We start from the raw sequence: 56,546 nt of genomic DNA, 5'->3' as shown, positions 1-56,546 counted from the left end.
CGCTGAATCTCCTGGTGCTGATCGCATCAGCTATGCGTGGACAACCTCGCCAACTTGGGGAGGGCTCCTGATGGACAAGCAGAAGATCCTCGACAAAGTCACCAAGCTGATGGCCTTGGCCAACAGCCCAGGGGCAAACACGAACGAGGCAGCAATCGCATTGCGCCAGGCCCGCTCGCTCATGGCCCAGTACAACATCGACGCAGACGAACTGCGGGCCAGCCAAGTTCTTGAAGCAAGTATCCCCACGGGCACACGTCGATCCCCAGCGGATTGGTTGCATGCCCTCGCCGGAACATGTGCAGCCGCATTCGACTGCAGCCACCTCTCTTACTACCACCCATTGAAGGGTTACTGCTTCAAGTTCCTGGGCAAGGGTATCGGTCCGGATCTGGCTGCCTATGCCTACAGCAGCCTCGTCCTGCAGTTACAGAAAGCACGTCGCGAGCATGTCTCGCAGCAGAAACGGTGCCAGCTGAAGACCAAACGACGCCGCGGCCAACTGTTTGCGGAGGGTTGGATTGGAGCAGTGGCCTACAAAGTTCGAGAGTTCGCGGGTGACCTGGCTCCGGAGATCAAGGCTGAGATCACGGCCTACTTGACCGTGCATCACCCTGACTTGAAGCAAAGCGACATCACGCCAAGCGAAGCCAAAGGCCACGATCGTAGCTCTCTGTACGCAGGTATTCGGCAAGGCCGGCATGCTCAGCTCCACCACGGAGTTGGCCGCACCGAACAGCCTGGCATTTCCCACGGGGGTGCCAGATGACCGACCTGAGCTATTCACCTCCTCACTCCATGGAGGCGGAACAGGGCGTCCTGGGCGGGCTGATGCTGGACAACGAAGCCTGGGATCTCGTCGGTGACCTACTGCAGGCAGATGACTTCTTTCGGGGCGAACACAGGCTGATTTTCACCGCTATCCAAGAACTGTCAGAGAAAAACAGCCCTTTCGACGTGGTCACGATTTTCGAGCAGATGGCCGTCCCCGAGGAGGTTGGAGGACTTTCCTACCTGGCAGAGCTGGCCAAGAACACCCCGTCTGTAGCGAATATCCAATCGTATGCGGAGATCGTGCGTAATCGCGCACACCTTCGTCGCATCATGTCCCTGTGTTTCCAGGGGACACGGGATGCAGCTGAACTTGCTGCTGACGCGGCGGAGGTTCAGGACACGCTCGAGCAGAAGCTGTTCGCGCTGGGCGAAGGTCGCGTTGTACGTGAATTCGCCAACATGAACGAGGCACTGCTCTCTGTCGTCGACAAGATCGACGCGAATTTCAACGGTCATGTGACCGTAACGGGGGTGCCAACAGGCATCACCGATCTCGATGAAATGACGCGCGGCCTGCAGCCAGCAGACCTGATGATCGTCGGCGCGCGCCCATCCATGGGCAAGACCTCGTTCTGCTTGAGCATCGTAGATGCCGCGCTGAACAGTAAGCCTGACGAGATCGTGCTGGTTTTCAGCATGGAGATGCCTACCGAGGCCCTCATCTACCGAATGCTGGCAATTTTGGGCCACATCGACCTGAGCAGGCTCCTGTCCGGTCAGTTGCAGGACGAGGACTGGCCCAAACTCTCCGCCGCCGTGCATCGCATGAGCGCATACGGCAACCGTCTGGTCATCGATGACAGTGCAAACCTCACTCCTGCTGCGATGCGCGCCAAGGTTCGACGCGCTAGCCGGCGCTTTGGGAGGCCCTGCTTGATCATGGCGGATTACCTGCAACTCATGCGCTGCCCTGGGCAAGAGAACCGGGCCAATGAGATCAGCGAGATATCTCGTTCCCTCAAGGGAATCGCGAAGGAATTCAACTGCCCCTTCGTAGCTCTTTCTCAGCTCAACCGGGCTCTGGAGCAACGTCAGAACAAACGACCAGTCAACGCCGATCTGCGCGACAGCGGAGCGATCGAGCAAGACGCCGACATCATCCTCTTCGTGTACCGAGACGAGGTGTACAACGAAAACACCGAGTTCAAGGGGATTGCCGAGCTGATTATCGGCAAACAACGCCAAGGGCCTACGGGCTATGTACGCGCAGCCTTTATCGCCAACCAAACTCGCTTCGCAAACCTCACTGCTGACCATTGGCAAGGAGCTGCCGCATGACGCTCACAGAATCCCATCTGATTACGCATGGCTGCCTTAACTGTGGCCGGCACTTCGCGCTTCATCAGGTACGGCAGGTGCATCCTGCTGAGCATACCCCTGAAGGTGAGGCAGAGGTTCTGGTATGCCCGGTCTGCGGCAGCTATGACCCCGTTCCTCTCTCGGAGGTGCCCAATGCAGGCTGAGCAGATCTACCCTTCGATCCCTGCAATCGCAAACACCGACCAATCGGCCTTGGCATTCGCGCACCAGTCTGGCGTAAACGCGGTTTGGCTGGATGCTCTCAGCCAGGTTGTCTCACGGCTCACCCAGTTCGGTGAAACCACGGTGCCTGTTGAGCTGAATGAGGCTCTGCAAGAGCTTGCACAGCTGCAGTACGTCGAGCTGGAAAGCCATGATGCTGGAACGCTGGCAGCGACCCTCCTTGGCCAACCAGCCCTGCTGACCAATTACTTCTGGTCAGTATGGGTACCAAGGCACCTCCTGAGCTGCGGTCTGAAGGTTGCAGTAACCCCCCATCTGACCAGCTCCGTGGACGAGGCTCATCACTGCACCGTGGTCTTCCGGATTCCTGGATCGCGCGAGACTGCACGTGAGTTCCTCACCGACCTGGCCACCCAATATCCGGGCTGCACCCCGGAAATCGTGGCCATCCAAGCGGGTGATGCACTTTGCCCGAAGGAGGCCGGATCCAATGCGTAACCTTCTTCGCGGCGCCCACGACAGTGTCCGCCGGCTTGCTGAGTTTGCCCTCTCCGAGGGCTGGACTCTCTCCAGGTCCAATAGCGGCCACCTGAAGTTCAGCAAGTCCGGCTTCGCACCGATTTTCACTTCCTGCACACCTAGCGACCACCGTTCCGAGCGCAACACCCGGGCGTTGCTTCGACGTGCGGAAGTCCAAAACAGCTCCTCGCGGGGGATTCAATAATGCCGATCCGACACGTAATTATTCACCAGCTCGACAAGCAGCCCGACGGCAGCCCCGCCGTCCTTCATGCCCGTGACACTGAGCTCCCACCGTCCGATGCTATCGTGAGTCTCCAGGGCGACCTGAACGACAGCTACAACGCCAAGCAAGGCAAAGCGTGGGGCTTCTTCCATGGGGAGTCGGGTGCGTACCCATTCAGCGGTTGGCTGAAACAGTACCTGGAGGAGCAGCAAGACTTCACCAGCTTCAGCCGTGTGTCTGTCGAACACCTGCAGAAACTGCTTGAAGAGGTCAACCTGTCCACCGGTGGCCACGTGTTCTTCAGCCATTACCAACAAGGCTTGACTGAGTACTTGATGATCGCTGTCCTCCAGCAGGTCGAAACCGTCAGCCTGGACGGTGATCTTAATGTTGTAGCCTCTCGCTACCTGGACACCAGCAACTTCTCCTGCGCGGCCCGGATCAACCTGAGCGAGTGGCGCAACAACCCTAACTCGAAGCAGTACATTTCCTTCGTTAAAGGCAAAAACGGCAGGAAGAGTTCGGACTACTTCCGCGACTTCATCGGGTGCCAAGAAGGCGTCGACGGGCCAGGTGAAACCCGCACGCTTCTCAAGGCATTCACCGACTACGTCGAGAAAGAGGATCTCCCAGAAGAAAGCGCCCGGGAGAAAACCCACGCGCTGCTCGACTATGCCACCACCCAAACGAAGCTGGGGCAGCCCCTCTCTCTTCAAGAGCTGTCCCAGACTCTCGATGAAGACCGCCCTCAGGCGTTTTACGACCACATCCGCAATAGCGACTACGGCCTATCCCCTGAGATCCCGGCCGATAAGCGCACACTCAACCAGTTCCGCCGTTTCACCGGCCGCGCCGAAGGTCTGTCGATCAGCTTTGAGGCGCACCTGCTCGGTTCCAACGTCACCTACGACGCCGACACCGGCTCGCTGACGATCAAGAACCTGCCCACTCAGCTCACCGACCAACTCAAACGCCGCCAGTAAGGAGAACCACCATGAACGCAACCAATTCCCGTACCGCTGACAAGTTCGTGGTTCGCCTGCCGAATGGCATGCGTGAACAAGTGGCAGAAGTCGCCCGCAAGAACCATCGTTCCATGAACAGCGAAATCATCGATCGCCTCGAGCAATCGCTACTCAACGGTCAATTTGAGCCGGCGCAGAAAGCCCAGGGCGACGGCGCCAACGCAGAGGAGTTGAGATCCGAGCTGACCCGCGCATACCGGATCATCGATCGCCTGTTGCAAAATGCTGTTCCAACTCAAGACGACATTCAGGAAGTGCTGCACCTGGTTCGCCACTCTCCTCTGGCTCACCCGCACGTTGCTGCGGTAGGAGCTTGAGATGGCCGCTACAGACCTCAAAGCCAAGCTTCTCGCTCCAGGCTTCACCCCTACAGGCACCACCGCGGCCATGAGTGACCCTATCGCGGACACCCCATTGGTGCTGACTGTCGAGCAGGTCCTCCCTTGGGAGGATAACCCTCGTACCACTCGCAACCCACGATACGATGAACTCAAGGAGTCGATCCGCCACCGTGGCCTCGACACCCCTCCGCCTGTAACACGCAGACCTGGAGAGGAAAAATACCGGATCCGCAACGGTGGGAACACGCGAATCACAATTCTGAAGGAGCTGTTCCAGGAAACTGGCGACGAAAGGTTTCAGAGGATTAATGTTCTGTTCCGCCCATGGGATCAGATCCGAGGCGAGATCGTGATGCTCACCGGTCACCTGGCCGAGGATCTCAAAGGTGAGCTCAAATTCATCGAGAGAGCTGTCGCGGTGGGTCGAGCGAAGGCGCTTTATGAGGAGGAAAGCGGCGAGACCATTTCCCAGCGCGAGCTCGCTCGACGCCTATCTAAAGATGGGTACCCTATTTCTCAGTCCCATATCAGCAGGATGCTGGATACCCTGCAATTTTTGCTGCCTGCAGTGCCTGGTTTGCTCTACTCCGGTCTCGGTATCGACCGGATCACGAAAATAATCGCGCTGAGAAAATCTGCATTGGCTTGCTGGGACAAGCATTACAGCAATGAAGGCGTTGACTTCGAAATGCTGTTCCAGGACGTCCTTGCCCAGTTCGAGGGAGAAGCGGAAGAATTCCTGTTCCAGCGCTTCCAGGACGAGCTCATCGGCACGATGAAAAAATCGCTGCAGCTCGGCTACGAGGACATTCTGCTGGAGATTACCCAGCAGCAGGATAAGCTCCGTCGCTCAACGCCAGTGGTAGAAGTGCCGAGTACCGGCAAGTCCAGTAATCATCCCGCCAGTCTTTTGGGTACTGGTACAGCTTCACCGGTACCGGTACCGGCATCGCAACAGCTACCTGAAGCTACTGGGAGTTCGCCGAAGCCTTCTCAGCCTCCCCACCAGCCAGCTGCTCCAATGCCGGGAGCTTCGCTCACACCAGAGCAAGAGCAGGAACGGATTGCAGGGCATATCGCGTCCCCAACGAACCTCAGCCAGCGGGTGATCGAGACAAAAGCGAAGGTTGCCGCCCTCAGCGGGGAAACGCTGCCCGATTTCAACTCGAACTGCCTGGTCGCCATCCCCGTGCAAGCCGGCGGACTGCACCCCATTACCGACCTCTGGTACATCGAGCGTCAGATTGACCAACCTGGCGAGTTGCGCAACCAGGTAGCCCAACTGGCCGTGGAGATCCTCGAATCTGTCAACGGCCCTGGCGATATCCAGGTAATCGATGGAGGGATCGGGTTCAAGTACAAACAGCCGGAGACCGAAGTTGAAGTCACTGCAACAGCTCAACATACGCTGACACTGCTTCAGTCATTGAGCGGTGCGATGGCTATCGCACTCAAGATGCTGAACGAGCAACCAAACCCTGCCAGTGCATTGGGCGAATTTGAGTTTGCTGCCGGCCTGGGCCAACTGCTGCTGGGCCAACCTCTGGGTGCTGAGCAGGCACCAGGTGACGAAGGTCGTTTGAGTGACGGTGCGCTGGTCAAGTTATTCCGCATCATTCGGCTGGCTCGACGCCTGATCGACTTGGAAATCGAAGAGTTCAAACGGTCCTCGCCAGTCCAGGACAACTGAACACTCGATGAGATGAATGGGAGGGAGTCTCAATGTCCAAGTCAACACTTAACGAAGCGGTTCTCTCACAGCTGCTTGACCTCATGCGTAACGGTCAACTTCAGCGCTGTGTAGAGATGGGAGTTGAACCAGAGGTGCTGGGCCAGATCCAGCACCCAACAGTCCTCAGTTTGCTCCGCAATACCCCTGTTTCATGGGTCAACGTGTCAATCAACAGCTCAATGATCCTCAAGCTGCTGACCGGCGCCGCGCGTACAGAAGAGGAAACTCGGCTTATCGAGCGCGCGATCCGGCTGGGGGCCACGACCAGCTTGCTCGGCAAGTTCTTCGGGCTCACACCTCAAGAGATAGCCTTGCAGCGTACCGTCATTGGGGTGCGTGCCCCACGCGGTCGATGGCCAGAGCTCTCTGAAGATCAGGATCACCATATTTGGCATCGCTGGACCAAGTTGATGGATGAGCACCGCGTCGAGCTCGAGGACAGCTTGGCCATGCTCGACGTGGCCATGCTGGTTGCCGAGGAGCTGAGCACGGACGGTCTCACGCTTGCGCAGATCTGGTCACGGATCACTCAGTGGGTCGAACAAGGCTTGTATCCAGGCAGCACTGAACGCTCCCGAGTCACTGAGCGACGACAGCTCACCCTTTTGGATGAGGGCGGCCTACGTCATGTCGATGAAAGCGGCACCGCCTCTATCCATCCTGGAGAAGGCGATCAGAGAAGATGAAGCTCACACGGTTCCCGATTTCCACGCTCCTAGATTCGGCCTCGGGGCAACTCGAGGCCCATGTGCAGAAGAAGAGAGCTGAGGACACCGCCCCTACTGCAGCGCCTGCTACACCCTACTCCGGGATAATTTTCAGCGGAAATCCGCATGAAACGGTCCCGCGTAAACTCCTACTCGACAATCGGTTGACCCCCTTGGAACGCAATTGCTGGCAAGTCTTTCGACTGCTGGTCAATGAAGATGGAATCACGGCTTTCCCCACCTATGACCAACTGCGGCCCTACCTCGGCATGAATCCAGGTAAACACGCCTCTAGAGAAACCGTGGCAAAAGCCTTGACGGTGCTCCGTCTGACCCGCTGGTTAAGCCTGGGCCGGACGGTGCGGAATGAGATCAACGGCCAGGTTCAGGGGAACGTCTACCTCCTACACGACGAGCCTGTCACGCCGGCGGAGGCCCTGGAGTTCGACAAGGACTATATGACCTTGCTGATGCAATCCATGGAGCATCAGAACAAAGCGATCAAGGACATCGCGGCAATTACCTGGAGAGAATTCACCAGCGATCCAGACGTTGGGCGACGACTTCCCTCGCGCATTGACACGATTAGCGATCGACTGAACGCCCAGACCTGGGCAGTTGAAACCAAACAAAATGCACTGCCTGCGCCTGAGTTCGGAATCCGAACTCAGCAAGACTTAGCCGTGGATGGACTGAGTTCGGAATCCGAACTCAGTACGAACTCAGCGAAACAGGGGGCCCTCCCCCTCAGTTCGGATTCCGAACTCAGCCTGAAACCACTGAGTTCACCCTCAGTTCGGATTCCGAACTCAGCTAGTACGTATACAAATACAGACAAGTCTGTATCTAAAAGCTCTGTACAACCGCGCGAGAGTGCAGGTGTGAACTGGTTACTTGCCCTAGATCTCCTCAAGCCAGAGGACCGTGTGAAGGCACGTGAGATCATGGGGCCGGTACCGGAGAATCTCCGAGAGGCGGTGATCAACCAGTGGAAGCATCGCTGTACTAGCGGGAGTGTCGCCAAGCCCCTCGCGTACCTGACGAGCCTTGCAGGCAAGGCCATACGGGGTGACTTCAACGCAGAGTGGAGCCCTACAGCGCCTGCTGCAACTCCGACGTCATCGCCAGCGGCCAGCGTGGTAGCACGGCCCACTCAGCCCGCCGTTCCCAAGCCGGCACCGACAGCGACTGCGATGCAGACAGCAAATTCCGCGCTGACCTCGCTGCAGGCCCTGCTTGACCCTCGACGCCGCGTGGAGCCCACCGATGAGTGATTGGATGGGTTCTACGATCACCCTGGGATTTGCCTCTGTTGTGATTGGTATGCTGGCGGGCCGCGTTTGTACCTGGGGCGCTTGCTGCCTACCTGCACTCCTCAAGCGCCAATGGCAGCGGGATGCACGGGAACTGCTGGGGCTGGATTCAGAGAAACATTCCGACCTTCAACCGGCCAGAACCCCTTCGCGAGTAATCTGGACCGCGCAGATTAGCTGCGCTGCGTTGTCACTCGTGGTGACAATGCATTTTGGGCCAACTATGCAGGCCTTCTGTGCCCTGCTGTTTACCTGGATGCTTCTGGCTTTGAGCTTGATCGACAGTGAGCACCACCTACTGCCGGATTCGCTGGTAATACCAGGACTCTGGGCCGGCTTAGTCCTCAACTCCTTCGGACTGTTCACGGTACTGCAGGACGCTCTTTGGGGGTGTGTCGTTGGCTTTGGCTTCTTCTGGTCTGTGAGTCAACTAACCGGACTAATCACTGGCCGAGAAAGCATCGGTAGAGGCGACATTAAGCTGTTGGCATTGATGGGTGCGTGGGGTGGCCTACAGGTACTTGGCTGGACTGTAGTTTGCTCTCTGCTAGGTGCAGGTCTAGCCGCAATGCTTCTCATACTCCTGGGAAAGCGATCTACCGACGCAAGAATTCCATTTGGTCCGTTCATCTCCGCCGCAGGCTGGAGCGCATTTGTGATTCTAACTCATTGATTAATAACCCATGGACCATTAGTCGAGTGATGCGGCCCGCATCATTCACCGGCATCGACACCGGCGCGAGCCAGGTCGAGTGGTTCCACCGGAATCCCCTGATAGTGAGGCCCGCATCATTCACTGGCACCGACACCGGCGCGAGCCAGGTCGAGTGGTTCCACTGGAACCACCTGACAGTGATGCGGCCCGCATCATTCACCGGCACCGGCACCGCCGTGAGCCAGGTCGAGTGATTCCACTGGAATCGCCTGATAGTGATGCGGCCCGCATCACTCACCTGATTCGACACCGGCGCCGAGGCCGGGTCGAGTGGTTCCACCAGAATCCCCTGATAGTGATGCGGCCCGCATCATTCACTGGCACCGGCACCGGCGCGAGCCAGGTCGAGTGGTTCCACTGGAACCACCTGACAGTGATGCGGCCCGCATCATTCACCGGCACCGGCACCGCCGTGAGCCCGATCGAGTGTTGTCACCGGCACCACCTGGGAGTGTTGCGGCCCGCAACACCAGGATGGTGTGCGCCGACTATGACAAATCCAGCACCCCGGGTTCTTCATTTATTACTGCGCGCCCAACAGCCTAAAAGCAGCATGGACATCGTTCACCCACCTTATATAAGGAAACCATGTCCATGGCTGACAACTATCAGCTCAACATCGGCTCCCTCAGGAGCCAGGTCCAGCTGACTCTCCACACCCACCATGCTGCCCGAATCTGGCTGGGCCGCCAGAAGACCGATGACAAACACAGCATCCTCGGGCTGGCGGGCTTCTGCCTCAAGATCAACCAGATCGACCGTGGAGCGGCCCAGGACGACCCATACTCGGACTGGTGGATGATCAGGATCGAAGAGAAGATTCAGGAAGTGGACGATGCCCTGAAGGCCATCGACAGCCGCCTGGATGAAGTGATGGCCCAGTTGCCCAAGGCGCTCGAAATCGGTGAGAACCTCTCCATTCAACCGCTGAAGCTGCCACTCTTCATTTCCAACCCGCTGGGCTTCAAGGGCGTCCATCTACTGACTCAATACGACGAAGTCGTCCGCCGCATCCTGCTGGCTCAGCACGTCGCCATGATCGGCCGCCGCGATGGCGAGATCTGGATAGACGAGGGTGCTCACCTGCTGCGCAGTCTTTTTGGACTGGCCCAGCTCCATCGATTCTCCGGTGCATCGCGTGACGACTTCGCCGCCAACAATGCACGGGCTGAAAACGCGCGCGAGATGTACAAGCGCTACGGCGACATCCCCCAGGACATCCTGGAAGGCACCCGCAGGTCGAACTTTGCCCCGCCCATCCGCCGTGGTTCCGCAGACCCGGTCGAGGATCTGGATGACGATCTCGAAGGCGAGGCCTGATCCTGATGCGTTTGGACCCCCAACCCATGGAGGCCCTGCAACAGGGTGCCTTCAAACCGCTGCAACAGGGTGCCTATCAGGCGCTGCAACAGAGTGCCTCACTAAAAGGCCTTTTAAAGCCCTTTAAAGGTAAGGGGGAGCTGATCCAGTTGGCGGAGCATTGCGCATCGCTGGAGGCAGGGTTGCGCGCCATTACCCAGGAAGTGCTGGCCCAGGTCCGTCAACATCCATTCGCCCTGCTGCCCGTCAGGCTCATCGAGCAAAACACAGCGGCTGGCACAACCTTTCTTCGCTGGCAAAGCGTGCAAGGTCGGCGCATGGGTGTCGGCGTATGGGCCCAGATGATCCACGCCCCCAAAACACCAACCCACTTGCTGCAGGACCTGTTTGCCCTGGAGCAACACCGAATCACCCTGAACATGCAGATCAGCCTCATCCACTCAATCGGCAAACAGGCCGCCGAGTGCGCAGAAAAAATGGGGCAGGCCGAGGCCGAATATCAGGCTCGACTGCAGCAGGTCATGAACCCACCTCAACACTGAACGGAGATACACCATGGGTACACCAGTAGTTTGGGAAGGCAACGTCGGCAACGCTGCCGAGCACCGGTCGTTCGCCAACGGCAACAAAGATCCGCGGCACATGCTGCGACTCAATGTGATGTTCGACAACTCGATCCCTGATGGCCAGGGTGGCTACAAGGATCGTGGTGGCTTCTGGGCCAACGTCGAATGGTGGCACCAGGATGCCGAGCGGTTCGCAGCGCTGTTCCAGAAGGGCATGCGCGTTGTGGTGATTGGCCGCGCGATCATGGACAGCTGGACGGATAAACAAAGTGGCCAGGAGGTGTCTGCGCTCAAGGTCGAAGCCAGCCGGATCGCGATTCTTCCACATCGCATCGAGCACGTATCTCTGTCTGGCGGCGGCGGCGGTCAGCGTCCGACCAACCAACCGCAGGGTCAGGCGCGCAGTCAGACCAGCGGTGGCCAGGCTCAAAACGTGCCTCAGCCGAGCCCCGAGGACATGCGCCACTACGGCGAAGGCTTTGACGACGACATCCCTCTGTAGCCCCCCCTTAATTTGGCGCGCCACATCGCGAAGCTCCTGGTGACAAGGATGTCACTACGAGCTACCCCTCCCTTCGATGAAGCTTCGCCGTAGAAACCCAACTACATCTTGGCAGGCATTTTTCAGGCGCCGTTCGTGAAGTTGCCGATGACAAGGACAGCGCCTCGCCACCTATTTCCGCTTCGAGGTAACGTCCCGTGCACCACGACTACCCGGAATATCCATCCGTCAAAGCGACGGTAGACTCCTCGCGCTACATGGAAGCCGTACATGCTCTCGAAGGCGTTCCCCAGGTCTTTTGCGACGGCGAAACCATCCTCCTGCCCGAGGCTGAGGTGAAGGCCATCGAAATGCTTCGCTCCCAGTTCAAGGCCACCTTTGAGTATGGGCAGGCCGAGGAGTATCAGTTTGCGACCAAGGCCCGGGATGCAGGAGTGACGGCTGAGCTCCTGCGACTTGGGCAGGCAGTTTGCGACATCACAGGCCAACACGCTGAGGTGATGGTTCGTGCCGCATTGGAGGACCCCAGCGCGACGCTGCTGGCTTGGTCGGCACTCTACCGCTCAAGCATGATTCCCCACTAGGTCTGGCACACGGGCATTGGTGTGGGGCCTAATTTTTCCGCCGCCATTCGTGAAGTTTCTGGGAGCCAGAACAGATCGACGCGACCGCCCACTCGACACTTGGCGTCAGATGCCACACAACTCCTGGCGGCCAGAACCTACTGCCCAGGGTCGCGCGCCTCGGGAAGCTCCCGCAACCAGGACGGCAAGTCGTGGCCGAAGGGGCGCTGCAAGCAGCGCTTGCCCAGGTCAGGAGGCGGTTGAAATCGTCGCATTGGCAAATTACCATTTCCTGAAGGCATCTCCACCCTACAGCTGCTAACGTGTTTAAAAATTAGCTACTGGAGTCGAAAAAAGCGCCTTGTCGCGAGGCTTCCGGTATCAAGAATGTTTGAGGCGTGATCTGCCCGGCAGGTGCAGGGGCACTGATGAGGAGCATTCGATGCAGCATGTAGTGGCCCAGGAGCGAAAAGCGGATAGGCGCCAGTTCAACAACCCCCATCCTGCGGTGGAGGCTGCCGGAGTGGAAGCCGCCGAGAAAGGGCTGCCCGTGTATGCTTGTCCCTACAAGCACCCCGCCATGTTGGCCTCTTGGCTTAAAGGGTACAATCGAGCCCAGCAGCTCATCCTCAGCCTCTGACCTCTTGCTCTTACAGCCTCCAGCTTGCGGTGGCCTTCACAGCCAACCTGCTGATTTTGTCTTGACACCCCTCCGCCTTCTCCCTAGAATCACCGCCCAATCGCGCCTGAACCTCTGGTGCTGGCTTTGTCCAGTATTATGTTTGGGCCTTCTTTTATCTGGAACATGGATGTTGCAGCAGCTAGCCCCTCCTAAGCCATTCAAAAATTATTCCGAACTGGTTGAGCTACTGATTACCAGAGGCATGCTCGTACCTGACCCCAACCGAGCAGAACGGAAGATTTCACAGATCGGCTATTATCGGCTCAGTGGTTACTGGCAGCCCGCGCGCGACTTTGATAGGGACGAGCAACAGAATGTCCTTATCTGCCAAGTAACACGCAAACCGCGTAGAAAAAGCAATTTTCTACCTGACACAACCTTCAATGACGCCGTCGATCTTTATCTTTTTGATAAGAAACTTAGACAACTCATGCTTGACGCGATTGAACGGATTGAGATCCAGGTCAGGACTGTAATTGCTCACGAGGTTGGCTACCACTCACCAATGGCGTATACGGACTCGCAGTTCATTCGCCCTAAACAGACCGAAGACTGGAATGACCGCAAAACTAACCAAAAACGAAATACTTGGTTAGAGTGGCAAAAACGCCAAAAAAATCTGTTGGATCGTAGCCAAGAAGACTCCATTGAATGGCATAGACGCGCGCACAAAGCTATTCCGTTCTGGGTAGCTGTGGAGGCATGGGATTTTGGTACACTATCGAAATACTTCGAAATCCTCAAAGGCAACCATCAAAATCGCATTGCGGCTCGACTAGGTATTAGTGATACCCACGTGCTAACTCAGTGGCTACGAGAGATAAATACCTTGCGCAACAGGTGCGCACATCATACTCGTATTTGGAACCAAGTAGCGGCCAACCCGCTCTCCGTTCTTGACAACCCTTATTTTCAAAACCTGGCGCTTGACCAAAATGCCCGATCTCGAATATTCGGGCTAATCAGCGTCATCTGGCTGCTTGTTCAACGCTTGGGGCCAAGTTCAAGCTGGATAAAACAGGTCGCAGATCTACTCGACTCTAAGCCCTCCTTGCCTGGTTGCCAATTCTCCTCACTTGGGCTTCCAGAAGCTGGATTCCCCAGGAAGCTCTTTGGAATCTGATCAAGGAGACTAAATTGCACCACTCCTCATCACGCAATTCATAAAAGCAATCCCAACGAATTCCCGCCCTTTCAGTTGACCATTTCGCGTTGTGCCGCCTCCGGCCGGCGGCAAGAGTGCGCTCTGTTCGAACTGTTCAGGGTCACCTTATGAAACTCATGATCATCGAGGCACCGGGCAAGCTGAAGAAGCTAGGGCCCATGATGAAGAAGATCCGGCCTGGCGAGCAATGGACGGTTGTAGCCACTGGTGGCCACATCCGAGACCTCCCTGAAAAGGGGATGGACGAGACGATGATCACCACTGGGGTGCTCAAGAACCTCCGGCCGGTGTACGAGATGCTGCCCAAGAGTGCCCGCAACGTCAGCACGATCCGCAAGGCGCTAAAGGACGCCACCGAGGTTTATATTGCCACTGACCCGGATCGCGAAGGTGAAAGCATCGCCTGGCACATTCAGCAGGCGCTGCGCATCAGCGAGTACAAGCGCGTCACCTTCAATGAAATCACACAGAATCGTGTGCGGGAGGGTTTGGCTAACCCCCGCAAGATCGACGGCCAGCTCGTTGCTTCACAACAGTGCCGTAGGGTGCTCGACCGCTTGGTGGGCTACCCCGTCACTCAGGAGCTGCGCCGAGTCATGGGGCAACCCACGTCTGCGGGCCGTGTACAGTCACCTGCGCTCTACCTGGTTGTACTGCGCGAACGGGAGATCCGCAACTTCAAGGTCATCCACCACTTCGGCGCAGAACTGACCTTCAGGGACGAAGCTTCCAGCTTGGCCTGGACTGCCGCATGGCAGCCGGTGCCGGATTTTGCCAGCAAAGAACACCCTTACGTCCAGGACGGCACGCTCGCCGCCCGGGTCGCCGCCACCCGTGCAGTTATCGTGGAATCGTGCGAAGACGGCAAGAAGCGGCGTCCGCCGCCCGCACCGTTCATTTCGTCCACTTTGCAGCAAGCCGCCAGCGTGGCGTTGAAGTGGGACCCCGACAAGACGATGCAGATTGCGCAACGCCTGTACGAGCAGGGTGTCATCACATACCACCGGACGGACAACCCCAACCTGGCCGATGAGGCCATGCCTGACATCCAGGCTGTCGCACGACGCCAGGGGCTCGACGTTGTAGACGAACGCCGGACGTTCAAGGCAGCAGACAGCGCACAGGAAGGTCACCCTGCGATCGCGCCAACCGCTTGGGATGATGAGGTTGCGGGAGAGTCTTCCGATGAACAGGCGCTGTACAAGCTCATTCGGATCCGCGCACTGGCCAGCCAGCTCGCCGATGCCATCTACGACGTGCGTACCGCAAAGTTGCTGGCCAAGGGGCCGGATCAAAGGCCGCTGCGCTTCGCTGCGACGGGTAGCTCGGTAGCCTATCTCGGCTGGATGAAGCTCCTGCAGCAAGACGACACGGATGAGGAGTCGACCGACCTGCCCAAAAATCCAGTGCCGGCGCTGCAACCTAAGCAGATCCTCAACGTACTCCAGGGCGAGGTGTTGAACCAGAAGACCAAACCGCCAGGGCGCTTTACTAAGGCCAGCTTGATCAAGGAACTGGAGCGTCGTGGGATTGGCAGGCCCAGCACCTTCTCCGCGATCGTTAAAAACATCACCAGCAAGGGCCTGGTCGTCGAGGAAAAGCGCAAGCTGGTACCAGGACCGCTGGGAGAGGCTACCGTCGCCCAGCTGGAAGGCCGATTCAGCTTCCTCGAGCTGGCTTTCACGAGCACGCTGGAGAAGGACTTGGATCGAATCGCCCGCGGTGAGGATAGGTACGGCCCTGTGGTCGCCAAGTTCTACGAGCACCTCCAGAGTGAGCTGGAAAGCCTCCGACAGGCGCCCACAGTGGCGATGAAGGCGCGGTCGCCTGAATCCTCATCGGGCGCCCAGGACGGCTACTCCTGCGGCAAGTGCGGGATGCCTCTCGCGCGCCGACAGAAGCGCGGCGATGGCGGTTACGACTTCTGGGGATGCACCGGGTTCAAAGCGAACAACTGCCGCGTGAGCTACCCCACAGTGGGCGACAAACCTGATATGACCAAGCCCAGGGGCATGTAGGCGAAATGTTTCGAAGGCGGTAATCCATTTCTCCTGTAGCAGGTTTCCCCCAACTGCCAATCTGCTCGCTCTTACGGGTGCGGGTAGGCGCACCTTGAATGATGACGAGTTGACTACTCATCCTCCCGGAGGTGCTTGTGGCCCGTTCCAAGAAAGTCATTGACCGGTTGAAGGCCGAGCAGGCGGACAATCCGAAGGTCCCTCATTATGAATCCCGGCCAGGCGAGTCGTGCTGGCCGTTACAACCTGACGACATCAAAACCGCTGGGTACTGGAAGCAGGAACGCAGACGTGTGCCGAAGGGCTCAGAGCCTGCGGCGTACGTAATCAGTGGCCAGGGAGGGTCGCTTCATGGCTCAGTACTCTTAACCCGATGGGTGCCTGCCTACCACCTGGACCAGACTGTGCCGATGAAGTCCAAGAGCGCGGACGCCAATTGAAACGGCCACGCCTCCTCAATAGCCAACCAGTGTTGCTCGAAGCCGCCGTATTCGACGGCTACGACATGGGCATCCTCATGCCTTACATTGAAGGCGCAAACAAGGTCATGTTCGCACGGAGCGGGTTCTTCATTCGCCGCAGTGATCACCCGCTCTGCCGCTACTGGCGCGTGCCCAAGGCCAAGCTCATCGACGAGCTGGACCTGGTGTACCACCAGCTGATCGAGCTGGCCGGTGGCAAGGTCACTGAGTCATGGCAGGCCTTCCGCCAGAAGATCGAGAGCGCGCTGGCCAACCCACGCCGGGACGCGTTCATCTCGGGAATGCTACTGCGAATTGCCCCGCTCGCCGACGGCGGTGTGCTGCTGTCCGGAGATTATCATCCTGGAGTAGTTGCAGTGGCCCGCCGGATGCGGGGAGTGTTCCTGGGCAAATCCAGCTCGTGGCGAGTCAACGCCACCGCCGAAATCCTGCGCAGCAACCTGGTCCTGGAGCTCGGTCTTGTGGAGGAGCAGTTCGAGATCCTGGACGTGGTACAGGAGCTCCTGGGCGATGGCTCTGTGGTTCCAGCAGCAGACATTCCACGCATCAGCCTGGGCGGTGCTCCTCAGGAACCCTCGACAGCCGCCAGCGGTGAGGAGAGCTCCAACGACATCTACCTCGCTGCCGTCTCGCCGATTGAACGCACCGAGTTCTCAGATGCCACGATCGCCCAGGCCCTGGTCGGCTATTCCCTGCTCGATCACCAGCCTGCTGGCATCGCTCACCTGCTCCAGCGCACCAGCGCACTGCTGGCTGATGATATGGGCCTCGGCAAGACGCGCCAGGCCATTATCGCGGCGCATATCAGTGCAGCCGGTCGCCCGATCCTGGTGGTGACCCTTTCCTCGTTGCTGATCAACTGGCAGCGCGAAATCCTGGCGGTCTACCCCGACGCGACAGTCGCTGTGCAGAAGCACGACCCGCTGGTCCAATGGATGCTGATCAATTACGAGCGTCTCGGCGACTACGTGCTGCTGGCTGAGCATTACCACGTTCTAGTGGTCGACGAGGCGCACCAGTTGAAGGAGCCGACTGCCGAGCGTACACGCCATGGCTTCGATATCGCAGCCAAGGTGCCGAATCGCTATCTGCTGACAGGCACGCCTGTCCTCAATCGCGAGACAGAGCTGCACACCCTGCTACGTCTATCGGGGCACCCGGTCGGCCAGTTGCCCCTCAGCGATTTCTGCGAACGCTTCGCCGGCAGCCCAGAGTTCCGGCAAAACCTCCGGGCAGAACTGGGCGACTGGATGCTTCGCCGGCGCAAAGACGTTCTGCCCGGGCTCAAGGGTAAGCACCGGCAGTTGCTGCCCGTGGCGATGGGGGTGGAGGAGCGGAAGAAGTACGACAGCATTCGCCTCGAGGACAGGCCCATCTTTGCCAGGCTCGGCGCGCTTCGCCATTACCTGGAACAGGTGAAGGTCAGAGTCGCTATGGACCTGCTGGGCGAGCTGGACCCCGAAGACAAGGTCATCCTGTTCTGCGAGTTCAAACCCACCGTCGCGCGCCTCAAGGAGCTGTGCGATGCAGCCGGTATCGGGAACGTCACCCTGGTCGGCAGTGACACACTCACCAAACGCCAGAAGGCGATCGACAAGTTCCAGGGCGACCCCGACTGCAGGGCTTTCATCTGCACCACCCACGCCGCCGGTACCGGCAACAACCTCACGGCCGCCAACTACGTCTTCTTCCTGGGCCTGCCCTGGACACCCGGACAACAGGATCAGGCCGAGGACCGGGCGTACCGGAATGGTCAGCTCAGGACGGTGATCGTGAAGATCCCCCTCGTGGAGAACAGCATCGATCAGCAGCTCTGGCAGATGCTCTTAGCGAAGCGCCAAGTCAGCTTGGAGCTCATTGAGCCGGAAGAGCAGCAGGACGCGCTGGCCAAGGCAATGCTTGCAGCGACTATCCAATAAGTAGGATCGCTTGGGAATCACAGTTTGAGCTCATGAATGATATAGCTCCGAAACTTAACCCTTTCAACGTGAACCCAATGACTACTACCAACCTAAATCCTTGGAAAACAGGCCGATGCATTGCTGCCAAACATGGGCCATCAGATTATACCGGCGTCTCTCTGTAACTTGGCGATATAGGAGTTCAACGCCTTAGCAAATACTGGCAGGGTCTCATTCACAAAAACCCAATCAAAAGTCAGTAAGGCGCTGGTCCATCCTACGCTGTAGATAACCCCATCCTCACCGATTTCTTTGTCCCCATGAGTCATGTTGAAGCTTTCGTGATCAAAGTGGGCACCATGCTTGTCTCTGTATCCCTTCGCGGCCTCTAGAAACTCATAAAACTTGACTTTAACGTCACCTGAGAAGGCCTCAGAAATCACCTCAGCGACAATCGGCTCCCAAAACGATTTCTTATTTCCCGCAATAACCCCGGGTTTACCCCAACCAGAATTAAAAATAGTGCACAACTTTATAATGATTTCTTCTGTGATTAATTCATCAATAAGGTGAACATCGTGAACATCAGGAAACAAGGAGCCATGCTCTGATTCAAAACTATCTAATGCCTCGCCCTCAAGTCGCAGACCAGTTTTTAATCTGCGACGTTCCTGATCATACAGCTCAGTAATATTTTTTGGCCTTCCAGTTCTGCAGAAGCGGTCTACTCGTTGCATAAGCGCCAGGAGATCCAAAACCCTAGCCAGTGCTATTTGCCACAAATACAACCTACCTAGTGTTTCTTTCATGGTTATCTTTTTTAATTTGGTATTGAAGCGGACATGATCGCCGACCTGGGCGGTGATGAAATGCACTTTAGGCCAAGAGATACTCTCAGCGATAGGCCGATCAGCCTTACGCCAAGAAAATCATGCCCCCCTGGCCGCTGCCGAGGGCACCCAAGACAACCCGTTGCACGAACTCATCAGCCCACCGGAAAAATCTGGTCCTGCGAGATATTGATTTCCAGCTGCGCGGAAAGCTATCGGCTGTCACCGTTGCCTTCAATGACTACAGGGGGCCTCATGATCAGGCAGTTGACCACTCTCTCGCTCGCCGCACTCGTTGCGGGTTGTGCGATTCAGAAGGCTGAGCAGCCGCCGAAGCCGGCGTTCGATAGCAGCCGCAATCCCGAATGGCTGTCTCCGGACATCTACCCGAACGGAGCAAGTCCGGAGAAGGAACCCGTCGTTCGGTATGGCCGCTACACCTTGGTGAGCACCCAACCCGACGCGAGCCAGCGCGACCTGATGGCACAGATCATCGACGTGACCATCCCATCGAGCATGAACCCCAGCGTTCGGGACGCCATGCTCTACGTGGTCGACCGGTCAGGTTACGCCCTCTGCCCGCCCAGCTCGCAACACGTCAACATCCTGTACACCCGACCTCTGCCAGCAGCCCAGTACAAGCTCGGCCCAATGACTCTGCGAAACACCCTGCAGGTCCTCGCGGGCCCGGCCTGGCAGGTGAAAGTCGATGAGGTGAACCGTCAGGTGTGCTTCGTGCTTCGCCCCGGTTACCAATTGCCAACCCCGTCGACGCCGGCAGGCCAACTCTACGCCGACAAAGCGCGGGCTCCTGGAACCAGCCCCGCCACACCAGCCTCGACGCCAGGCGTAGTCGTCGCCGCAGTGCCTACTCCCGCCCCCATCTCCACGACTACACCCGCTGTCGCAGCCCCAGCGGCAGTGGCTCCCGCGCTCCCCCCAATGGCACCCGCCAAGGATGGCTCTATCCCGGCTGCGATGGTAACCACCGCGGCTAAACCTTCGACACCTGCGTCCCCAGCACCGAATGCGCCCAACCAACTTGCAGCATCCAAGCCAGCGGCTGCCGTGACCACTACAGCAGTGGTGGCCCCGGCCATCGAGGTCAAGCCCGCCACACCACCCCGGCCGCTGCCCCAAGTATGGACGGCCGAAGTTGGATCAACCCTGCGCGATACCGTTGAAGAATGGGCCAAAAAAGCCCGGTGGCGGGTGATCTGGGCCCAGGAAGACCTCAACTATCCGATCGAGGCACCGCTGCACTTCGAAGGCCCGTTCCAGGAAGCCATTAAGCAGCTGTTCCCGCTCTACGACAATGCCCCGCGATCCTTCGTCGTCGACGGTAGCGAAGGCTCCCAGAGCGTCTTGTACGTCGCTGAGAGGAAGAAGAAATGAACAAGTTTTCTTGGGTCCGCTGGGCATTGACCCCGATCGCCTTGGCCCTGCTGAGCAGCTGTGCCGTGCAACGGGTTAATGAGTCGTTCGACCGAGCAGAGTTCCAGGGCCGCACGGCTGGCCAGTACACCAAGTTCCTGCAGAACCAGCAGCCACAACAAAACCGCGACACGGTCGTTTTCAGCAACAAGCCCTGGGTTTCCACTGAGCCGCTGGTGACCAGGCGCGGGCTCCCGTTCAGCCTGGACCGTGACATTGCCTATCGGCCTGCAGGCCCAGTGTCGATCACCGACGTGGCTCAGCTGATCACCAAGGAAACCGGGCTGCAGGTCATTGTAGCGCCTGACGCATTGAACCCCGGGATCCTCTCCTCGAAGTCTGCCGGCACTACCGCTCGCGGCGCCGCTCAGGCTGTACCTGATCCAGACAGCCTAGCGGGTCTTCTGCCAAATGGCATGGCGGGGGCAATGCCTGGCAGCGCAAGCTCATTCGACTTGGGCCTCGGCAGCGGAGGACTGATCTCCGGCCTGAACTACAACGGCAAAACCTCCGGGCTGCTTAACCAGGCCACCTCACGCCTGGGGCTGTCGTGGCACTTCGACCCTGAGCTGCAGGGCGTGCGCATTACCTACTTCGACACCCGCACCTTCGACGTCTGGACATTCGGCGACGAGTTGGAGATCGAGAGTACCGTCAAGTCGGGCCTGCTGACCTCCACCGGCAACGGCGACTCGGGCTCTTCGACATCTTCGGGGGGAGCCACGGGTGAATCCGGCAGCAACCAGAGCACCAAGTCGACGTACAAAACCTCACTGATGAGCGACATCGAGAGCAACGTCAAGGCCATGCTCAGCATGCAGCCTCCAGGGCGGCTGTATCTCTCTCGCTCTACCGGCACGCTCACCGTCAGCGACCGGCCGGAGGTGCTGAATCGAATTTCGGCCTACCTGAAAGATACCAACCGCAGCATCACTCGACAGGTGCTGTTCAACGTCAAGGTCTACGAGGTTAACTTCAGCGACAGCGACCAGACGGCTGTCAACTGGAGCGCTGTCTACAAGTCCATCTCCGGGAAATGGGGTTTCGGCCTGAGCAACACCGTCGCCGGCATCAGTTCCGAGGCGATCTCTGCCAGCGGCAGCATTCTGGATACGTCCAGCTCTCCGTGGGCAGGCTCCAAGGCCGTCGTGCAAGCCCTGTCAGAACAGGGGCGCGTCTCCGAAGTGCGCTCGCCATCGGTGACCACGCTGAACCTGCAGCCGGCACCGATCCAGATCGGCAACGTCCAAAGCTATGTCGCCTCCAGCTCGACCACCACCACCGCTTCCGTCGGTTCCAGCACCGCACTGACACCGGCGACGATCACCAGTGGCTTCAACATGATGCTGCTGCCCAAGCTCCTGGACAAAGAAAACATGCTGCTGATGATCACCCTCAGCATCAGCAGCAAGCCAATCTTCAAGGACTTCGAGAGCAACGACTCCAAGGTCCAGACCACGGACTACGACACCAAGAACGTGGCGCCCAAGGTCCGTCTGCGCAGCGGTGAGACACTGATTCTGACTGGGTTCGACGAGAACGGGGATGACGCCCGTAAATCCGGCGTTGGCAGTCCTAGCTTCTTTGGCTTGGGCGGTGGGCGAACCCGCTCGACGTCCCACAGCGCCCTGGTGGTACTGGTGACACCAATCGTCCTCCCGGACAACCTGTAAGTGGCGGCGCTCATGAACACCGATACACACAAACCTTCGAGCCGGGTGCAGACCATCCAGCACCGGGGGCGTGTCTTCGTCACTGGCATGCTCTGGACGCCCCTGGGCAACATGACCAGCTACATGAAGGAAGCCCGTCAGTATGGCCATGAGCACGGCCTGGACATCGTGGCTATCCGAAGAACGTCGCTCATGATCCAGGCGGGCTTTGTTTCCCGCTCCGCTGACGTTCACAAAGGCATGTACTCGCTGGCTGCGACCTTGGCTGGCCAGCTCGGTGATTCATGGATTGCTGCCTGGGCCGTCGACGCCGATCAAGATCGCTATGCCATCGTCGCTGTCCATGAGGGCAGGATCATCCCGGGTTGCGACCTGATTGCCACGGCATCGGAAGTCCGTAAACGGGTGTTGCAGCAACGCAGTCGCGGCATCCAGTTTGAGCGAGAGTTCTTACCAACCGAGTTTGGCATGGGCGGCGACCTCATCGACATCGATGAGCTGCTCCAGCCGTCCCGGCTCAAGCGTGAATACCGGCTGCGTCCACTCGTGTTCGGTATGTCCAAGCCTGAGCTGGCTCAGTTGCTCCTGGTGGCCCTCTTGATCGGTGGAGGGCTACTGGCCTGGTCACAATGGAAATCCCATCAGGCAGAGATCGCGCGTCAAGCTGCCATCGAGGCGGAGAAGAAACGCCTCGAGGAGCTGGCCGAGCTGCAGAGGCAAACAGGCACGGAACAACCCATCCAGGCGCTGGAGCACCCCTGGGCGAAACAGCCCTCGGTCACCGATTTCGTTGAGGCCTGCAGCAGGTTCATGAACCGATTGCCGCTGAGTATCCGCGGCTGGCCCTTCATGGAGGCAAAGTGCAACAGTTCACAGGTTATTGCGACCTACGAACGCGCAGGTAACAGCACCGCTCACGAGTTCACGATGGCTGTCGCAGAACTCTTCTCTATCCGCCCGGAGTTCATCAATCAGGGTAAGACCGGGCTGCTGAAATTCGACATTTCCCTTGATGCTGCCGGTGACGACGCCCTCATTGAGGCCAGAGATGCTCTGGAGAATTTGACCAGTTGGTTCCATGGTTTCTCTCAGGAACCGCAGTTGCAACCGATCCCCGTTGTTACGCCTCAGGAACCTGCTCTGCCAGGTCAACCCACGCCACCTCCGCCGCCGCCTCCCCAGTGGCAGCAGTACCAGCTGTCGTACACCTCTGGCGTGCTGCCCTACGACTCCTTCAATGGCGCTCCAACCCAAGGGCTGCGCCTGCAGGAGATCAAGACCGAATACAAGGCCGACCACCTGATCTGGTCAGTCACAGGAGTCCTGTATGCGAAATAACTTCAGCCTGATCCTGCTCACGCTCTGGATGCCAATTGCCGGAGCACAGACAGCGACAGATCTCTCAGCCATCAGCGTCGGCGAGCTCGGCAAGGTGCAGAGCGAAACCATCTTGTTCAAGGCAAAAGCCGAACGCGCGAAGGCAGAGCTCGAGGCAAACGGCACACTACCTAGCCCCCCCCAGCCAGTGACGCAGTTTCCTACTGTCGGGCTCACTCCCGCCATGACGGCTACATCCTCAGGGCCGCGCCAATCGGCATTGCCGGTGGTGAAAGAAATCAGCGGCTCCGGACAGAAATTACGGGCAAGCCTGATCTACAGCGACGGCAGCGAGCTTGACGCCAAGCCTGGCAGCGAGCTGCCGAACGGTTTCCGGGTCCAACAGATCACGCTCGATGGGGTCGTGCTGACCAAGGAGGGAAAGCGATACCCACTTGGATTCGGTAACCGGGTGGTATCTCAGCCACAACAGAGCCTCCCCGGCCTCCTGCCCGGCCAACCCTGAGGAGTATTGACCATGACCGAGCTATCCGCAGAGCCCGTCGATCTTGAGCCTGCCGAACTGACTTTGGCGCCGTTGCCAGTGGCGGTACTGACCGCCCCAGGCGGCCCTCATGCGATTAAGGAAGACTTGCGCCAGGTCCTGGCCATGACCGCCGATGGGAAGCTGTACATCTCTCCCCAACACGTCAGTGACCCCTACGTGATGGCATTCATGGACCAGCTTGAGCACAAAGGCATTGACTACGAAGTGGTCTTAGCCTCGATGACTGAGATCAAGACGCTGTATCAAGCCTCGGCGTCGAGGGGCATGAAGGCACTTGTCGAAACCCAGCGCCAAGCCCAGGTGGTGGAGTTCATGGGGGACGCCCACCGGCGCGGCGCCAGTGATGTTCACATCGTCGTTTCGCACGATGTCACCCGGATCAAGTATCGGCTGTATGGGGTCCTTCAGGAGGTACGCCAGGAAAAGAGCGACGTAGGGCGTGAATTCTGCGCTGCTCTGTACAACAGCATGTGCGATGTTTCTGGCGATTACTACCAGCCCCACATCGCTCAGGATGCCCGCGTCAGCCGTAAGTTTGTCGACCAACTGGGCTTGTACGGCGCTCGGGTTGCAACCCGGCCGCTGGTGGATGGCCCGCTGATGGTGATGCGTCTGCTGTACGACGATACCTCCAAGCAGAGCTTCGAAGAGCTCGGCTTCCTGCCTCAGCAGATCGAGCACTTCAGAAGACTGCGGAGCCTGCCTTACGGACTTAACCTGATTACTGGCCCAACAGGATCCGGAAAATCCAAGACCCTGCAGGTCAATCTCAACGCGCTGTATGACGAGACTGGTGGCTCCAGGCACATCCTCACGCTCGAGCATCCCCCTGAGTATCCGCTCAAGGCTAACCAGTCACCGATTTACGCCGGCGAGACTTGGGGTGACGGTATTACCAATGCCGTACGGCTTGACCCAGATGTCCTCATGTACGGTGAGTTGCGCGACCTGGCGTCAGCCCAGGCGGCGTACACCGGCGCCATGACTGGTCACCAGAGCTGGTCAACCCTGCACACGAACAACGTGATCGCCACCATCCAGCGCCTGATTGACATGGGCGTGGCTGATTACCTGGTCACCGATCCACTGCTGACCACTGGGATCGCTAACCAGTCATTAGTGCCGGTGCTCTGCCCTGCTTGCCGCATCCCGCTGCGTGAGCATAACCACGGCATCAGCAAGGATCTCTTCGCCCGGCTGAAGCAGCTGCAGATCGTCGACCAAGTCAATCTGGTCGGTGAAGGTTGTAGCAAGTGCAGGAACCTTGGGGTCGTCGATCGCACCGTTATCGCCGAAACCTTGCTGACCAACGTCAAGCTCATGGATACGTTCACCAAGCGCGGTGCAAGCGCTGCGCGCAGGTACTGGGTCAACGAGATGGGTGGCATCACCAAGATCGCCCACGGGATCATGAAAGTCACCAGCGGGATAGTAGACCCACGCGATGCCGAGCTCTTCGCTGGGCCGCTCGACTTCGACAGGCAGCTGATGGAGCAATCCGATGTTTGAATTGCTTCAGGACTTCTGGACAGGTGTACGGGAGGCCGCCCAGGGCTGGGCGGTCACCTTCTATGCAAAGCAGTTTGGGAAGAACGAGCGAATCCAGTTCTACGAGAGCCTGATGGGCGTCCTGGAGGACGGTATCCCGATCGAAGAAGCACTGGAGACCGTTGCCAAGGCGTTCAGCAATGACGGTAAAACGATGCATCCCGTGTCAGTCATTTGTGGTCAGGTGGCGATGCTAGTGCGGGGAGGAAAATCTCTCGCCGACGCCTGCAGGAGCCATTTGCCATATGACGAGGCTTCCCTGGTCGATACCGGGGAGAAAACCGGCAACCTTGTGGAGGCTTTCCGGGACTGCGTTCGGCTCATCGAGGCCCGCCAACGCATTTCTCGCCTGGTTGTCTCCGTCGTAGCGCTTCCATCGATTACCTGGAGCCTCATGGGGGCGCTGCTGTATGTCATCGCCACCTGGATGGTGCCGTCGATGGCTCAGCGGCAAGATCCAGAGCTGTGGACCGGCATCCCAAGTCTGCTCTATGTAATTTCCAAGGTAGTCACGAACTACGGACTTCTGATCGTTGCAGTCGTGCTGACCCTGGTCGTCGTCTCGTTCGTGACCCTCCCATACTTCTGCGGCCTGCAGGTTCGACCGAACAGCCCGGTTTGGAAAACGCAGCTCAGCTTGCTACTGCAGACCACCAGGCTGCGGCTCGAAGGCATTCCCCCCTGGTCAATCTACAAAGTCCTGCACGGCTCAATCTTCCTGCTGAACATGTCAGTGATGCTCCGCGCCGGGGTGGGCCAACTGAGTGCGCTCAGCATTCTCAGCCGGAGCGCCTCTCCCTGGCTGCGAGAAAGGATCGACGCCATCAACTACGGCGTCAGTTCGGGTAAAGACTTCGGTACAGCACTCAAATTAGCCGGGCACCAGTTCCCGGATCCGATGGCCATCCATTTCCTGCAGGTCTTGGCCACACGCCAAAGTTTCGCCGCATCGATGGAGAGGTTCGCCAATCGCTGGCTCGAGCAAATGCTCAAGCGGGTGGAAACGGTCTCGAAGTCCCTTACAGCCCTATCCGCAGTAATCATGGGCCTGCTCATGATCTTCGTGATGGTCGGCATCTTCCAGCTGGCCATAGGCCTGATGGACTCAATCCAACACTAAGCACACAGCCCAGAGGCAACCAATGACACTCTCTACCCCAAAAAACCAACGTGGCTTCCTGTCCATCGACGGCGTGATGTGGATCATGCTCATTACCATCGCCTTAGGTTTCATCGCCTGGATCGGCTACAAGATGCTGGGGAGTTCCGATGCCGCTGTAGAGCAAAGCAACATCACCACCATCATCACCAACGCCAAAAAGCTGAAGGGATCTTCTGGATATGGCACATCGGGGACTAATCTCGTGCCTTCGCTGATCGCTATCGACGGAACCGGCTCAATGGGCGTTTCGGGCACCACCCTGACCAACCAGTGGAACGGCGCCGTCACGCTTGTGAGCAATGGCATGACCTTCACCCTCTCCGAGAGCAACGTCCCCAAAGCGGCTTGCATCACGCTGACCACCAAGATCGCCAAGGACAAGCAGACCACCACCGCCATCAATGGTGGCTCGGCAACCAGTGGCGAGGTCCTTCCCGCCGCCGCTACAACAAGCTGCTCCAACGAAATGAACTCGATCTCCTGGACTACTTACTGAAGGCTGCCAGCGTGAGCTTGATTGCAGATGCTGAGTTCGTGGACCTCTATCTTGGCCATGATTTTGCCGATGTGAAGGGGCTGGCAGGTCAGCCCCGCAAGGCCGCCGCTCCTCCGGAGTGGTTGACCGAGATCCAGGAACTGAGGGCGCGGTGTCTGCATCAGTACGAGACAACACGTGAGCCTGAATTCGCCCTCGTGTTAGAGGATCGCGTGCTCTTGCGAGTGACGTACAACCTGGACGTCTTCACTAAGCCGTTTTTTGTGCTGAATCGGTCAAGAGCAACCATCATCCCTCTCGAGGATCTTGGGTTACCGGACCATATTTACGAGTGCCTGCTCGCCGAAGAAACCCGGGGCCTGGTGTACTTCGCTGGTGAGATGGGCACCGGCAAGACCAGCAGTGCTGCCTCGGCGGTGAAGGCCCGCCTGACATCACGCGGCGGCCTGGGCCTGACTGTAGAAGACCCGCCGGAAACGCTCCTCCAAGGCGAACATGGCTCTGGCCGCTGCATCCAGTTGCCGGTTTCCCGTATGCAAGGCGGCTATTCAGAAACGCTGATACGCGCTCTTCGAACTCGCGCTGACCTCATCCTGGTCGGTGAAGTTCGAGACACGGCCACTGCCGCTGAAGTCATCAAAGCATCCATCAATGGCCATCTCATTTTCTCCACTGGGCACGGCGGCAGCATCGGGAGCTCCATCCAGCGCCTGGCTGTACTTGCCGAGCCCATCATGCCGAATGCCCTGGAGGTGCTCTCACAGGGGCTGACTGTGGTCATTCACCAAACCCTCCTCCGTCCAGACCACGGACAGCCGCGACTCACACTCCAAACGCTGTCACTGACCCTGGATGACGCGCCGTCCATCCGCGAGAAGATCCGCAGCGGACATCTTCAGATGATCGAGCAAGACATCGTCACCCAATCGAACAGGAGTCTCTGGCATGGCCAGTAAACGCGGGCAGGCTGGATTTTTTACCATTGATGGCCTGTTCGGCCTGATAGTGATGAGCATCATGCTGTCTCTCGCGGGTTGGTGGATGCTCAATTACGGCAACCAGCAGGACTACCGGATCGCCGCGGAACACCAGCGGACTGTCGCTGACGCTTTTGCCAAGTACCTCAAGGACAACTACTCCGTGGTGCTCAGCAATGCTGGCCCGACTACGCCTGTCCAGGTCACCGTAGACATGATGCAAAACACCAAATATCTGCCGGCGGGCTTCAGCTCGACCAATAGCTTCGGCCAGACCATCGTCGGCCTGGCCAGGCGCCTCAACGCTAACCAGCTCGAGGCCATTGTGGTGACCACCGGTGGCCAGGTCATCCCGGAACTCGGCATTCGGACCATCGCTGAGCATCTTGGCGGGCCGGGCGGATTCATATCGTCACTCAAGCCCGGAGTCATCCAGGGTGTGCGAGGTGGATGGGAAGTGGCGCTCAGCAACTACGGCATCAACCCTGGGCAGGGACATACCGCGAGCGCGCTCTTCTTGATGGACGGCGAGCTGGCCAACGACTACCTCTACCGCAACGCTGTCCCAGGCCACCCTGAATACAACCGGATGAACACCGCGATCGATATGGGTGGCAACGACATCAACAATGCCCGCGCGGTCACCGCGACGAGCGACATCACCAGTAAGGACGGCTGGTTCAGAAGCCAGAACGACACTGGGTGGGTGAACGAGAAGTGGGGGGGCGGCATCTACCAAGCTGATGCAGACTGGGTCAGGGTTCTTAACGACAAGGGCCTGTTGACAGGCGGAAAAATCCGCGGCGGGACACTGCAGGCGGACGGACGTGTGACAGTTGGGGAGTATCTGGATATCGAGAGCACCGCTGTTGAAGGACAGGCGTGCCCGAAGATCGGCATCCAGTCGAAAAACAACCTGGGCGCGCCCCTTACCTGCCAGTGCCTCACACCTTCTTGCCAATCCGGGGTGTGGAAATCGGGCGGTTCTGCAGATGGTGTAGGTTCTGGCTTTATGACTGGGATAACCGGGCAGTACGTGAATAGATTTACCGGTGGATATAGCTGCCCGACGGGACTGGTTCCAAACCTGATCGGAGGTGTCCAGATAGGTGGCTGTAATCCATGCCTAACTTACTCTTGCAGCAAGCCTTAACAGGTTTGCCAATCCGGGGTGTGGCGTTCAGCTGGCGGTGGAAAGGTTCTTACTGGATTTATCACCCACGGCCAGCAAATCCCTCTTCCAAGCGGCAGTACCCAAGATAGCTGTACTTGGTCGGCTTCCGATGCGTCAAACCCTCACCCTGCCCCGAGACCCGATTATGCTGGCGGTAATTACGCTTACGCTGATAGCAATCGGATCGTAACCTGTGGCTTCTATGACAAAGGTGCATTCAACCCAGGCGGTGCATGTAGCTATGTGATCGCATGTAACTAGACGCCTGAAGCTGCTACTAGGATCGCACGCATCGCGCGTACATACTTTGCCCTCTTGGGTATGAGCTATCAGCAGTTGATAGATACCAGAAACCATCAGCCCCTATGTAAATCTTCCCCCAATAACTATCGTAGTTATTCAAAGAAGCCATGCTGATCAGGGTGGGAAAGCAGAATCCTTCAGTGCTCGCAATCATGCGGACTGTTTGTTGGTAGCCGGCAATGTATTCGGCGGTCAGCTCAAATTTTGCTGCAGCCTGCCGCCACGCACCGGATTGGCAAGATGGTTACTTTTGGCAAACGTGATACCAATAGTATGGAGTTGCACCTGCGTAACTGAAACCTGTGAGGTTTGAGGAAAATCCCAACGGACAACTACATGCACCTGTTTGGGGGTTGGCAATACCACATCCTGATTCGGTCATTGACCCAACTCCTGTATATGCTCCCCCAAACCTTGCCGACACTGCTTTCCAAGCACCGGATTGGCAAGATGGTTATGCGTTACGTCGAACTGCTTGCCTGGCCTTGTAGTTTTAATAAGTTGTTCAAGTGTTGGTCTAGTGACGAAATTTGGTCGGAATCGGCCAAGCCTCGAGAAATCTGTCGCAAAGTCTCTAATGCTTTAGCAGACTCTGCAACAGCCTCAGAGTGTTCTTTGGTCGCCAACTGCTCAAGAAGAGCATGCTGTGAGCTCAAGCTGGAAATAGTGGCCTTGATGAAAACGAGAAAATCCAAACTATTCATCTCACCACTCCCTTATCGATGAGGTTATTGGTAGGTCTTTAACCCCAACCGTGTACCCATAGAAATTGTAATGGGTAAGGACCCCTGCATTCGCCACAGCACAGCTGACGCTACTGCCACAGAACACGTATCCGAAACCACCGCATACATTGGACCGACACTTGATGGTTCCAGAAAACAGACTACCCGTTACGCTACCGGTGCCGCTGTACCCAGTATTGCCGTTAATGCCGATTTGCCATCCGCCAAGCTCGCCCGAGCCGGCGGCTGTCCACACCCCGGATTGGCAAACCTATTGGACACAAAAGAATGGAACTGCTGCTCCACCTGAAGCTATATCTAAGGCTGCGTCACTGAGGCGGAAAGTGAAGGCCGCTGCCGAGCCCCATTCACTAGTCCAGTAATAGACTCCATTATTGAGCCCCATTGATCTCAAAATGTGCATTTCCGACAGGCTTGCCAAATGCCATTTCTCACCCTTGGAACCGCAAACTTGGTTGGCGGCATACCAGGTGTTTGCTGGACTAACTTCATGTTTAAGTTTTCTATCACCACTGCCAGCCCACACCCCGGATTGGCAAATAGGATTGCCCCAAGATGCCCAATCCACAAGGCCTGGGCAATCTCAAGACATCACCTAATCACCGCAAAAAAGTGTGAGCCCCATCTGAGGGGCAATTCTGGCTCAACGGGTCGAGCATGATTATTTCGCCCTCGTTAACCTGCTCCAGATACTGATCAGGAGCTGGAATAGGCTCCTTGTCCCTTAACGACACCATCAGATGACGTAGCAGCGCATCTTCCGCCACTCGCTTTGCCAACTCTGCAGTACCCCCAGCGCCTTGTACACCATCGAAGTCGAGCACCCGCACGGTGACGCCGCTGGGTGTTTCCGAAACGACAGCAGGATACGGCACCAGGTGATTGATGATCACCTGCTGGCCACGGTGCTTGTTCCCCTCAAGCTTTTTCACCAATCGGGACGCTTTCAAGTGGGTGTACCTCTTCAACATCGCCAGGCTCTTGTGACCACTGATCGCAGCAATTTCCATAATGTCGAGTGTGCCGAGCTCGAAGAGGCGCGAGCAGGCTTCATGCCGGAGGTCGTGGAAATGAAGGTCCTTGATGTCCAGCCGTTGCAGCATGATGCGCCAGGCCGACTTCAACCCATTAGCGGTATAGCCAAACACCTTGCCCTTCGTCCGTGCCCCGAGCTGGATCAACGCATCACGAGCTTTGAGGCTCAGGGGCACATCCCTCTTCGATCCGTTCTTGGTATCGGGGAGGTGCGCAATTCGCCGCTGTAGGCTGATGTGCTCCCACTCAAGCTTCAACAGTTCCCCCTGGCGCATAGCTGTCTCGATCGCCAGCACAACCAGGACATAGAGGTCTGGTGTGGGATGCGCATGGCAATAACGCATGATCTGGCGCTCCTCGCGGGCAGTTAGTCGCCGATCTCGGCCAGGTGCTGCTTTCGGTTTGCGTACGTTCGAGACCGGGTTCGACTCGCACACCCCCCACTCGATCCGGCCAATGTCGAACACGTTCGACAGCAGCGACATTTCCAGGCGCACCGTAGATGGTGATATGGGTAAACCCGTTTTAGGGTTGGTCTGCAAGAGACGCTCGTCGCGGAGACTAGCGATATCAGGGCTTCGAAAATCACGCATGTTCTTGTCGGCATACTTCGACTTAAGCAGACTTGAGATACGGTAACTCTCTTGTACAAAGCCTTTCTTTAGTACGGAGACTTTCTGTCGATAAAGGGTCAGGCCTTCAGCGAGCGTCATGTCCTGGGTCATTCAACTCTTCCAGTTTGGCCTGCAGCAGCCTGGCCAGCTGGTCGAATTGGATTTCCAATGCGCAGCAAAGGTTGAAAACGGTATCCAGGGTTGGAGATTTGTGGCCACGCTCAAGCAGACTGATGTACGACCTATCTACACCAGCTTCGAAGCTCAGCTTTTCTTGCGAGATGCCCCGAGCAGTGCGCAGCTCGGCCAGCACCATGCCGAATGCATGATTGTGCTTTTTCGAAGAGTCTGGTTGTAATTCCAAAAGTCCAACCCGAGATCACGAGATCAAAGGTCAGAATTTTCGGGTTGTTGACTATAATCGTCAGCGGACTATAGTCCACAACGCTCATCCCCCAGGATTTCCTCATGTACATCTACTGGATCGCTATGACCCTGCTGATCGTGGCAGGAGGCATCTTCACTCAGGTGCAGCACACCGATGAGGCCGTGACTGAGCAGGCCACGATCGATGCCCTCAGCCGGAGTATGTTGATCTACCGCTCGGCCGCAGCAGAGTATGCCCGGACCAACCCTGGGTTCACTGGAGCACCGACGGACTCATCCCTGAACCTTCCAAGCTGGTACACCAAGCAAAGCGGGATCGCCACATACATCGTGAGTGGTGTGTCCTACACCTACATCGCGGGAACGGTTCCTGCCGGCCTGCCGGCTGCACTGACCGAGCGCACTGAGTCCGCCACCGTTGGTGTGAAGAGGTCTGGCCAGTTGTTCTCACCGAAGGTGGGTAACATGGCCATAGCCGTTCCAGCGCCCGTCCCAGAGGGGGCAGTCGTTGCGGTCTATTGACAGTTGACGCCTCGCGAAAAAGCCTACGAGCCTTGCATCCCGGCCATGGTACAACCCATAATGACATCAGTTTTGGTTCAACCCCGCTGGCTACTGACGGTCATCAGTAGCGCCCAGGTGTTGTGGTTCGCCTCAACACCAAACCGTAAGCACGCTATAGCTCCGGGAAGGGCGTGCGGATCTGGTTGAAAGCTCTCCCTGTGTCTCCCTGCTCTCTCTAGTCGCGCAGCCGTCTAACTCGTGATGATCGAGTTCACAGGCACATAGAGTTTCAAGAGGTTCGGTGCTTCTTTGATCCAAGGGCCACATTGGTAATGTGGCCCCTCCTCTTTCCTTCCCCTTGGGTAGCCTGATGGACTTGTCGAAGGTCCATGAGGCTACCCAATGGGTACTCTCTCCTTTGCCGGTGGCCCGCCGGCGATAAGCCGGGCTCCTTTTGTGCGCGGATGCGTGCCTCATGTTTGCTGGCCAAAGCCACGAGAATGGCCAGGTGATGAGAGTCGAAACGATCAATGCCCAGGGATCGACGATTCCGACACAGGTGGCTCCTTCAACTTTTTTTTTCAACCACGGCTGGGTCACCTTTCAAGGGCTGATCCAGCCGGACTTCTCCCTCCATCTCTCCCCCCTTTCCCCCTCCGCTTGACACAACCCTTCCCCGCTCCGATTATTAAGCCGTGATCTGCTGACGTCGTCAGCAACATGCCCCATGCAGCTCGGATCCGTAATGCTGCAGCACGAAGTCTGTGTGATCCACCAGCCCAAGGTCGTTTAGCTTCTGGTAGCACGACCGGTCGACCTCCGTCGATAGAAGCTCCTTCCGCAAACCCAGCGGGGAATACATTTCCCCGTTAGGGACAGTGTTTTCTCCGCATTTTTTAACCGCAGGAGAAACACCATGACCGCAATGTCCGCACCCTCCATCGGCTTCCGTTTTGGCTACGCGCTCGGCACCCTCACCCGTGAGTTCCTGCGCGCCATGAAACGTCCAGCCCCAGTAGTCCCAGCACATGTTCGGCCTGTTGTACAACTCGCGAACATAGCACCCACCCGCAGCGACTGGGATGAGCTTTGCCGCATTCCAACCCTCGCACGCCGCGGTGTTGATCTGAACCAGTGGTTCGAAAACAACACCAAAGCGGTACCACCGACCAAGCGCCGTACCCGTCAGCGCAAGCCGAGCAAACCCAAAGCATCAGAGCTGCGTATGGGCCCGCTGAACGACCTCATAGCTCCAGTTGCGATCTAACTCCCTCCAACCTCACCCAGTGCCAGGCACCCCACCTGGCAAGGTGAGGGCCTGGCGATCAAAGGAACGCCATGGTTTCAAAAAAACGTGCCGCTGTGGCAGACGACCTTCGCAAGATCGGAACGACGGCCGTTGCCGCCGCCCTCGTAGGTATCTTCCTCAGCACTAGCCGTCTCCTGACCGCTTTCGCCCTCGTGGTAGGTGTTGTAATCTGGATCACAGGCATTTACCTCACCCCGGAGGAATGACATGAGCCAAACCACATTCGGCATCCTCATGTTCACCGCCCTGCTCGTCATCTGCGTCGGCATGGCAGTTTGGGCCGATTGGCCTAATATCAAACGCCGGTGCCAGAAGATTCTTCGAGCACATTGATCATCGATTTTCCCTACTTAACCCTCCACCTGGAGGGTTTTTTTCTTTCAGGGCTTGACAATGTGTTTCTCCGTTTCCATCCTTGTGACCGTGAGCTGCTGACGTCGTCAGTAACCCAAGCCCGAGCAGTCATGATCTGAAAGACTGCTACACCCACTGCGGTGTTGATCTCCCCAAAATCGCCAAGCTTCCGGAAGCGCGATTGATCAATCGAGAGATTGATGGAAGCCCACCCAACTTGCTACATCCCAACCCACGCGGGGAATACTTTCCCCCATGGGCGAAGTGTTTCTCCGCTTTCGCTATTGAAACTGGAGAATCACCATGAGCAACCAATCCAACGAAGCCAAATTCTTCGACCTGCACACCACTGGCATCGGCTACCTCAACCGTATCCGTGAAGTAAGCCCCCGCAAGGGCAAGCCCTTCACCTGTGTCACCGTTGCAGCTTTGCACGGCGCGACTGATAAAGCCGAGTATTCCTACATCGACTGCAACGTTGTCGGTGCTGAGGCAGAATCGCTGGTTAAACGCTGCCAGCAGGCCGTTGAAGCCAAAAAGAAGGTGCTCGTCTCCTTCCGAATCGGCGACATCTGGGCTGACGCTTTCACCTATGATAAAGGCGACAAGAAGGGCCAGGCCGGCGCAAGCCTCAAAGGCCGTCTGCTCTTCATCGGCTGGATCAAAGTTGACGGCAAGCTGGTTTACGAAGCGAAGCCGAAAAATGCCACCCCGCCCACTGACAATCAGGGACAACCTGGTGTTGATCAAACGTTGAATCAGGAACAACCTGAGCAACCCGTGAATCAGGGACAGCCAGTCGCCGACCAATTCGGTGAGCAACTCGACCCTGTCCTCGGTAATGATCTTCCCAAGGAAGCCAACCAGGCTGCATAACCCCTATCAAGGCGCTGATTTCAGCGCCTTCATATTCTGCCAAGGAGGCAGTCATGAAAATCCTGTTCGCGTTGAACCTTCTAATCCTGGTCGCCGCTGTAATCCTCGGCGACATTGTTTTCGGTGCCTGCGCTTTCATTGGGCTGAGCGGTTTCGCGATTAACGTGCTCAACCGCAAAGCCAGCACAGTCCCGACTGCGCTCCCCCACTGATCACTAACCTGATTCCTACCCAATAGGGGACGACGATCCCCTTCGGGAGGCGTTTTCCTCACAAAGGACTTCGCCATGCCCTACTGCATCACTGTCGCTGGAGATATTCAGCAGTGCTTCCCTGACTTCGCTACCGCGCGCTCAGATATTCAGGAGCTGCGTAACCAGGGTCAGAAACCTAGGCTGTACTACTCGACCTCATTCGCGCATCTGGGCTGTGAGATCGATGATAACGGGGTGCGAATCCCAGACTACACGAACATGCAGTGGTGCGATTACGCCAAGCTGCTTCCTCACTTCGCCTCATCCTGGTCAATCACGGATGATGAACTGTCAAATGACAGATATCGTCTTGTTGATGTCTATGCGCAACTCAGCGGCCGTGAATACCATCTAGCTGACATGGCCTATGCCCGAGGCGAGATAACTCCCAAGGATCTTCGGGTTAATACATGCCTTATCAGGGTCATACAGGGTCTTATGGATCCGAATGATCTGTAGCATTTCACTTAACCGTATCGGGAACATCACCCGATCTGGCTGATGATCCTCAATGGAGAGACATCATGCCTCCGCTGAACTTCGAGCGAAATTTCGAACTCCTCTACGTACCAATCGATGCGACGTATGCCATCGTGCTGTAACAACCAGACATCCTTCGGCTGCGCTCTTATAAACCTTATCGGGTACATCACCCGAGCGGGTTGGTGACCCCCTCATCGGAGAATCACCATGTCTGAAGCCACCCAAGTCTTCAATGGCGTCATGTTCATCACCAATCCCTTCGAGAAACGAGTTGCCGGGGCCTTCATCCGCGTAGACGTGCTTGAGCGGCGGTTCGCGGACTCAATCAAAGCTAGCTCGAACCTCGCCCTGGATCGCTGTGGCCAACACTTCGAACTGTACGAGATGAGCCTGCTCACTACGCTGCGCGATCAGTATGCAGCTCTCACCTTTCCTCACGACCAGTTGTTCAAACGTGAGGCAGAACGGCAAGGCTTCCAGCTCGATGATGAGCACTACCGCGCTGTACAGGAAGCTAGTTCCAACCTCTGGGAAGAGATCTACGAAGACATGATCTGACCCACCCTGTATCACCAGTCCTCCACCCCGAAGGGTATCCCTTCGGGGGGACTTTCAAAGCAGACACCTGGCAACTGTGAGGCCTCAGCCTACAGTCCGGGAAACGAATTCCGTATTGGTTCACTGTCGTTGACAGTGCCTCCCGGAGCCAGGGTTTAAGGCTCCAGCGCGTTGCGCCAACCCACCCAAGATCGCCGAGCACTCGGCAGCGCGATCGCATCACCCAGTGATGGAGTGCCTTCTACATTACCTACCTGCGGGGATCTCATCCTCGCGGACGAGGCCTCGCTTTATTTGGAGACCTCATATGTCGTTTTCCCCCGCCTCATCCGAGGCATACCTCACCCTTCCTGTAGTCTTGGACAACCCGGCTTGGATGCGGGCGGTCTATCTCGAAAACCCCATGCGGGTGGCCGAGATGAGCCAACGCCTCGCCACTGTCGTCCAGGCGGCGTGGCAAGAGCTCAAGCAGCAGCCTCAGGCCAGTGCTCTGTCCTTCGGTGTGTACACGAAGCGCCACACCGGCCGCGACCGTGACTGGGTCGCCCTCATGTTGCAAATCGTGACCCCCGAGGACGAGCCATCCTACATCCAGATCCAGCTGCAGCACACTGCAGACCCCGCCTGACACAGCCATTTTTACTCACCCAGAGGGGTCACCCTCTGGGGTGGCTTCTCTCAACCAGGAGCACGCCACATGGCACAATCACCCAACCCATTCCACATCGCTACCGGCGATCACCCTGTACCTCATCCTTGCTACAGCCAAGCGTTCGAGATCGCCTCGGCACACTTGCCCGAGGAGGACTGGGAGGAGCTGCAGGCACTCGTAGAAACTGCTGATACAGCTCTGCTTCATTTCGAGTGCTTCACCCTGCCCGACAGTGACGCCATCGGCTTCAAACTTCTCAGTACGCCCTGGACCGACCAACATCTGGGACAGCACTGGGGGTACGACCTGTCGACACTTCAAGCTCTGCAAGCCGCCGAGGGTTTCAGCGAGGAGACCATCCAAGTGCTCACCCTTGCCGCTCAGGCTGAAGTGAGGTTCCTGGTCATCGACCCCAACAGCAACGTTCTCTACGGTCTGCCTCTGTTCGACTACTGATCACCTTCCACCTCGCGGGGAGCACCCGCTGGTGTTCCCCATGCCTTACGGGGAGCGCACATGATCTCCATCACCGGCCAGTTGGCCATCCGCACCATCTCCGGTCGACTCGGGCTCTTCAACGTCGGCCGCCTCAGTACCTCGATCGGTGAGTTCACCATCAAGGATGCTCTCCTGGATCAGTACCAGGAGGGTAAATACCGAGGTGACTTCGCAATCAAGCAGATTCGACCTTCGTACTACTCGCACGGCGGTCGACTCGTTGTTGAGATCAGGGCTGAACTTGAGGGCATGACCCTGGAGGATGTCACAGGTCTCAGTCGCGAGGACGAAGAACACCTGCCAACAAACGTCCCTGACCCTCTTGAAGAGGACGGGCCACCATCCACACCGATACCGCCACGTCGGACTCCAAATACACCGGCGCGACGGCCCCAAACTGATGCCTTCGCCTCGGATGAGCCCTTCGGGATGAGTCCAACGGCACCACCAAGCACGAACGACATCGATGCCGAGCTGTTTGGCACGGTGTGGCCACTGGGCGAAACCGTGAGGCTCGACACTACCGTTGACCGACAACGGCTTCGCGCCCAATGCACCCGACTGGACCAGCTCGGTTTCACCATGGACTTCAAAACTCAAACCTGGACCAGGGCCTCGCTTTAAAGCGCCCTGCCACACCACTGCCGTGGTCAACCTGAACCACGCACCCTGAGGGGCCTCCTCGGGGGGCTCCATTCTCTACCTGGAGCACCACCATGAACGCCATCTTCAGCAACTTGAGCAAACAAACCCTCGCGAACATCGAGGACCAGCTGTCCAACAACGAGGTGTCGACTGACGAGGAGCTCGTCGACCTGTTCATCGAGGAGTTGGAGCTCACACTGGACCAGGCGGAGGCCGCTATCCGCCTGCGTGACCAGTATCGCATCCAGATTTTCCTTGCTGGTCACGGGCCACTGCACAATGAGAAACCCGTGGTGTTCGATCCAGACACCAGGACCTTCAACTAACCACCAGACCACCCCGGGGGGCTTCCGCCCTCTGGGACGGACGCCTCCACTACGGAGGCCATCATGCACCCATCCCCCTTGTTCCAGATCGAAGAATGCCCGGACCTGTACGTCGACGCCTGTGTGTGCGACGAGCAACGCAACCTGGTGTTCATGTCGGCCTGGGGTCGTGACACCGCACTGCAGGAGTTTCTGGCCAGGCTCACACTTGGCCGAGAAGAGAATGGCATCGAGCAGTTCCACATTCTCGTCGACGGGCGGAGCATTCCCGTTTTCCCTAACCATGACCTACTGGAAAAGCGCACCACACGGCAATTCCGCGGCACCCTATTCGGCAGCATGTTGCACCTCTGGCTGTTCGATCGGCGCGCTTCGGTGCCCGACCAAGCCAATCACTTCGCTTTTGCCCTCCTGGAGCGCAATGAAGCCCCTCACCAACGGCTTTGGCCACTGGTGATCGAGACCTGCCCGCTTCCCCTTCTCCCCCACTGGCACGAGCCCGTGATGGAAGTCCTCACCCAGCACCGCATGCTGACTGCCCTACCCGGGGCGATCGGCAACGTCTGCGCCTGGCGGCTCGCTCTTCAGCTCGACGTGCTCGAGCCCTCCCTCGGAGAGCTGATCCGTCGCGGCGAACTCACTATCGAAGCTCAGGCGTAGGCCTGGGCTCACCTATGACTCAAGGAACGCTTATGGCCCTTATGTTTCCGCGCCTGGCGCGCAACTTTGCCCGCAACGGCTACTACCCCACCGATGAGATCACGCTCGAACGCACGCTGCAGGCGCTCACTCCCGCCACCTCGGGCAGGATGAGGATCTGCGACCCCTGCGCCGGCGAGGGTGTTGCCCTTGCTGAAGCAGCTCACCTCCTGGGCCGCGACCAGGTCCAAGCATTCGCCGTCGAGTACGATCGCGAACGCGCGGATCACGCGCGTGGCCTGCTCGATCGGGTGCTGCACAGCGACCTCTTCGACACCTTGATCAGCCGCCAGTCGTTCGGCTTGCTCTGGCTCAACCCACCCTACGGTGACCTCGTCGCGGATCACTCCGGTGCATCCCAGTACCAAGGCAGCGGCCGCCGGCGCTTGGAGAAAGCTTTTTATCAACGCTGCCTCCCGCTTCTGCAGTACGGCGGCGTCATGGTGCTCATCGTTCCTCACTACGTGCTGGACGACGAGTTCACTGGATGGCTGAGCAACCACTTCACCGAAATGCGTGTATACGGTGCTGCAGACCCCACCTTCAAACAGGTGGTGATCTTCGGCATCCGTGTACGTCGGCAGGACCTGGCCCGGGTTTCCACCAACCAGGTGAGGTCTCGCCTGCAGGCGATCGGCGCCGGCCAGGAGCAAGCTGAGGAGATCCCAGCCAACTGGACATGGGAGCCGTACCTCGTCCCGTCAGCTGCTAGCGAGCTGGAGCACTTCTACCGCATTACCCTGGAGCCGGAGCAATTCGCCTCCGAGATCCTGCGGTTGCGGGGCCTCTGGCCAGACTTCAACTTGCACTTCGGGAAAACCGGGCTTCAACCCCGAGCCCCTGTCCGCGAGCTTTCACGCTGGCACCTCGCACTGGCCCTGGCCGCCGGCGCAATCTCCGGTGTTGTACGTTCGAAGTCGGGGCGGACCTTGGTCGTGAAGGGTGATACCTACAAGGACAAGGTGCGCAAGACCGAATTCACTGAGGACGAGAAGGGTAACGTCTCAGAAGTCAGGATCCTCACCGACCGGTTCATTCCGATCATCCGCGCCTGGGAAATGACACCTTCCTCGGTGAACCACGGCCAGGTGCTGATCATCAGTTCCTCACCGGCGAGCAACGACGAAACGCCTGCAACCGACCAGTCAGTTGCAACGCCGCTGTTCAACCCGGGGCAGATCATGATGACCGCTGCTGTCAGCCATCTGGTCGAAACCGGGCAGCTCAACCCTACTCCCGCGCTGAAACGCCATCTTGCTGGCGACTGGGGTGAGCTATGCGATGACGATCGATCCTCCAATCAGCTCGCGCTTACCCATGGAGACCGTTTGTTCTCAAGCTACGACATCGACGCCGGCGACGAGTCCAGGCTCTGGATCATCACCGAAGCCGACCGCAGCTCCACTACCCTGCTACTTCCCAGCGACTACTGACCAGCGCCACAACAGCTCCCCACCCCACACCAACCCACAGGGTATGTCCATACCCGTCTGGGTTTGTGCATGCCCTGTTTTCCCTGCAGGAGATGCACATGAACGCACTGACCCAGGCGGCCGCCTCGGCCAACTCCCCCCTGAATATCAACCTGACCGATTTCATCGACGAGTTCGGCGACGAGCTCTTGGAATCTCTCAACCGCTCCAACCCTCCGGTCTACACCGGCAGCATTAACGAACAGCGGCAGGCCGTGATGGCGAACCTCAAGCGAACGCCATTCGTGGCGCAAGCTGAGGTTGTCCAAGCTATTGCGGCGCTACTGCTCGATCGCAACGAGCAAGCCGCGATCATCAACGCCGAGATGGGTACCGGGAAGACGATGATGGCCATCGCTGTCGCTGCAGTGATGCATGCATCAGGCTACCGTCGGACACTCGTCATCTCACCGCCCCACCTGGTCTACAAGTGGCGACGTGAGATCCTGGAAACCACGCCAGACGCCCGCGTCTGGGTACTCAACGGCCCGGACACGCTGGTCAAGCTGCTCAAGCTGCGTGACCAGTCGGGGCAAACCTACGACGGCCGGCCGGAGTTCTTCATTCTCGGCCGAGTCAGGATGCGGATGGGTTTCCACTGGCGACTCGCCTGCTGGAAACGGCGTACTGCAGGTGGCCAGCTGCTGGCAGCATGTCCAGATTGTGGCCAGGTCCTCGAGGACCTGGAGGGCAACCTGGTCACCGTGGACGAATTCGAGCGCGGTGATCGCCGTCGCAACTGCACGGCCTGCAACGCTGCCCTCTGGACGCTTATGCGCCCAGGCAAAGCCGATGGTGGGGACCGACGCTCGACGATCCTGAAGTCGATGTGCCGGATACCGACGATCGGCCCGGTCCGGGCGGACCGGCTGCTGAACGACTTCGGCGAGGACTTTCTGGCCTCGATGCTGGTGGACAACGTCTCAGAGTTCATCAACTTGATGGACGCGAAAGGCAACTTCGTCTTCAGCGACCGCCAGGCCAAACGCATGGAGCGGGCGATGGCCAACATCGAGTTCGGATTCGGCGAAGGCGGCTACCAGCCGACAGAGTTCATCAAGCGCTACTTACCCGATGGCTTCTTCGACCTGCTGGTTGTCGACGAGGGGCATGAGTACAAGAACAGCGGCTCGGCCCAAGGCCAGGCCATGGGAGTGTTGGCTGCGAAGGCGCGTAAAACCTTGCTCCTCACCGGGACCTTGATGGGGGGCTACGCCGACGACCTGTTCTACCTCCTGTTCCGCATCCTCACCCAGCGCATGATCGAGGACGGCTACCGACCCAACGCACGCGGCAGCATGGCGCCTGCAGCCATGTCGTTCATGCGCGATCACGGCGTGCTCAAGGACATCTACACCGAGCGCGATGGCGATTCGCACAAGACCGCCAAGGGCAAGAAGCTGTCGGTACGCACCGTGAAGGCCCCAGGCTTCGGCCCTAAAGGCATCCACCGGTTCGTGCTGCCATTCACCGTGTTCCTGAAACTCAAGGATATCGGCGGCAATGTGCTGCCCAGCTACCAGGAGGAATTCATCGACGTGCCCATGGCGCCGGAGCAGGCCTCGGCCTACCTGCGCTTGGCGGCCACGTTGACAGCTGAACTCCGCCAGGCTCTGGCCCGGAGAGACACCACCCTTCTGGGAGTGGTGCTCAATGTGCTGTTGGCCTGGCCGGATTGCTGCTTCCGATCGGAGATGGTCAAACATCCTCGCACCCGAGACACGCTAGCCTTTGTGCCGGCGCTCTTCGGCGACGATGAACTGATGCCCAAGGAGCAGGCGCTGCTGAACCTATGCCTCGAGGAGAAAGCGAAAGGCCGCAAGGTCCTTGCATACACCGTCTACAGCGGGACGCGCGATACCACGTCCAGGCTGAAGAAGGTCCTCGAGCAGGCCGGTCTGCGCGTTGCGGTACTGCGGGCCACGGTTGAAACGGCTCGGCGCGAGGACTGGATCCTCGACCAGGTCGACCGCGGTATCGACGTGCTGCTCACCAACCCGGAGCTGGTCAAGACCGGGCTGGACCTGCTGGACTTCCCAACCATCGCGTTCCTGCAGACGGGGTACAACGTGTACACCCTACAGCAAGCCGCGCGGCGGTCGTGGAGGATTGGGCAGAAACATCCGGTCCGCGTGATTTTCTTCGGCTACGCCGGCAGCTCGCAGATTACCTGCCTGCAACTGATGGCCAAGAAGATCGCGGTGGCGCAGAGCACTTCGGGCGATGTACCGGAATCCGGGCTCGACTCACTGAACCAGGATGGGGACTCTGTTGAAATGGCTCTTGCTAGACAGCTTATAGCTACATGAAAAAAGGGCCACCAATCGGTGGCCTTTTTCCCTGAATGCTATTACTCCGATTCGTAACCGAAGCCACGACAAATCTCCCACACTGCGAGAAACGGAGTTAACATCTGATAACCAAACATCACTTCTTGTTGGCCAGTTTCATATAGATAACAAACATATTCAGTATACACTTCCCTCAAGAGCCCAGTAGTATGCGCCTCCAAATTGTGTGTAAATACCGCATCCACCATACTCGTCTTGAACCCATACCAATCCGGCAGTCCAGTTTCGACATGTATTGATCGCGAATCATTCAGAAGGCAGAACTCCAGCTGATCGCGGACGGCTCGAATCAAACGACCGGTAAAGTCACTTTCCATCGTCTCAAGCCAGTTAAAGCGCTGACCGTCTTTGGTTAGCTGGTTATAAATTAACTGAACTTCAGTCAGCCTCCCGGGTGCAGATCTTCCCCCTATCTCATCATCCTCAGCATACGTTCTCACCGAAGAAAATGGATTCATTGCCGCCACAACAATCATATTAGGATAGGGGAATAGACCCGCGATCTCGCTCCACTTCTGAGAGGCATAAACTATAGAATGGAACCCTTTGGACTCTAAAACCTGCGCAATAGAGTTGCTTATTTGATTCAGCGCATCTTTTGCGTACTGCGGAGGCTCGCTATATTCAGAGTCTATCCAGCCTTTAATCAGCGGAAACGACATGGTCACACAGGTCATGGAGTGATCATTGAATACGTTATTCTCGAACCATTTGTAGTAATTCTCATCAGGGTAAAATACATTAAGACAATAGCGCCCATCCTGACAAGAAGGAATAAGAGATACAATGTTCTTCTTATTCAGCAATAGCTCTTGAACGTATGCATCCTTTACCGTTCTGGTCTCCATCGGCGCAACCAACACAGTGGTGATTGCCGTCTCGTTAACTCCAGGAAATATCGAGCAGAAGTGATTTGCATAGGCTAAGAGTTCAGTAAAAGCTTGGCGTTCGGTTTGCTGCGACTTTTTCAACTCGATGATAGTGATGCCCGTAGACTCTGAGCACCCAAAAAGATCCACGCGAGTCGGATGAGGACCATTTTTTTCAAGCCGTAGCTCCTTAGCCGTTAAGACCAATTCTTCCAGCTGATCCAGAATTTCATTTATGGCACGTTCAACCTTTCGGCGTAGCAAGAAATGAAGCGGTGGAAATTCTTCGCCGTACCACTCCACCGGCTCCCTCCGCCCTGCAATCAAAGAGGAAAAATCTTCTCTATGGTTATTGAATATATAATCCCTGAATGCATTCTCACTTATATTCAGCATAGCAACCTCTTCGATGTAGTCAAAGCGGCGGGCTAACGGAAGAATAGACTGGCGTACTGCGATCGCAAGCTTCACCAGTTAGCTCCTCAACCATCCGATTTTTGGCATCTACCCAGCCTTGGAATACTGTACTACGCTCGTGAATCAAAGGGTGATTTGCGATTGAGGCCGCTATTAAATACGCGATGGCCTGCCCTGCCTCAACGCAGACAAACAAGGCGTGGTTGACTTGCCAGCTATTTTCTCCGTACACGCTAGTAAGCTCAAACCCATGCAAACCTTCTCCAACCGACCCGGAGTCAGACAGATGACCAATCACAGACTTGGTGTTAGGGTGCGCACCAAAATCTATTGAGGCCTCGTAATACCCCCAGACATAATCGGCCATCACCGGATCACTGCACTTTAAAATATCCACAGCTTTTTTAGCAGTAAATACATTCCGACACCTCTTTACAGCATTATCCGACGAATGTCTTTCAAGCCAAACATCAGCCTTGGTAGCGTCATTTGCTATGAGATAAGCGTAACAGGCAGACTCTAACGCAGCTCTAACTATTGGAAAAACGCAAACAACATGCCCAGACAAGGCCTCTCTAATCCCAGCCAGAAGCATGGTATATGCATTTATCATAAGCAAGTTTGCTGTCGGCTCTTGTGAGAGCGGAATAGAGAAAATCTCATCGTGAAAAATATCATCCATCTCAGCAATCAAATGCATGAGCTCAGGGGCTTCATTTGCGTGAGCCTGGGTATTTTCCAGTGTGGCAACCAAGTAATCGCGGACCCTACCAACCTTTATTTTCAATCGATCACCTTGCATATTTACAGATATGTGTATTTTGTCCGACTTTACCCAAAACGGTTAAACCGGTTTTATCAGCTCCGGCCCCTGATTGCGAACATTCCCGACCTGTTTGCTCACTGGGAACCATTGAAAGTCGGTACTATGCCGGCAGCCTGTTTGGACTATTTCTGCCAGCCGTTCAGTTGTTATGCCTGGATCAATCCATTCTCGGGCAAGCTCAGGAGTAAGCACTAACGGCTTACGATCATGGATATCCACCAAACCTTCATCAGCCGCAGCAGTCACGATAACGAAGCCACTGCGTTCATCTGGTTCCAGCCCTGGATGAACCTCGGCCAACGCCGCGAAAAACAATGACCTACCGTCCGCCGCTTGGATGTAGTAAGGCTGCTTGCGCTTCGGATCTGCAACATCGGGTATCCACTCGAACCACCCATTGGCCGGCGCCAAGGCTCGGCCATTCGGCCAAAGCGACTTGAAGAACTTCCCTGTCATCACCGTCTCGGCCCGCGCATTGATCGGGTCGACCCTCTTCCCCTTCGCCCAGAAAGGCGACCATCCCCACTTCACCCGATCGACGTTCAGTCCTCCCGGGGCGGGCCTTATCACCTCCACGCGAGTAGAAGGCGCCACGTTGTAACGGTTGATCCGCTCATGGTCATATCCGTTGATGACCACCAGATCGAGGGCCAACTGCCGCAGGTAGTCGTCCATGCTCTCGTAGATCGAGTACCTCCCACACATACCCACCTCGCTCGTTTGTCGGCTGCCAGGCATCCGCGCATTGACGTAGGAACGCTCTGACAGTTTACTGTATAAATATACAGATATCCTTTTGAGTTGATCTGCCATGACCATCACCTTCCTGGGCGCGCCGACGGGCGGCCTTATGCTGCTGCCGGTGTACTCCTTCCGTGTGCCGGCCGGGTTCCCTTCGCCAGCGGCGGATCACCTGGAGCGTCACATCTCCCTCGACGAGCTGTTCGACCTGCGTGCACCTCACGTGTATCTGGTGCAGGTGGAGGGCGACAGCATGCAGGGCGCCGGGATCTTCTCGGGCGATCTTCTCATCGTAGACCGCAGTAGGGAGGCCGAGCACGGCGATATCGTGATCGCCGCGATCAACACCGAGCCCGTCTGCAAACGCCTTTATGGGGACGATAGAGAATTCGGAAAAAATCGTACGCTAAGCTTCGCGAGTTCTTGTAACCAATTCATTGTTTTTTCAATGGATGAAAGAAAATGGCGAAAGCTATTTGACAAACAAATCGGGATCTTATAACTTACCTACCAAGTAGTCGGTAGATGAAATAAAGCCATGAAACTCAATTCAGATCTTTCGCAGCGTGTTGTCGTCGAGCCTTCAAGCTTACAGTGGGTCGATTCGCCAGCGACCGGGATTCAACGCCAGTTACTGGAGCGTGATGGCGACGAAGTGGCGCGTGCCACCTCGATCGTGCGATACGCGCCGGGCTCCGCTTTTGAAAATCATAAGCACGACTTGGGCGAGGAGATTCTGGTCCTGGACGGCGAATTCAGCGACGAATCCGGGACCTTCGGGCCTGGGACTTACATCAAGAATCCACCAGGTTCTTCGCATGCACCGAGCTCCGCGACGGGTTGCACGTTGTTCGTCAAGCTGCGCCATCTTGATCTAGCCGACAGCCAACGCACCGTGGTCGACACCCGTAACGGCCCCTGGTTTCCAGGCCTCGTGCCGGGTCTGTCGGTGATGCCACTTTCTGAGTTCGACACACAACATACGGCTTTGGTGCGCTGGGCCCCGGGGACACGATTCAATTCGCATCGTCACTACGGCGGTGAAGAAATCTATGTGTTGGAAGGCGTCTTTGAGGATGAGTTCGGAAGCTACCCTACCGGCACATGGATGCGCAGTCCGCATTTGAGTGCTCACCGTCCCTTCAGCAATACAGGCTGCACCATCCTGGTCAAGACAGGCCACCTGCCAGTCGCCGAATCAAATGAGGCGCTTGCATGAAGCATTTCTCCGAAATCTCGCCGACCGCCGAGCGGGTGGTCGATGCCGCTGAAGGGTTGGTACAGCAGCACGGCTACAACGGCTTCTCATACGACGACGTGGCCCAGTTGGTAGGCATCAAAAAACCAAGTATCCACCACCACTTTCCCAAGAAGGGTGAACTCGTGGCCGTGGTCGCACAGCGCTACACGCACCGGTTTCGTGAGGAGTTGCTGAGCATCGAAGGGCAGCATGCGAAAGCGCCTGACAGGCTAACTGCGTATGCGGCACTTTTCGAACGCACCTTCGCCAAGGACCGGCGCCTTTGTGTCTGCGGCATGTTGGGTGCCGAGTCGGACTCGCTGCCGGACGCCGTTGTGAGCGAGGTCGAGCGATTCTTTAAAGTCAATCTCGACTGGTTGACTCTTGTCGTTGCCGATGGTCAGCGTGCCGCGCTGATCACCTCGAATTCCACCCCAGAGGCTCTCGCAGAGGCATTCTTGTGCGCGTTGGAAGGCTCGATGATGGTGGGCCGTGGCATGCGGTCGTCACGCGGACCGGCCGAAGTTGGAAACACTTTTCTTTCCACCGTGTTGACCTGAGGTCGGCACTTTTTTTGCAACACAACCCTACCATTTAGTTGGTAGTTAAGGAGATTATTATGAGTACTGAATTTAATGGCAAGAAGTTGTTGGTCATCGGCGGCACTAGCGGGATGGGACTGCAAACTGCCCGCATGGTTCTTGAGCAAGGCGGAAGCGTCGTCATCGTCGGTCACCGTGAAGACAAGGCCGAAGAGGCCCGCAAGGCGCTGTCGTCGTTGGGCACCGTGACCGCCCTGACTGCCGATCTCTCGCGAGCCGAAGATGTGAAGCGACTCCTGCATACCATCGATGAACACCACAAGGACATCAATCTTCTGGTCAACGCGGCTGGGGTGTTCTTCCCGAAGGCGTTTCTTGAGCACACGGAAAGTGATTACGAACAATATTTGACGTTGAATAAAGCGTTCTTCTTCATCACACAAAAAGTCGTGGCCAATCTCGTGGCCAGCGAGCGTCCCGGCGCCATTGTGAACATCGGCTCGATGTGGGGCAAGCAGGCGATTGCGGCTACGCCGTCGTCCGCGTATTCGATGGCAAAAGCAGGTTTGCATTCGCTGACCCAGCACCTTGCGATGGAGCTGGCATCCAAACAAATCAGGGTCAATGCCGTTTCTCCGGCGGTTGTCGAAACGCCGATTTACGAGGGATTCATACCCAAGGCCGAGGTTCATGGCGCCTTACAGGGATTCAACAGCTTCCACCCAATCGGCAGGGTTGGGACGCCACAAGACGTCGCCGAGGTCATCCTCTTCCTGTTGTCGGACAAGGCAGCATGGGTGACGGGCGCAATCTGGGACGTTGACGGCGGCGTGATGGCCGGGCGTAACACATAATGGGGGAACGAGAAATGAACACAAACATTAAAGGAACTCCCGGCAACGGGATCAACGTCGGCGCATTGCGTGAGTTTGCAGATCAGGTCGCAGCAAAGCCCGCCGCAGGCATCGCGACGTTCGGCGTCGTGACAACCTGGGAGGGTGGCACCCGGACGCGTGCGCGAACCATGCCGCTCGTACTAGGTGACACGGCCTTGGCGCGCGGCTTTGTCATCGACGCGGACGAACCGGCAGAATTGCTCGGTACCGACACGGCCGCTAATCCACAAGAATTGATCCTGGCTGCGTTGAACGCATGCATGACTGCAACCTACGCGGCAAATGCGGCGGCAATGAACATCGAGTTGCAATCGCTGACTATCCGCACGAAGGGAAGCCTCGATCTGAGAGGTTTTCTTGGAATCGATCCTGGGATCAATCCAGGGTACGACCAGGTCGAGTATGAGGTCGAAATGGAGTCGTCGGCGGATTCGGCGGCGCTGAAAGCATTGCACGCGCAGGTGCAGCGAACATCGCCGAATTACCACAACTTCGCGAGAGCCATTGATCTCAAGGCCAAGCTGACCATTCTCCAATGATCGAGTCAGTGTTTCCCGTGGTTGGCTGACGGGAGGCCAAACCAGATGCGCTATGACGGAAGGTTCAACCTTCCGTCATCACGTTCTCTGGAATACGCAGTGTCAATTTGAGGTATACCCTAACTGGATGTCAGGCAGGGCCGCGCCGCTTAGTCAGAATAGAGTCATCTTTCGCATTTTTGACACATGCCTGCGAAGGTCATAGATTTCAGCCTGACAGAAACGGGGTTTGAGGCACAACGGAACAGAAGGAGCACTTAAGCCGCCTTCAACCAAGGAGACATCGTGCAGGGGCACCGCATCGGCTACGTCCGGGTCAGCAGCTTCGACCAGAACCCGGAACGCCAGCTGGAACAGACACAGGTGAGCAAGGTGTTCACCGACAAGGCATCGGGCAAGGACACCCAGCGCCCCCAGCTCGAAGCGCTGCTGAGCTTCGTCCGCGAAGGCGATACAGTGGTGGTGCACAGCATGGACCGGCTGGCCCGCAACCTCGATGACCTGCGTCGCTTGGTACAGAAGCTGACTCAACGCGGCGTGCGCATCGAGTTCCTGAAGGAGGGCCTGGTGTTCACTGGCGAGGACTCGCCGATGGCCAACCTGATGCTGTCGGTGATGGGGGCCTTCGCTGAGTTCGAGCGCGCCCTGATCCGCGAGCGGCAGCGTGAGGGCATCACCTTGGCCAAGCAGCGTGGCGCGTACCGGGGCCGCAAGAAAGCCCTGTCCGATGAGCAGGCTGCTACCCTGCGGCAGCGAGCGACGGCCGGCGAGCCCAAGGCGCAGCTTGCCCGCGAGTTCAACATCAGCCGGGAAACCCTCTACCAGTACCTCCGCACGGACGACTGACACATGCCGCGTCGCTTGATCCTCTCGGCCACGGAGCGGGGCACCCTGCTCGCGTTGCCAGAAAGCCAGGATGACCTGATCCGCTACTACACCTTCAACGACTCCGACCTGTCGCTGATCCGTCAGCGGCGCGGCGACGCCAACCGCCTCGGCTTCGCCGTGCAACTCTGCCTGCTGCGCTACCCCGGCTATGCGTTGGGCACTGACAGCGAGCTGCCCGAACCGGTCATCCTGTGGGTGGCCAAGCAAGTCCAGACCGATCCGGCGAGTTGGACGAAGTACGGCGAGCGCGATGTGACCCGTCGCGAGCACGCCCAGGAACTGCGCACCTACCTTCAACTGGCCCCGTTCGGCCTGTCCGACTTCCGCGCCCTGGTGCGCGAGCTGACCGAACTGGCCCAGCAGACCGACAAGGGCTTGCTGCTGGCCGGCCAGGCGCTGGAGAGCCTGCGGCAGAAGCGACGCATCCTGCCGGCGTTGAGCGTGATCGACCGGGCTTGCTCGGAGGCCATTGCACGGGCCAATCGGCGGGTCTACCGCGCCCTGGTTGAACCGCTCACGGACTCGCATCGGGCCAAGCTGGACGAGCTGTTGAAGCTCAAGGCCGGCAGCAGCATCACCTGGTTGACCTGGCTGCGCCAGGCACCGCTGAAACCCAACTCTCGGCACATGCTTGAGCACATCGAGCGGCTGAAGACATTTCAGCTGGTGGACTTGCCCGAAGTCCTGGGCCGGCACATCCACCAGAACCGCCTGCTCAAGCTGGCCCGCGAGGGTGGGCAGATGACGCCCAAAGACCTCGGCAAGTTCGAGCCGCAGCGGCGCTATGCGACCCTGGCCGCCGTGGTGCTGGAGAGCACTGCAACCGTGATTGATGAGCTGGTGGATCTGCACGACCGCATCCTAGTCAAGCTGTTCAGCGGCGCGAAGCACAAGCATCAGCAGCAGTTCCAGAAGCAGGGCAAGGCGATCAACGACAAGGTGCGCCTGTACTCCAAGATCGGCCAGGCGCTGCTGGAGGCCAAGGAAGCCGGCAGCGACCCCTATGCCGCCATCGAGGCGGTGATCCCCTGGGACGAGTTCACCGAGAGCGTCAGCGAAGCCGAGCTGCTGGCCCGGCCGGAGGGCTTCGACCACCTGCACCTGGTCGGCGAGAACTTCGCCACCCTGCGCCGCTACACGCCGGCTCTGCTGGAGGTATTGGAGCTGCGCGCCGCCCCGGCCGCGCAGGGCGTGCTGGCAGCCGTGCAGACGCTGCGCGAGATGAACGCCGACAACCTGCGCAAGGTGCCGGCCGATGCTCCCACCGCCTTCATCAAGCCGCGCTGGAAGCCACTGGTGATCACCCCGGAAGGCCTCGACCGGCGCTTCTACGAAATCTGCGCCCTGTCCGAGCTGAAGAACGCCCTGCGCTCCGGCGACATCTGGGTCAAGGGCTCGCGGCAGTTCCGCGACTTCGACGACTACCTGTTGCCGGCCGAGAAGTTCGCCGCGCTCAAGCGGGAACAGGCCCTGCCGCTGGCGATCAACCCGAACAGCGACCAGTATCTGGAAGAGCGCTTGCAGCTGCTGGACGAGCAGTTGGCCACTGTCGCCCGCCTGGCCAAGGACAACGAGCTGCCCGATGCCATCCTCACCGAGTCCGGGTTGAAGATCACCCCGCTGGATGCGGCGGTGCCGGATCGGGCGCAGGCGCTGATCGACCAGACCAGTCAGTTACTGCCGCGCATCAAGATCACCGAACTGCTGATGGACGTGGACGACTGGACGGGCTTCAGCCGCCACTTCACCCACCTGAAGGACGGGGCCGAGGCCAAAGACCGGACGTTGCTGCTGTCCGCGATCCTCGGTGATGCGATCAACCTCGGGCTGACCAAGATGGCCGAGTCGAGCCCCGGTCTGACCTACGCCAAGCTGTCCTGGCTGCAAGCCTGGCACATCCGCGACGAGACCTATTCGGCGGCCCTGGCCGAGCTGGTCAACCACCAGTACCAGCATGCCTTCGCCGCCCACTGGGGCGACGGCACCACCTCATCCTCCGATGGCCAGCGTTTCCGGGCTGGCGGCCGGGGCGAGAGCACCGGACACGTCAACCCGAAGTACGGCAGTGAGCCGGGACGGCTGTTCTACACCCATATCTCCGACCAGTACGCGCCGTTCAGCACCCGCGTGGTGAATGTCGGCGTGCGCGATTCCACCTATGTGCTCGACGGCCTGCTGTACCACGAGTCCGACCTGCGGATCGAGGAGCACTACACCGACACGGCCGGCTTCACCGATCACGTCTTCGCCCTGATGCACCTGCTGGGCTTCCGTTTCGCGCCGCGCATCCGCGACCTCGGCGAAACCAAGCTGTACGTGCCGCAGGGCGTGCAGACCTACCCGACGCTGCGGCCGCTGATCGGCGGCACCCTGAACATCAAGCACGTCCGCGCCCATTGGGACGACATCCTGCGCCTGGCCAGCTCGATCAAACAGGGCACCGTCACTGCCTCGCTGATGCTGCGCAAGCTCGGCAGCTATCCGCGCCAGAACGGCCTGGCCGTGGCCCTGCGCGAGCTGGGCCGGATCGAACGCACGCTGTTCATCCTAGACTGGCTGCAAAGTGTTGAGCTGCGCCGCCGCGTGCATGCCGGCCTGAACAAAGGTGAGGCGCGCAACTCGCTGGCCAGGGCGGTGTTCTTCAACCGCCTTGGGGAAATCAGGGATCGGAGCTTCGAGCAGCAGCGCTACCGGGCCAGCGGCCTCAACCTGGTGACGGCGGCTATCGTGCTGTGGAACACGGTGTACCTGGAGCGCGCCACCCAGGGGTTGGTCGAGGCCGGCAAGCCGGTGGACGGCGAGCTGCTGCAATTCCTGTCGCCGCTGGGCTGGGAGCACATCAACCTCACCGGCGATTACGTCTGGCGGCAGAGCCGCAGACTGGAAGACGGGAAGTTTCGGCCCCTACGGATGCCCGGAAAACCTTAGCGTACGATTTTTTCCGAATTCTGCGAGCCCCCCATCTTTGCCGAGGAGCTGGCCGAGTGGTCTGCGCGTTACCCCGATCGCCTGCAGCTGCGCATCTGGCTCGATGCCGAGCAGGGTGTGCCGAGCGGCCCGGCGATTGCCACGAAGATCGCTGACTGGTCAGCCGCCGACGCCTTCATCTGCGGGCCGCAACCGTTCATGGATGCCGCGGGTGCCGCGCTGGGCGAGCGGGGTGTGGATGCGGCGCGTATCCATCTGGAACGCTTTGCCGCCGCAGCGCCGACGGCCGCACCGGGCGGGCGCCGCAGCCGCCTGCGGGTCGCGCTCGACGGTCGCCGTCACGAGCTGGACGTGCCGCGCGGCGAGGTGCTGCTGGAGGCCATGGAACAGGCTGGCCTGCAACCGCCGAGCGCGTGCCGCTCGGGTGTCTGCGCCGCCTGCAAGTGCCGGGTGGTGGAGGGCAGCGTGAGCATGCGCAGCAACCAGGTGCTGAGCGAAAGCGAGGTGCGTCAGGGCTGGGCGCTGGCCTGCCAAGCCGAACCGCGCAGCGCCGAACTGCAAGTCGAATACTGACGTGTGGGAAAGGCCGCTGGCCGTTATCCACCCTGCGCATCGGGTGATCGACGGGGCGTAGGGTGGATAACGGCGCAGCCTTATCCGGCAGTACCTGTGCCTCTGGCCGGTGGAAAAAGCGATTGGCCATTCTTCAGCTGATGCGGATCGTGCCGCGGCGAATTCAGCGCTGCGCCACCGGCAGGTCATGCTTGCGCCAGGCGGCCCAGGAACCGGGCACGTTGGCGACCCGGTTGAAGCCGTGGCGCTTGAGCAGGCTCGCGGCAATCGAGGCGCGATAGCCGCTGCCGCAATAGACCGCGACGATGCCGTCCCGGTCCAGCTGCTCGAGATGCTGCGGCAGGTGCGCGACGAAGGCATGCCGCGCGCCGGGCACGCGGCCCTGCGCAACCTCCTCGGGGGAGCGCACGTCGAGTACCTGGACCTCGGGGTCGCCGCGCCGGCGGTCGAGTTCGTGCACCGTCCACTGCATGACGCACGCCAGCGGCAGGCCGGCGTTCTGCCAGTCGGTCATGCCGTTGCGCAGGTAGCCGGCGACCTGGTCGAGGCCGATGCGATAGAGCTGCAGCGTCGCCTGGTGGACCTCCACACTGTCCTCGCCGATCAGGTAGATCGGTCGCTGGTCGTCGAGCATCCAGCCGGCCCAGCTGGCGAACTCGTCGCGCAGCGCGATGTTCAGCGCACCCGGCACATGGCCGCCGCCGAAGGCGAGGATCGAGCGCACATCCACCAGCTGCACGGCATCGTGATCGGCGGTGCGCTGGCGGAACTCCTCCGGCGCCAACGGCGGTGGCAGCGCCGGGCCATGCAGGCGTTCGAGCGGGCGCGCGTTGAGCTGCTTGAGCCGCGCATAGTGGCGCGGCGGCTCGGGCATGCCGTCGAGCAGCCAGTCGACAAACTCCTGCTCGGTGCGGCGCTGGTTCAGCGCCGGGTTGAACAGCAATTCGTTGCCGAGGGTGGAGTGGCGACGGTCACCGATGGATTTGCCGCAGGCCGAGCCGGCGCCGTGGCAGGGGTAGATCTCGATGCGTTCGCCGAGCGGCAGGTAGCGGGTGAACAGCGTGGCGTAGAGCTGCGCTGCCAGCTGCTTGGTGCTGTCCTCGCCGAGCAGGTCGGGGCGGCCGACGTCGAGGTTGAACAGCGTATCGCCGGTGAACAGCGCGAAGGGCGCTTCGCCCTGCTGGCTGTCACGTAGCAGCAGCGAGATGTGCTCGGGGGTGTGGCCTGGCGAGTGCAGCACTTCCAGGCTGACCTGACCCAGTTCCAGCACCTCGCCGTCGTCCACCTGACGCAGCCCGAAGGCGTAGTCCGCCGATGATCTCGGCGCCGCAGCGTTCGGCCAGCGCCTGGGCGCCGGAAACGAAGTCGGCGTGGATGTGCGTCTCGATGGCATAGGCGATGCGCAGGCCCTTGTCGCGCGCCAGGTCGAGGTAGACCTCGACGTCGCGCCGCGGATCGATCACCGCGGCGACGGCGGCCTTGCTGTCGCCCACCAGATAGGAAATCTGCGCCAGACCTTCGGTGTAGATCGACTCGAATACCAGCATGCGTGTGCCTCCGTAATCCGTGAGGGTTACGGATGTGAGCGCCGGTTGGCCGCCGGCGTTCAATCGCAGCGGGTCACTTGCGGACCAGCAGCACCCCGGATTCCATGTGGTGGGTGTAGGGGAACTGGTCGAACAGCGCGCAGCGTTCGATGCGGTGGGTGTCGGCCAGCTGGGCGATGTTCTGCGCCAGGGTTTCCGGGTTGCAGGAGATGTAGAGGATGCGCTCGAAGCGACGGGTCAGTTCGCAGGTGTCCGGGTCCATGCCGGCGCGCGGTGGGTCGACGAAGACGCTGCCGAAATCGTAGCGCTTCAGGTCGATATCGGCGAGGCGGCGGAACGGCCGCACCTCGTTCAGCGCCTGGGTCAGCTCCTCGGCGGAGAGGCGCACCAGCTCGATGTTGTCGATGCCGTTGTCAGCGATATTGGCCAGCGCCGCGTTGACCGAGGTCTTGCTGATCTCGGTGGCCAGCACGCGACGCACGCGGGTGGCCAGCGGCAGAGTGAAGTTGCCGTTGCCGCAGTACAGCTCCAGCAGGTCGTCGAATGGTGGTTTCGTCGGGGATGCGCTCCAGGTTCAGCCCGGCAAACTGGCGCAGGATCGTGGTTTCGTACAGCGCTTCCTCCATCGCTGGATCGCTGTAGCCGAACCAGTTCTGCAGCAGATGCACACGCAGCATCGCCATCAACGGGTAGGCCGGACGGCCACCTTCACCCTTCGGATAATGTGGCTCGATCAAAGCAATCAAGCCCTTCCACGGCACCACCCGATCCATCTCGATCAGGAACAACTCCTTGCGGGTTTGCTTGCGCTTGCCAGCGTACTCGGCGTCGGCGAAGGTCATCTGCTTCATCGGGAAACTCGGTGGGTGGGGTCGCGGTATTTTGCCAAATCAGAAAGTCTTTTTCAGAGTTTCCCTAGGCTGACAAGCCAAGCGCTGGATCGCAACCATCCATCACCTTATCCAGCTAGATCTGCCTCCTCCAATAAGTGCCGCACAAATCCCGGCGGGTGCAGATTTCCGGGAGGTTTGCGCCAGATCAGTTGGAGACGCTTTTCAAGCCCCGGGATGGGAAGAGCTACCAGCGCGCCACTGCGAACTTCGTCTTGTACTGCGGAAGCCATCACCAACGACACGCCGAGTCCCGCCCTCACTGCTTGTTTGACTGCCTCGGTGCTGCCTAGCTGCATACCGCTGCGAGGC

The 56,546-nt window shown here is 58.4% G+C and carries 60 protein-coding genes and 2 pseudogenes (2 of these 62 only partly in view); 49 read left to right on the top strand and 13 right to left on the bottom strand.

Annotated elements, in window-relative coordinates; translation table 11 throughout:
* The 10 genes from LU688_RS07420 to LU688_RS27770 form a co-directional block, all read left to right on the top strand.
* Positions 1–71, top strand: partial view of a hypothetical protein gene (locus tag LU688_RS07420; protein ID WP_023628765.1) — the end only. Its footprint begins 175 nt before the window's first position; the window shows 71 of its 246 coding nt (coding positions 176–246); its start codon lies beyond the left edge, outside the window; the stop codon is at positions 69–71.
* Entirely contained in the window at positions 71–769 is a 699-nt protein-coding gene (locus LU688_RS07415; RefSeq protein ID WP_023628766.1) for a DUF2786 domain-containing protein, read from the top strand. The genes LU688_RS07420 and LU688_RS07415 overlap by 1 nt, the downstream gene beginning before the upstream one ends.
* Positions 766–2,112: a replicative DNA helicase gene (dnaB, locus tag LU688_RS07410; protein WP_232888277.1), complete on the top strand. Its 1,347-nt coding sequence runs from the start codon at positions 766–768 to the stop codon at positions 2,110–2,112. The genes LU688_RS07415 and dnaB overlap by 4 nt, the downstream gene beginning before the upstream one ends.
* A 174-nt stretch (positions 2,113–2,286) precedes the next feature.
* Positions 2,287–2,814, top strand: coding sequence for a hypothetical protein (locus LU688_RS07405; RefSeq protein WP_028692975.1), 528 nt, complete (start codon positions 2,287–2,289; stop codon positions 2,812–2,814).
* 225 nt (positions 2,815–3,039) lie between these two features.
* Positions 3,040–4,044, top strand: a complete 1,005-nt coding sequence (gene yejK, locus LU688_RS07395; RefSeq protein WP_023628769.1) for a nucleoid-associated protein YejK — start codon at positions 3,040–3,042, stop codon at positions 4,042–4,044.
* Between the two features lie 11 nt (positions 4,045–4,055).
* Entirely contained in the window at positions 4,056–4,403 is a 348-nt protein-coding gene (locus LU688_RS07390; RefSeq protein WP_023628770.1) for an Arc family DNA-binding protein, read from the top strand.
* Between the two features lies 1 nt (position 4,404).
* Complete coding sequence (locus LU688_RS07385) at positions 4,405–6,117, top strand: ParB family protein (RefSeq protein ID WP_023628771.1); 1,713 nt, start codon at positions 4,405–4,407, stop codon at positions 6,115–6,117.
* Between the two features lie 32 nt (positions 6,118–6,149).
* Entirely contained in the window at positions 6,150–6,845 is a 696-nt protein-coding gene (locus LU688_RS07380; protein ID WP_023628772.1) for a DUF2857 domain-containing protein, read from the top strand.
* Positions 6,842–8,140: an STY4528 family pathogenicity island replication protein gene (locus LU688_RS07375; RefSeq protein ID WP_023628773.1), complete on the top strand. Its 1,299-nt coding sequence runs from the start codon at positions 6,842–6,844 to the stop codon at positions 8,138–8,140. The genes LU688_RS07380 and LU688_RS07375 overlap by 4 nt, the downstream gene beginning before the upstream one ends.
* Positions 8,133–8,852: a prepilin peptidase gene (locus tag LU688_RS27770; RefSeq protein WP_023628774.1), complete on the top strand. Its 720-nt coding sequence runs from the start codon at positions 8,133–8,135 to the stop codon at positions 8,850–8,852. The genes LU688_RS07375 and LU688_RS27770 overlap by 8 nt, the downstream gene beginning before the upstream one ends.
* Here LU688_RS27770 and LU688_RS07370 read toward each other — a convergent pair.
* Positions 8,806–9,174 (bottom strand): hypothetical protein, encoded by a 369-nt coding sequence (locus tag LU688_RS07370; protein ID WP_143524245.1) that lies wholly within the window; start codon positions 9,172–9,174, stop codon positions 8,806–8,808. The two genes, LU688_RS27770 and LU688_RS07370, sit on opposite strands and share 47 nt — an antisense overlap.
* Positions 9,175–9,488: 314 nt before the next feature.
* On the opposite strand from LU688_RS07370, the gene LU688_RS07365 reads away from it, so the two are divergent.
* The 8 genes from LU688_RS07365 to LU688_RS07330 all read left to right on the top strand — a co-directional run bounded on the left by LU688_RS07365 (position 9,489) and on the right by LU688_RS07330 (position 18,111).
* Complete coding sequence (locus tag LU688_RS07365; protein WP_023628776.1) at positions 9,489–10,214, top strand: PFL_4669 family integrating conjugative element protein; 726 nt, start codon at positions 9,489–9,491, stop codon at positions 10,212–10,214.
* 26 nt (positions 10,215–10,240) lie between these two features.
* Complete coding sequence (locus tag LU688_RS07360) at positions 10,241–10,756, top strand: DUF3158 family protein (protein WP_230852995.1); 516 nt, start codon at positions 10,241–10,243, stop codon at positions 10,754–10,756.
* A 13-nt stretch (positions 10,757–10,769) separates the two neighbouring features.
* A complete protein-coding gene (locus LU688_RS07355) occupies positions 10,770–11,282 on the top strand; it encodes a single-stranded DNA-binding protein (protein ID WP_023628778.1) in 513 nt (170 codons plus the stop codon).
* Between the two features lie 197 nt (positions 11,283–11,479).
* The gene (locus tag LU688_RS07350) at positions 11,480–11,866 is read left to right on the top strand and encodes a hypothetical protein (RefSeq protein WP_023628779.1); all 387 of its coding nucleotides are present in this window, start codon (positions 11,480–11,482) and stop codon (positions 11,864–11,866) included.
* Between the two features lie 421 nt (positions 11,867–12,287).
* Positions 12,288–12,485 (top strand): CrpP family ICE-associated protein, encoded by a 198-nt coding sequence (locus LU688_RS07345; protein WP_023628780.1) that lies wholly within the window; start codon positions 12,288–12,290, stop codon positions 12,483–12,485.
* 169 nt (positions 12,486–12,654) lie between these two features.
* Positions 12,655–13,650 carry an Abi family protein gene (locus LU688_RS07340; protein ID WP_023628781.1) on the top strand — a complete coding sequence of 332 codons (996 nt, stop codon included), beginning with the start codon at positions 12,655–12,657 and terminating at the stop codon, positions 13,648–13,650.
* 149 nt (positions 13,651–13,799) lie between these two features.
* Positions 13,800–15,710, top strand: a complete 1,911-nt coding sequence (gene topA / locus LU688_RS07335; RefSeq protein WP_023628782.1) for a type I DNA topoisomerase — start codon at positions 13,800–13,802, stop codon at positions 15,708–15,710.
* Between the two features lie 436 nt (positions 15,711–16,146).
* On the top strand, positions 16,147–18,111 hold the full coding sequence (locus LU688_RS07330) for a DEAD/DEAH box helicase (RefSeq protein WP_232888291.1): 1,965 nt from the start codon (positions 16,147–16,149) through the stop codon (positions 18,109–18,111).
* Positions 18,112–18,251: 140 nt separating this feature from the next.
* On the opposite strand, the gene LU688_RS07325 is transcribed toward LU688_RS07330, so the two are convergent.
* The gene (locus tag LU688_RS07325; protein WP_023628785.1) at positions 18,252–18,902 is read right to left on the bottom strand and encodes a hypothetical protein; all 651 of its coding nucleotides are present in this window, start codon (positions 18,900–18,902) and stop codon (positions 18,252–18,254) included.
* A gap of 276 nt (positions 18,903–19,178) precedes the next feature.
* Here LU688_RS07325 and pilL2 point away from each other — a divergent pair, with 276 nt between their 5' ends.
* From pilL2 to pilV, 9 genes are read left to right on the top strand one after another with little or no spacing between them, the layout of a single operon-like run.
* Positions 19,179–20,318 (top strand): PFGI-1 class ICE element type IV pilus protein PilL2, encoded by a 1,140-nt coding sequence (pilL2, locus tag LU688_RS07320; RefSeq protein ID WP_038707446.1) that lies wholly within the window; start codon positions 19,179–19,181, stop codon positions 20,316–20,318.
* The gene (pilN, locus tag LU688_RS07315; protein ID WP_023628786.1) at positions 20,315–22,030 is read left to right on the top strand and encodes a PilN family type IVB pilus formation outer membrane protein; all 1,716 of its coding nucleotides are present in this window, start codon (positions 20,315–20,317) and stop codon (positions 22,028–22,030) included. The genes pilL2 and pilN overlap by 4 nt, the downstream gene beginning before the upstream one ends.
* Before the next feature lie 12 nt (positions 22,031–22,042).
* Entirely contained in the window at positions 22,043–23,368 is a 1,326-nt protein-coding gene (gene pilO2 / locus LU688_RS07310) for a type 4b pilus protein PilO2 (protein ID WP_028692969.1), read from the top strand.
* Positions 23,358–23,873 carry a type IV pilus biogenesis protein PilP gene (pilP, locus tag LU688_RS07305; protein ID WP_023628942.1) on the top strand — a complete coding sequence of 172 codons (516 nt, stop codon included), beginning with the start codon at positions 23,358–23,360 and terminating at the stop codon, positions 23,871–23,873. The genes pilO2 and pilP overlap by 11 nt, the downstream gene beginning before the upstream one ends.
* Positions 23,874–23,885: 12 nt before the next feature.
* Positions 23,886–25,424: a GspE/PulE family protein gene (locus LU688_RS07300; protein WP_023628941.1), complete on the top strand. Its 1,539-nt coding sequence runs from the start codon at positions 23,886–23,888 to the stop codon at positions 25,422–25,424.
* Positions 25,417–26,583, top strand: a complete 1,167-nt coding sequence (locus LU688_RS07295; RefSeq protein ID WP_023628940.1) for a type II secretion system F family protein — start codon at positions 25,417–25,419, stop codon at positions 26,581–26,583. Before LU688_RS07300 ends, LU688_RS07295 begins: the two co-directional genes overlap by 8 nt.
* 22 nt (positions 26,584–26,605) lie before the next feature.
* Entirely contained in the window at positions 26,606–27,121 is a 516-nt protein-coding gene (locus LU688_RS07290; RefSeq protein WP_023628939.1) for a type 4 pilus major pilin, read from the top strand.
* Between the two features lie 11 nt (positions 27,122–27,132).
* Positions 27,133–28,077, top strand: a complete 945-nt coding sequence (locus tag LU688_RS07285; RefSeq protein WP_023628938.1) for an ATPase, T2SS/T4P/T4SS family — start codon at positions 27,133–27,135, stop codon at positions 28,075–28,077.
* On the top strand, positions 28,067–29,251 hold the full coding sequence (gene pilV / locus LU688_RS07280) for a shufflon system plasmid conjugative transfer pilus tip adhesin PilV (protein ID WP_128671095.1): 1,185 nt from the start codon (positions 28,067–28,069) through the stop codon (positions 29,249–29,251). Before LU688_RS07285 ends, pilV begins: the two co-directional genes overlap by 11 nt.
* Before the next feature lie 785 nt (positions 29,252–30,036).
* Here the strand turns inward: pilV and LU688_RS07275 are convergent.
* From LU688_RS07275 to LU688_RS07265, 3 genes are all read right to left on the bottom strand, one after another.
* Complete coding sequence (locus LU688_RS07275) at positions 30,037–30,279, bottom strand: hypothetical protein (RefSeq protein ID WP_038705588.1); 243 nt, start codon at positions 30,277–30,279, stop codon at positions 30,037–30,039.
* A 641-nt stretch (positions 30,280–30,920) separates the two neighbouring features.
* Complete coding sequence (locus LU688_RS07270; protein ID WP_028692968.1) at positions 30,921–32,081, bottom strand: tyrosine-type recombinase/integrase; 1,161 nt, start codon at positions 32,079–32,081, stop codon at positions 30,921–30,923.
* Positions 32,056–32,286 carry a helix-turn-helix domain-containing protein gene (locus tag LU688_RS07265; RefSeq protein WP_036986864.1) on the bottom strand — a complete coding sequence of 77 codons (231 nt, stop codon included), beginning with the start codon at positions 32,284–32,286 and terminating at the stop codon, positions 32,056–32,058. The genes LU688_RS07270 and LU688_RS07265 overlap by 26 nt, the downstream gene beginning before the upstream one ends.
* 152 nt (positions 32,287–32,438) lie before the next feature.
* On the opposite strand from LU688_RS07265, the gene pilM reads away from it, so the two are divergent.
* The 14 genes from pilM (at position 32,439) to LU688_RS07195 (ending at position 43,296) form a co-directional block, all read left to right on the top strand.
* Positions 32,439–32,879 carry a type IV pilus biogenesis protein PilM gene (pilM, locus tag LU688_RS07260; RefSeq protein WP_023629574.1) on the top strand — a complete coding sequence of 147 codons (441 nt, stop codon included), beginning with the start codon at positions 32,439–32,441 and terminating at the stop codon, positions 32,877–32,879.
* Between the two features lie 898 nt (positions 32,880–33,777).
* Complete coding sequence (locus LU688_RS07255) at positions 33,778–34,128, top strand: hypothetical protein (protein ID WP_023629572.1); 351 nt, start codon at positions 33,778–33,780, stop codon at positions 34,126–34,128.
* Positions 34,129–34,377: 249 nt separating this feature from the next.
* On the top strand, positions 34,378–34,503 hold the full coding sequence (locus LU688_RS07250) for a hypothetical protein (RefSeq protein ID WP_023629570.1): 126 nt from the start codon (positions 34,378–34,380) through the stop codon (positions 34,501–34,503).
* 324 nt (positions 34,504–34,827) lie between these two features.
* Positions 34,828–35,400, top strand: a complete 573-nt coding sequence (locus tag LU688_RS07245; protein ID WP_028692967.1) for an STY4534 family ICE replication protein — start codon at positions 34,828–34,830, stop codon at positions 35,398–35,400.
* 53 nt (positions 35,401–35,453) lie between these two features.
* Complete coding sequence (locus LU688_RS07240; RefSeq protein WP_023629568.1) at positions 35,454–35,612, top strand: hypothetical protein; 159 nt, start codon at positions 35,454–35,456, stop codon at positions 35,610–35,612.
* 75 nt (positions 35,613–35,687) lie between these two features.
* On the top strand, positions 35,688–36,113 hold the full coding sequence (locus LU688_RS07235; RefSeq protein ID WP_023629567.1) for a hypothetical protein: 426 nt from the start codon (positions 35,688–35,690) through the stop codon (positions 36,111–36,113).
* 231 nt (positions 36,114–36,344) lie between these two features.
* Entirely contained in the window at positions 36,345–36,695 is a 351-nt protein-coding gene (locus LU688_RS07230; protein ID WP_023629565.1) for a hypothetical protein, read from the top strand.
* Between the two features lie 307 nt (positions 36,696–37,002).
* Positions 37,003–37,323, top strand: a complete 321-nt coding sequence (locus LU688_RS07225) for a hypothetical protein (RefSeq protein ID WP_031314724.1) — start codon at positions 37,003–37,005, stop codon at positions 37,321–37,323.
* Between the two features lie 69 nt (positions 37,324–37,392).
* Positions 37,393–37,803, top strand: a complete 411-nt coding sequence (locus LU688_RS07220; RefSeq protein ID WP_023629564.1) for a DUF5983 family protein — start codon at positions 37,393–37,395, stop codon at positions 37,801–37,803.
* Positions 37,804–37,863: 60 nt separating this feature from the next.
* Positions 37,864–38,469, top strand: coding sequence for a DUF3275 family protein (locus tag LU688_RS07215; RefSeq protein WP_023629563.1), 606 nt, complete (start codon positions 37,864–37,866; stop codon positions 38,467–38,469).
* Between the two features lie 92 nt (positions 38,470–38,561).
* Positions 38,562–38,816 carry a hypothetical protein gene (locus LU688_RS07210; protein WP_023629562.1) on the top strand — a complete coding sequence of 85 codons (255 nt, stop codon included), beginning with the start codon at positions 38,562–38,564 and terminating at the stop codon, positions 38,814–38,816.
* Between the two features lie 63 nt (positions 38,817–38,879).
* On the top strand, positions 38,880–39,476 hold the full coding sequence (locus LU688_RS07205) for a hypothetical protein (RefSeq protein WP_023629561.1): 597 nt from the start codon (positions 38,880–38,882) through the stop codon (positions 39,474–39,476).
* 32 nt (positions 39,477–39,508) lie between these two features.
* Positions 39,509–40,948 carry a DUF6094 domain-containing protein gene (locus tag LU688_RS07200; RefSeq protein WP_023629560.1) on the top strand — a complete coding sequence of 480 codons (1,440 nt, stop codon included), beginning with the start codon at positions 39,509–39,511 and terminating at the stop codon, positions 40,946–40,948.
* A 98-nt stretch (positions 40,949–41,046) separates the two neighbouring features.
* Positions 41,047–43,296, top strand: a complete 2,250-nt coding sequence (locus LU688_RS07195) for an SNF2-related protein (protein ID WP_028692964.1) — start codon at positions 41,047–41,049, stop codon at positions 43,294–43,296.
* A 41-nt stretch (positions 43,297–43,337) separates the two neighbouring features.
* On the opposite strand, the gene LU688_RS07190 is transcribed toward LU688_RS07195, so the two are convergent.
* The 3 genes from LU688_RS07190 to LU688_RS07180 are packed head-to-tail and all read right to left on the bottom strand — an operon-like array spanning position 43,338 to position 46,155.
* Positions 43,338–44,678: a hypothetical protein gene (locus tag LU688_RS07190; protein WP_028692963.1), complete on the bottom strand. Its 1,341-nt coding sequence runs from the start codon at positions 44,676–44,678 to the stop codon at positions 43,338–43,340.
* Positions 44,623–45,411 carry a hypothetical protein gene (locus LU688_RS07185; protein ID WP_081011201.1) on the bottom strand — a complete coding sequence of 263 codons (789 nt, stop codon included), beginning with the start codon at positions 45,409–45,411 and terminating at the stop codon, positions 44,623–44,625. Before LU688_RS07185 ends, LU688_RS07190 begins: the two co-directional genes overlap by 56 nt.
* Before the next feature lie 57 nt (positions 45,412–45,468).
* Entirely contained in the window at positions 45,469–46,155 is a 687-nt protein-coding gene (locus LU688_RS07180; protein WP_028692962.1) for an SOS response-associated peptidase family protein, read from the bottom strand.
* A gap of 106 nt (positions 46,156–46,261) precedes the next feature.
* Here LU688_RS07180 and LU688_RS07175 point away from each other — a divergent pair, with 106 nt between their 5' ends.
* From LU688_RS07175 to LU688_RS07140, 8 genes are all read left to right on the top strand, one after another.
* Positions 46,262–46,693, top strand: a complete 432-nt coding sequence (locus LU688_RS07175; protein ID WP_232881378.1) for a LexA family protein — start codon at positions 46,262–46,264, stop codon at positions 46,691–46,693.
* 36 nt (positions 46,694–46,729) lie between these two features.
* Positions 46,730–47,410 (top strand): cupin domain-containing protein, encoded by a 681-nt coding sequence (locus tag LU688_RS07170; protein WP_004574802.1) that lies wholly within the window; start codon positions 46,730–46,732, stop codon positions 47,408–47,410.
* Positions 47,407–47,991, top strand: coding sequence for a TetR/AcrR family transcriptional regulator (locus LU688_RS07165; RefSeq protein WP_004574803.1), 585 nt, complete (start codon positions 47,407–47,409; stop codon positions 47,989–47,991). The genes LU688_RS07170 and LU688_RS07165 overlap by 4 nt, the downstream gene beginning before the upstream one ends.
* Positions 47,992–48,050: 59 nt before the next feature.
* Entirely contained in the window at positions 48,051–48,827 is a 777-nt protein-coding gene (locus LU688_RS07160; RefSeq protein WP_004574804.1) for an SDR family NAD(P)-dependent oxidoreductase, read from the top strand.
* 14 nt (positions 48,828–48,841) lie between these two features.
* Entirely contained in the window at positions 48,842–49,408 is a 567-nt protein-coding gene (locus LU688_RS07155; RefSeq protein WP_004574805.1) for an OsmC family protein, read from the top strand.
* A 285-nt stretch (positions 49,409–49,693) separates the two neighbouring features.
* On the top strand, positions 49,694–50,254 hold the full coding sequence (locus LU688_RS07150; protein WP_010921730.1) for a recombinase family protein: 561 nt from the start codon (positions 49,694–49,696) through the stop codon (positions 50,252–50,254).
* A 3-nt stretch (positions 50,255–50,257) separates the two neighbouring features.
* The gene (locus LU688_RS07145) at positions 50,258–53,224 is read left to right on the top strand and encodes a Tn3-like element TnAs1 family transposase (protein ID WP_010921731.1); all 2,967 of its coding nucleotides are present in this window, start codon (positions 50,258–50,260) and stop codon (positions 53,222–53,224) included.
* 117 nt (positions 53,225–53,341) lie between these two features.
* Complete coding sequence (locus LU688_RS07140) at positions 53,342–53,797, top strand: 2Fe-2S iron-sulfur cluster-binding protein (protein WP_232881379.1); 456 nt, start codon at positions 53,342–53,344, stop codon at positions 53,795–53,797.
* A 163-nt stretch (positions 53,798–53,960) separates the two neighbouring features.
* Here LU688_RS07140 and LU688_RS07135 read toward each other — a convergent pair whose 3' ends face one another.
* The 5 genes and pseudogenes from LU688_RS07135 to LU688_RS07115 all read right to left on the bottom strand — a co-directional run.
* On the bottom strand, positions 53,961–55,082 hold the full coding sequence (locus LU688_RS07135; RefSeq protein WP_232881381.1) for a rhodanese-like domain-containing protein: 1,122 nt from the start codon (positions 55,080–55,082) through the stop codon (positions 53,961–53,963).
* On the bottom strand, positions 54,985–55,344 hold the full coding sequence (locus LU688_RS07130; RefSeq protein WP_230357762.1) for an MBL fold metallo-hydrolase: 360 nt from the start codon (positions 55,342–55,344) through the stop codon (positions 54,985–54,987). Before LU688_RS07130 ends, LU688_RS07135 begins: the two co-directional genes overlap by 98 nt.
* 73 nt (positions 55,345–55,417) lie before the next feature.
* Positions 55,418–55,885: pseudogene (locus LU688_RS07125) on the bottom strand (methyltransferase domain-containing protein); the annotation flags it as partial.
* A 1-nt stretch (position 55,886) separates the two neighbouring features.
* Positions 55,887–56,195, bottom strand: a pseudogene (locus LU688_RS07120) (IS5/IS1182 family transposase); the annotation flags it as partial.
* 107 nt (positions 56,196–56,302) lie between these two features.
* Positions 56,303–56,546: the 3' portion of a LysR family transcriptional regulator gene (locus LU688_RS07115; protein WP_010466239.1), read on the bottom strand. 626 nt of this gene lie beyond the right edge of the window; only the last 244 of its 870 coding nucleotides appear in the window; its start codon lies beyond the right edge, outside the window — the gene reads right to left on this strand; it ends in the stop codon at positions 56,303–56,305.

It is taken from the genome of Pseudomonas soli, from assembly GCF_021283165.2.
Classification (GTDB): domain Bacteria; phylum Pseudomonadota; class Gammaproteobacteria; order Pseudomonadales; family Pseudomonadaceae; genus Aquipseudomonas; species Aquipseudomonas soli.
The sequence above is the reverse complement of the archived record's forward strand: the minus strand, read 5'-3'. Positions and strand labels throughout refer to the sequence as shown.

Bases quoted from the DNA above. Each gene is read 5' to 3' on its own strand.
- LU688_RS07415 (WP_023628766.1), top strand. From the start codon at position 71: ATGGACAAGCAGAAGATCCTCGACAAAGTCACCAAGCTGATGGCCTTG.
- dnaB (WP_232888277.1), top strand. From the start codon at position 766: ATGACCGACCTGAGCTATTCACCTCCTCACTCCATGGAGGCGGAACAG.
- LU688_RS07405 (WP_028692975.1), top strand. From the start codon at position 2,287: ATGCAGGCTGAGCAGATCTACCCTTCGATCCCTGCAATCGCAAACACC.
- yejK (WP_023628769.1), top strand. From the start codon at position 3,040: ATGCCGATCCGACACGTAATTATTCACCAGCTCGACAAGCAGCCCGAC.
- LU688_RS07390 (WP_023628770.1), top strand. From the start codon at position 4,056: ATGAACGCAACCAATTCCCGTACCGCTGACAAGTTCGTGGTTCGCCTG.
- LU688_RS07385 (WP_023628771.1), top strand. From the start codon at position 4,405: ATGGCCGCTACAGACCTCAAAGCCAAGCTTCTCGCTCCAGGCTTCACC.
- LU688_RS07380 (WP_023628772.1), top strand. From the start codon at position 6,150: ATGTCCAAGTCAACACTTAACGAAGCGGTTCTCTCACAGCTGCTTGAC.
- LU688_RS07375 (WP_023628773.1), top strand. From the start codon at position 6,842: ATGAAGCTCACACGGTTCCCGATTTCCACGCTCCTAGATTCGGCCTCG.
- LU688_RS27770 (WP_023628774.1), top strand. From the start codon at position 8,133: ATGAGTGATTGGATGGGTTCTACGATCACCCTGGGATTTGCCTCTGTT.
- LU688_RS07365 (WP_023628776.1), top strand. From the start codon at position 9,489: ATGGCTGACAACTATCAGCTCAACATCGGCTCCCTCAGGAGCCAGGTC.
- LU688_RS07360 (WP_230852995.1), top strand. From the start codon at position 10,241: ATGGAGGCCCTGCAACAGGGTGCCTTCAAACCGCTGCAACAGGGTGCC.
- LU688_RS07355 (WP_023628778.1), top strand. From the start codon at position 10,770: ATGGGTACACCAGTAGTTTGGGAAGGCAACGTCGGCAACGCTGCCGAG.
- LU688_RS07345 (WP_023628780.1), top strand. From the start codon at position 12,288: ATGCAGCATGTAGTGGCCCAGGAGCGAAAAGCGGATAGGCGCCAGTTC.
- LU688_RS07340 (WP_023628781.1), top strand. From the start codon at position 12,655: ATGTTGCAGCAGCTAGCCCCTCCTAAGCCATTCAAAAATTATTCCGAA.
- topA (WP_023628782.1), top strand. From the start codon at position 13,800: ATGAAACTCATGATCATCGAGGCACCGGGCAAGCTGAAGAAGCTAGGG.
- LU688_RS07325 (WP_023628785.1), bottom strand. From the start codon at position 18,902: ATGAAAGAAACACTAGGTAGGTTGTATTTGTGGCAAATAGCACTGGCT.
- pilL2 (WP_038707446.1), top strand. From the start codon at position 19,179: ATGATCAGGCAGTTGACCACTCTCTCGCTCGCCGCACTCGTTGCGGGT.
- pilN (WP_023628786.1), top strand. From the start codon at position 20,315: ATGAACAAGTTTTCTTGGGTCCGCTGGGCATTGACCCCGATCGCCTTG.
- pilO2 (WP_028692969.1), top strand. From the start codon at position 22,043: ATGAACACCGATACACACAAACCTTCGAGCCGGGTGCAGACCATCCAG.
- pilP (WP_023628942.1), top strand. From the start codon at position 23,358: ATGCGAAATAACTTCAGCCTGATCCTGCTCACGCTCTGGATGCCAATT.
- LU688_RS07300 (WP_023628941.1), top strand. From the start codon at position 23,886: ATGACCGAGCTATCCGCAGAGCCCGTCGATCTTGAGCCTGCCGAACTG.
- LU688_RS07295 (WP_023628940.1), top strand. From the start codon at position 25,417: ATGTTTGAATTGCTTCAGGACTTCTGGACAGGTGTACGGGAGGCCGCC.
- LU688_RS07290 (WP_023628939.1), top strand. From the start codon at position 26,606: ATGACACTCTCTACCCCAAAAAACCAACGTGGCTTCCTGTCCATCGAC.
- pilV (WP_128671095.1), top strand. From the start codon at position 28,067: ATGGCCAGTAAACGCGGGCAGGCTGGATTTTTTACCATTGATGGCCTG.
- LU688_RS07275 (WP_038705588.1), bottom strand. From the start codon at position 30,279: ATGAATAGTTTGGATTTTCTCGTTTTCATCAAGGCCACTATTTCCAGC.
- LU688_RS07270 (WP_028692968.1), bottom strand. From the start codon at position 32,081: ATGACCCAGGACATGACGCTCGCTGAAGGCCTGACCCTTTATCGACAG.
- LU688_RS07265 (WP_036986864.1), bottom strand. From the start codon at position 32,286: ATGGTGCTGGCCGAGCTGCGCACTGCTCGGGGCATCTCGCAAGAAAAG.
- pilM (WP_023629574.1), top strand. From the start codon at position 32,439: ATGTACATCTACTGGATCGCTATGACCCTGCTGATCGTGGCAGGAGGC.
- LU688_RS07255 (WP_023629572.1), top strand. From the start codon at position 33,778: ATGACCGCAATGTCCGCACCCTCCATCGGCTTCCGTTTTGGCTACGCG.
- LU688_RS07250 (WP_023629570.1), top strand. From the start codon at position 34,378: ATGAGCCAAACCACATTCGGCATCCTCATGTTCACCGCCCTGCTCGTC.
- LU688_RS07245 (WP_028692967.1), top strand. From the start codon at position 34,828: ATGAGCAACCAATCCAACGAAGCCAAATTCTTCGACCTGCACACCACT.
- LU688_RS07240 (WP_023629568.1), top strand. From the start codon at position 35,454: ATGAAAATCCTGTTCGCGTTGAACCTTCTAATCCTGGTCGCCGCTGTA.
- LU688_RS07235 (WP_023629567.1), top strand. From the start codon at position 35,688: ATGCCCTACTGCATCACTGTCGCTGGAGATATTCAGCAGTGCTTCCCT.
- LU688_RS07230 (WP_023629565.1), top strand. From the start codon at position 36,345: ATGTCTGAAGCCACCCAAGTCTTCAATGGCGTCATGTTCATCACCAAT.
- LU688_RS07225 (WP_031314724.1), top strand. From the start codon at position 37,003: ATGTCGTTTTCCCCCGCCTCATCCGAGGCATACCTCACCCTTCCTGTA.
- LU688_RS07220 (WP_023629564.1), top strand. From the start codon at position 37,393: ATGGCACAATCACCCAACCCATTCCACATCGCTACCGGCGATCACCCT.
- LU688_RS07215 (WP_023629563.1), top strand. From the start codon at position 37,864: ATGATCTCCATCACCGGCCAGTTGGCCATCCGCACCATCTCCGGTCGA.
- LU688_RS07210 (WP_023629562.1), top strand. From the start codon at position 38,562: ATGAACGCCATCTTCAGCAACTTGAGCAAACAAACCCTCGCGAACATC.
- LU688_RS07205 (WP_023629561.1), top strand. From the start codon at position 38,880: ATGCACCCATCCCCCTTGTTCCAGATCGAAGAATGCCCGGACCTGTAC.
- LU688_RS07200 (WP_023629560.1), top strand. From the start codon at position 39,509: ATGGCCCTTATGTTTCCGCGCCTGGCGCGCAACTTTGCCCGCAACGGC.
- LU688_RS07195 (WP_028692964.1), top strand. From the start codon at position 41,047: ATGAACGCACTGACCCAGGCGGCCGCCTCGGCCAACTCCCCCCTGAAT.
- LU688_RS07180 (WP_028692962.1), bottom strand. From the start codon at position 46,155: ATGTGTGGGAGGTACTCGATCTACGAGAGCATGGACGACTACCTGCGG.
- LU688_RS07175 (WP_232881378.1), top strand. From the start codon at position 46,262: ATGACCATCACCTTCCTGGGCGCGCCGACGGGCGGCCTTATGCTGCTG.
- LU688_RS07170 (WP_004574802.1), top strand. From the start codon at position 46,730: ATGAAACTCAATTCAGATCTTTCGCAGCGTGTTGTCGTCGAGCCTTCA.
- LU688_RS07165 (WP_004574803.1), top strand. From the start codon at position 47,407: ATGAAGCATTTCTCCGAAATCTCGCCGACCGCCGAGCGGGTGGTCGAT.
- LU688_RS07160 (WP_004574804.1), top strand. From the start codon at position 48,051: ATGAGTACTGAATTTAATGGCAAGAAGTTGTTGGTCATCGGCGGCACT.
- LU688_RS07155 (WP_004574805.1), top strand. From the start codon at position 48,842: ATGAACACAAACATTAAAGGAACTCCCGGCAACGGGATCAACGTCGGC.
- LU688_RS07145 (WP_010921731.1), top strand. From the start codon at position 50,258: ATGCCGCGTCGCTTGATCCTCTCGGCCACGGAGCGGGGCACCCTGCTC.
- LU688_RS07130 (WP_230357762.1), bottom strand. From the start codon at position 55,344: ATGCTGGTATTCGAGTCGATCTACACCGAAGGTCTGGCGCAGATTTCC.